The organism is Streptomyces albiaxialis, from assembly GCF_039530985.1.
In the GTDB taxonomy this organism is placed as follows: Bacteria; Actinomycetota; Actinomycetes; order Streptomycetales; family Streptomycetaceae; genus Streptomyces; species Streptomyces albiaxialis.
Genome location: NZ_BAAAPE010000010.1, coordinates 110888 through 167396, shown reverse-complemented (window position 1 = coordinate 167396; position 56509 = coordinate 110888). Strand labels below are relative to the sequence as shown.

The following is a 56509-nucleotide window of genomic DNA, read 5'->3' as shown; positions in this document are numbered from 1 at the left end:
ACGTACGCGAGCGTCAGCCCGGCCCGCCGCCCCCGCGCGGCCATCAGCGAGGCGAACGGCAGCGACAGCACCGCCGTCCCGATCACCGACGAGGTGGACGCCAGCCCCGCCACGGCCTCCGAGCCGCCGATGTCCTTGGCCAGTACGGCCGCGAGCGCCACGGCCGTCGAGACCCCGAGCCCGCCCAGGATCTGACTGACGATCAGCACGGCCTGCGTACGGCGGCGGAGCGCGGCGAGGTCCCCGGCGCCGGGGACCTCCTGGGATATGTCCTCGCTGTCAGGAGCGTCGGCGGAGTCACGGATGTCGGTCACGCCGCGCAGTGTGGCAGCACGCGCCCCCGGCGGACCAGGCCGGGACGCCGGGGCGCACGGGTCGTGCGGATTCCGTACCGGCGCGCGGGACGGAGCGCTATCGTGCCGTCACGACACGCAGTCACGTCCATGGGGCCCGAGGGGCCGCGGGGGAGCGGACGGACGGGACGCCGGGGCCGGAGCCCGGACGGCGTCGCGGCGTCGGACCGGGCCGCGGAAGTCGGTGCCAAGGGGGTGCGGCATGACCGACGGCGGGGGCGCGAACGGCGAGGACTCGAACGGCGAGGACTCGAACGGCGAAGACCCGAATGGCGGGGACGGCGCGAATGGCGGGGACGGCGCGGGCGAGAGCGCCCGGCGGGACCCTCCGGACGGGCCCGTCATATGGCCCGCCTCCTGGCTCGCCGCCGTGCGCGCCATGGCCTGGGGCAAGATCCTGCGCGCCGTCGGAGTGCTGCTCGTACCGGTCTTCCTGATGGTTGCCGCGCTGGTCCTGCTGGCCGAGCAGTTGGACATGGACCCCGTCGTGACGGGCGCCGTGTCGGGAGTGATCCTCCCCGCGCTCGCCGGCCTGATCATGAAGCGGGCCGAATCGTTGCGGGACGGCGAGACATTCCTGCTCGCCCTGGTCACCGTCGCCGCCGTGGTCGCGCTGATGGCCCTGGCCGGGGCCGTGCGCTCGTGCGCCGACGACGCCGCGGTGGACGTCACCCGTCGTGCGCGGCTCTCGGAGGGCGGCCAGTGGCGCGGGGGCGAGCTGTACGAACTGGCGATCGGCTCCCCTCCCGCCCGCGAACGGCTCGCCCTGCGCTGGAAGGTCGACGAGGACTCCCCGGGCGGCTATCTCGGCAACTGCCTGGGCGAGGCCCGGCTGGTCTTCCGCGGGGCCGACGTGGCCCGCGAGACCGAGGCCGGTGTCGAGGACGAGAAGGCGGACATCCCGGTCGAGAACCGCGCGGGCGGCAGGTCCTCGATAGAGGTGAGCGTCTCGGGCGACTCCGCGTGCGAGTTCTCGCTGGAGATCACCGGCGCCGTGATGCGGAACGGATGAACGGACGAGGTCACGTATGTCTGGACGGGCACGAGGGCTGAAGCGGACGGTATGGCGCTGGGCGGCGGGGGTGTCGGTCCTCGCGCTGCTCCTGGGGCTGGCCCTGCTGTCGGGATGGGGCCCCGACCGGGAGCGCGACGACGAGCCGCCGCCCGGCCTCCTCGACGGGGTGGCGCAGATCGGGGTCTTCTACGACCACCCCTCGCTCTTCGTCAAGGAGAGCGGCATCGTCTCGGGGTTCGAGAACGCGTTCCTTCAGTACATGAGCAAGAAGGCCGGCTTCGCGTACCGCCCGATCGACGTGGTCACCAAGGAGCGCGAGAAGGTGCTGACCTCGGGGAGCGCGGACCTCGTCATCGCCGCGTACTCCATCACCTCGGCCCGCAAGAAGCTGGTGACGCAGATCGGGCCCTACGCGAAGACGCGCCAGGGCGTCATGGTGCGCGAGGACGAGCGGCGGATCGAGGGGCCGAAGGACCTCGCGGGCAAGCGGGTCTGCACGGTCAACGGGAGCACCACGGCGCCCGGCGTCCCGGACGCGGAGCAGCGCGAGCGGATCCGCAGGGAGGCCCGGCGGCAGCTCAACGAGGAGGCCATCGTCGTCCTGCGGGACACCAACGGGCAGTGCGTCTCCGAGCTGCGCAAGCGCGGCAGCGGCATCGACGCGGCGTGGACGGACCAGTTGGTCCTCTTCGGCTTCGCGGAGCGCCACCGGGACGTGCGGGTGCTCAAGGGGACCGTGGGGGGCTGGCAGATGTACGCCATAGGGATGCCCAAGGGGCACCCGAAGGAGTGCGCGCGGCTGCGGTCGGCGATGCGGGCGTATGTGGACTCGCCGGAGTGGCGGCGGGACTTCCAGAGCCACTTCCCCCGCCTCACCCGGCAGGACCCGGCCTTCGAGGCCCACTTCAGGCCCGCGCCGGACCGTATCGAGAGCAACTCCTCGCCCTGCTGAGCCTCTTGCGGGCTACCCGGCTGGTCCCACCGACGCCCTGACCGGCCTCTTCCTCCCCGTCGCCGGAGAGGAAGAGACCGATCGGTACCGGACGGGCCGGGACGGGCCGGATCAGGGACGGTCGACGAAGACGCGGTCGAGCCGTACGTCGCGCAGTTCGGCGTACTGGCTGCCGAAGTTGCTCTCGACCTCGGCCTTCTCCGCCTCGTTGGGGATCGCGTTCTTGCAGTCGGGCCCGGCCGAGGCGCCGGACATCAGGCTGGAGCAGGGACCGGGCTTGCGGTCGGGGAGTCCGAGGATGTGCCCGAACTCGTGCGCGGCGATACGGACGACGTCATGGCCCTCGTTCACGGCCTGACGGCCCATCCAGACCGTGCCCTTGCCCAGCTCGGGCACCTGGGCGCGGGGCCAGCCGTCGTCGGCGAGGACGGTGACGTCGGCCCGCTCGCCGCTGCCCGCGGGCTTCAGCTCGACGTTCTGCACCTGCTCGTTCCAGACGCCGACGCCCTTCTCCACGGCGTCGGCGAACTCCTCGGAGCCGCTGGCGTCGTAGGTCACGACGACGGCGGCGGAGGCGCGGGGGCCCTCTGCTGTACCGGCGGACGCGAGCGTCTGGCCGCCGACCAGGGCGCAGAGCCCGGCCAGCAGGGGCACGAGAACGCGTAAGGACAGACGGAAGTGACGTGGGGGGATGCGAAGATTCACGATCAGCCTCTCTCCAGGGGCCTCGATGATTCGTTCGCCCTAGGAGACTAGAGACACCCCACGCGCCCCACAACGCCCTTCGCGGAACGGGTGCGGGGAAGGCTCAGAACAGCGGTTCGGGAAGGACGCCCTCCAGGGCGAGCAGCACCCGCTTGGTCTCCAGGCCGCCGCCGAAGCCGCCTATGCCGCCGCCGCTCTCCACCACACGGTGGCAGGGGACGACGACGGGCAGCGGATTGGAGCCCATTGCGGCGCCGACCGCGCGGGCCCCGCCGGGCTCGCCGACGCGGTCGGCCAGGTCCTGATAGCCCGCCGTGGCCCCGAAGGGGACGGAGGCCGCCAGCTCGCGGAGCACCTTCTCGTTGAACCCGCCGGAGAGCGTCCAATCCAGGTCCACGGTGAACGCGCGCAGCTCACCGGTGAAATAGCGGTCCATCTCGTCCACCGCGACGGCGAGGGCAGGGTGCGGGGACTCCGCCGGGTCCGTCCGCACGGGCGGGGCGCCCAGCGCGGCGGTGAGACGGGAGAGGGCGCGGTCCACGGCCCGGCCCCTGGCGTGGAAGACGACCTCGATCAGTCCCTCGTCCGTCGCGGCGAGGAGAAGGGGCCCGATCGGGGTGTCCCGCACCGCGTACGAGCAGGTGCGCGCGGGGGCGGCCGACGTCTCAGTCATACGGGAACCCTAGAGGTCCCCACTGACAACCGACGGCGGCCGCCCGCCGGCTGCCGGGTCAGTAGTCGAGATCCAGCCCCGAACCGAGGCCCCGGGTCGCGTCACGCACGAGGTCGGGCTTGTTGGAGATGATCCCGTCCACGCCCGCCCGGGCCACCCTGACGGCGGTCGCCGCGTCGTCGACCGTCCAGGTGAAGACCTCCAGCGGACGGCCGTGCGGCCCCTTCACGCCGTGGATGGCCTGCACGTAGTCCTTGGTGACCGCCGCGTGGCGCGGGTTGATCTGGTCGGAGAACTTCGCGTACTTCTTCAGCTCGCTCGCGGCCGGGTTCCCCAGGAAGCCGGTCTTCACGGCGGGCTTCAGCTCGTGGACCTTCTCGACCGAGGTCGCGTTGAAGCTCTGGACGATCAGCTTCTTCTTGAGGTGGTGCTTGTCCAGCCAGCCGTCCTTGCGCAGCTCGGCCAGGGTCTGCTTCTCGATCCCCGGGTACAGCTCCGGAGCCTTCAGCTCCATCAGCAGCCGCTGTCCGTTACGGCTGACCCGCTGCATGTACTCGTGGAGCGTCGGGATGCGCTCGCCCTTGAACCTCTTGTTGAACCAGCTTCCCGCGTCGAGCTTCCTGATCTCCTTCGCGGTGAAGTCGGCGACGTTCCACGGGGCTCTGTCGGGGAACTTCTGCTCGACGTCGGTGGTGCGCGCGAGCGTGGTGTCGTGGAGGATGACCAGCTTGCCGTCCTTGGTGCGCTGGACGTCGTTCTCCACCCACTGGATGCCCAGCTCGTCGGCCTTGTCGACGGCGGCGAGGGTGTTCTCGGGCGCGTACGCGGAGGCCCCGCGGTGCGCGACGGGCAGCGGCGAGTCGCTCTGCGGCGCGGCCGCCGCTCCGGGAGCCGCGGTGAGGAAGAGTGCGGTCATACCCAGCAGCGCGCCGCCTGCGGTGGCGGTGGCCGTCAGAGGGCGTATCGACATGCGGAACTCCTCGCATCTGTTTGTGCACGGACAGCGAAGAGCGTTCCCGAGGCGCAATACAGGAAAGCGGGGACGAAGTGGCGGGAAGTTGAACGTGGGACGTCTGCGTCGCTGCCCGTGCATCGGACAAATGGCATGTTTTCGCCAGCCTCTGTCCGTTTGGGAATCTTCGCCCGTTGTCAGTGGCGGGCCGTACGGTGGTTGCCATGCGGCCCAACACCGAAATCGAACGCAAGGTGGCGCCCTTCGAGGTCGTCAGCCCGTATCAGCCCAGCGGGGACCAGCCCACCGCCATCGCCGAGCTGGCGCAGCGCGTCAGCGCAGGTGAGAAGGATGTCGTGCTGCTCGGCGCGACCGGCACGGGCAAGTCGGCGACCACCGCGTGGATGATCGAGAAGCTCCAGCGTCCGACCCTGGTGATGGCGCCCAACAAGACCCTGGCCGCCCAGTTGGCCAACGAGTTCCGCGAGCTGTTGCCGAACAACGCGGTGGAGTATTTCGTCTCCTATTACGACTACTACCAGCCGGAGGCGTACGTCCCGCAGACGGACACCTACATCGAGAAGGACTCGTCGATCAACGAGGAGGTGGAGCGCCTGCGCCACAGCGCCACCAATTCGCTGCTCACCCGGCGCGACGTGGTCGTGGTCGCCTCCGTCTCCTGCATCTACGGCCTGGGGACCCCGCAGGAGTACGTCGACCGGATGGTCCCCCTCAAGGTCGGCGCGGAGATCGACAGGGACGCCCTGCTCCGCCGCTTCGTCGACATCCAGTACACGCGGAACGACATGTCGTTCACCCGCGGCACCTTCCGCGTCCGCGGCGACACCATCGAGATCTTCCCGGTCTACGAGGAGCTGGCCGTCCGGATCGAGATGTTCGGCGACGAGATCGAGGCCCTCTCCACGCTCCACCCGATCACCGGCGAGGTGATCTCGGACGACGAGGAGCTGTACGTCTTCCCCGCCTCGCACTACGTCGCGGGCCCCGAGCGCATGGAGCGCGCGATCAACGCGATCGAGGCCGAGCTGACCGAGCGCCTCGCCGAGCTGGAGAAGCAGGGCAAGCTCCTGGAGGCCCAGCGCCTCCGCATGCGCACCACGTACGACATCGAGATGATGCGCCAGATCGGTACCGCCTCCGGCATCGAGAACTACTCCCGGCACATCGACGGCCGCGAGGCGGGCACGGCCCCGCACACCCTGCTGGACTATTTCCCGGACGACTTCCTGCTGGTCATCGACGAGTCGCACCAGACGGTCCCGCAGATCGGCGCGATGTACGAGGGGGACGCGGCGCGCAAGCGCACCCTCATCGACCACGGCTTCCGCCTCCCCTCCGCGCTCGACAACCGGCCGCTGAAATGGGAAGAATTTCTCGAACGGATCGGCCAGACGGTGTATCTCTCGGCCACCCCGGGGCCGTACGAGCTGGCGCGGGGCGACGGCTTCGTCGAGCAGGTCATCCGCCCCACCGGGCTCATCGACCCCGAGGTCGTCGTCAAGCCGACCGAGGGCCAGATCGACGACCTGGTGCACGAGATCCGGCTCCGCGAGGAGCGCGACGAGCGTGTGCTGGTCACCACCCTCACCAAGAAGATGGCCGAGGACCTGACCGACTATTTCGTCGAGCTGGGCATCCGCGTCCGCTATCTGCACAGCGACGTGGACACGCTGCGCCGCATCGAGCTGCTGCGCGAGCTGCGCTCCGGCGAGTTCGACGTCCTGGTGGGGATCAACCTGCTCCGTGAGGGCCTGGACCTGCCCGAGGTCTCCCTCGTGGCGATTCTCGACGCCGACAAGGAGGGCTTCCTCCGCTCCGGCACCTCGCTGATCCAGACCATCGGCCGCGCCGCGCGGAACGTGTCGGGCCAGGTGCACATGTACGCCGACAAGGTCACCCCCGGCATGCAGCGCGCCATCGACGAGACGAACCGCCGCCGCGAGAAGCAGATGGCGTACAACGAGGAGCACGGCATCGACCCCGAGCCCCTCCGGAAGAAGATCGGCGACATCGTCGCGGACATCGCCCGCGAGCAGGTGGACACCGAGAAGCTCCTGGAGACGGGATACCGCCAGCGGGACGAGACCGGCAAGGGCGGCAAGGCCGCGGGCAAGCCCGCCAAGGCGCCCACCCCCGCCAAGAAGCGCGGCAAGGAGTCCGGCGAGCTGACCGACCGCCCGGCGGCCGAGCTGGCCGAGACCATCGAGGAGCTGACGGAGCGCATGCGCGCCGCCGCCGCGGAGCTCCAGTTCGAGGTCGCGGCACGGCTGCGCGACGAGGTCGGGGAACTGAAGAAAGAGCTGCGCCAGATGAGGGAGGCCGGGCTCAAGTAGCGTCCGCGGCCTGCGGAGTGTTGCAAGAACGACACAATGGCGGGGGAGGCCGATCAGCTCCTTCCTGCGGGTGCGTAGGGTGCGGTGCGTGACAGCCGCCGGGGCGCGGATCCCGGCGGCGTGCGGCACTGTCGAGAGGGGAACGCACGTGACGGTCAACTTGTCCAAGGGACAGGCCATCAGCCTGGAGAAGAGCGATGGGGGCACCCTGACCGCGGTGCGTATGGGCCTCGGCTGGCAGGCGGCCCCGCGGCGCGGCCTCTTCGGCAAGCGCTCCAAGGAGATCGACCTCGACGCCTCGGCCGTCCTCTTCGCGGACAAGCAGCCGGTCGACGTCGTCTTCTTCCGTCACCTGGTCAGCGACGACGGCTCCGTCAAGCACACCGGTGACAACCTGGTGGGCGGCGCGGGCCAGGGCGGCGACGACGAGGCGATCATGGTCGATCTCCAGCGCGTCCCCGTCCACATCGACCAGATCGTCTTCACGGTCAACTCCTTCACCGGCCAGACCTTCGCCGAGGTGGAGAACGCGTTCTGCCGCATCGTCGACGAGACGAACGGCCAGGAGCTCGCGCGCTACACCCTCACCGGCGGCGGCGACTACACCGCGCAGATCATGGCGAAGGTGCACCGCGCGGGCAGCGGCTGGCAGATGACGGCCATCGGCAACCCGGCCAACGGCCGTACGTTCCAGGACCTGATGCCCGCGATCCTGCCGCAGCTCTGACGAGGACGGATCCGACCGGCGTGGCCCGGGGAGGGGCGTGACGATGACGGCCGAACTGGTCCGTGGGCAGAACCATCCGCTGCCGGACTTCCGGGTGGAGATCCGGGTCTCGGCGGGGAAACCGGTGATCGCCGGGGCGACGCTCAACGACGACTCGGGCCGGATGCGTGACGCGGGCTGGATCGCCCACCCCGCCGCCCCACGGCTGCCCGGCCTGGAGGCGTCCCGGCAGGCCGCCGCCGACCACCGCCTCGCGGTCGACCTCGGCGCGCTCCCCGAGGACGTCCACCGGGTCAACGTGCTGCTGGCGCTGCCCACGGGCGTCGGCGGCCCGACGAGCTTCGGCCCCCTCGCCGCGCCGTACCTCGCGGTCACCGGGCTCGACGGCGCGGAGATCGCCACGTACACGGTCACCGGGCTCGACGCCGAGTCGGCCGTCGTCGCCCTGGAGCTGTACCGGCGCCAGGACGCCTGGAAGGTCCGCGCCGTCGGCCAGGGGTACGCGGGCGGGCTCGCCGCGATGCTGGACGACCAGGGCCTCCCCAAGGCCCACGAGCTGGCCGCGACCATCAACGAGGCGGTGGCCGCGGGGCTCGCCCGTTCCGTCGCGCCCCCGCCCCCGCAGGACGGCGAGGGCACCCGCGAGCGCAGCACCGCGCACGCCGCGCATCGGGGCCGCACCGGCGCGGAGGGCGCCGGAGGCGACTGCCCGGAGCGCACCGGCACCCCGGCCGCGGGGACGCCCGCGGGCGGCACCCCTTCCGGTGCCGCCCCTTCCGGCACCACTCCCTCGGGTGATGCTCCGCCGTCCGCCGGCGGCATCGACTACCGCCACCCGAGTCGCCCGGCCTCCCCTCCGCCGTCGGCGGCCCCCTCGGCGCCGCAGGCATCGCAGGCCCCGCAGGGCGGGGGCCAGGAGCCCGTCGCCGGTGACGCCCCCGGCTGGTCGATGGAGGAGCGGCTCTACAACCAGGTCTGGGGCATGTTCGAGGACCTGGCCCGTACGGTCGCGGCGTACCGGTCGGCGATCGACTTCGCCGAGTCGCGCATGGAGCGCGAGATCGACCGCGTCCTCGACGACCCGAGGACCCGGGTCGGCCCCGCCGCCGACGAGGCGCGCACCGAGGCGCGCGCCAAGCACGCACGCCTGGTGGAGCAGGCCCAGGCCGTGCTCGACCGGGATCTCGCGCAGCTCGTCGCCGAGGCCGAGGTCGTCGAGCCCGCCCTGCCGCCCGCGCTGGCCCGCTGGGACAACCCTGTCTGGCACGGGTACACGCTGCCGGACGACACCCCCATGGCCCTCCGCCTGGGCGACCTCAGCCTGCCCGAGCACGCCGAGCTGCGGATCCCGATGCTGGTGCGGCTGCCGCTGGAGCGCGGCCTGTGGATCGACTGCGGGCGCGAGGCGGCCTCCGTCGAGTCCGTCGTCGGCGCCGACACGGGCGAGCTGCGCCGCCTGGCCGCCGAGACGGCGACCGCCGTCGCCGCCCGGCTGTACGCGGTGTATCCGCCGGGCGAGTTCACCGTGCGGGTGATCGACCCGGCCGGTTCGGCCGCCGCGTCGCTCGCCCCGCTCGTGGAGTCGGGAGCCCTCCCGGAGCCGCCCGCCGCCGGGGCCGCCGGTGTCTCGCAGATGCTGGAGCTGCTGACCCGGCGCGTGGACCTCGTCCAGATGGCCGTGCGCAGCGGCGCCACCGACGCGCTGCCCGTCGACATCGATCCGGCGGACCAGCTCCTGGTGGTCCACGACTTCCCGCACGGCTTCGACGACCGCGCCGTCACCCAGCTCCGCTATCTGGCGGACGAGGGCCCGGCCGTCGGCGTGCATCTGCTGATGGTGGCCGACCGGGAGGACGCGCGGGCGTACGGGCCGGTGCTGGACCCGCTGTGGCGGGGGCTGCTGCGGCTCACGCCCGTCGCCAGCGACCACCTGGCCGACCCCTGGGTGGGCCACGCGTGGACGTACGAGCCGCCGCTCGCGCCGAGCGGCAGCGAGATCGTGCCCCGGGTGCTGCGGCAGGCCGCCGCGGGCCGCTGGTCGCCCGGCGGCGGCCACTGAGACCTGCGTCTCTTTACCTTCCCATGGGATTGCTTTACTCTTCCTTTCATCGGAGGGGAGTATTCCCAGCCCCGCGATGGCCCCGTCAGTACGGACAGGCAGCGAAGCCGGTCCCGGGGCATCGGCCCGGGATCCCCGGGTGGAAGAGACCTCCGGCCCATGCTGGTATGCAAGCCGGAGGAGCTCATGGACGTTTCCATGTCCGTTTGGGTGCTGACCATTGTCGGTCTCTGCGCCCTCATCGCCGTCGACTTCTTCATCGGCGGCCGTAAGCCGCACGAGGTGTCCCTCAAGGAGGCCGGCACCTGGACGATCGTGTGGATCGTGCTGGCCGCGCTGTTCGGGCTCGGCGTCTTCCTCTTCGGGGGTGACGGCGGCAGTCAGGCGTCCGGGGAGTTCTTCGCGGGGTACATCACCGAGAAGTCCCTCAGCGTCGACAATCTGTTCGTCTTCGTCCTGATCATGGCGAAGTTCGCGGTGCCGTCCATCTACCAGCAGCGGGTGCTGATGGTCGGTGTGCTCATCGCGCTCGTGCTCCGCGCGATCTTCATCGCGGCGGGCGCCGCGATCATCTCGACCTTCTCGTGGGTCTTCTTCATCTTCGGCGCCTTCCTCATCTGGACGGCCTGGAAGCTGATCCAGGAGGCCCGGGCCGACGAGGACGAGGAGGACTGGGAGGAGAACCGGCTCCTGAAGGCCGTCGAGCGGCGCTTCCCGTCCACCGACAAGTACCACGGCACCAAGCTGTTCATCAGGGAGAACGGCAAGCGGCTGATGACGCCGATGCTGATCGTGATGCTCGCGATCGGCACGACCGACGTGCTGTTCGCGCTGGACTCGATCCCCGCGATCTTCGGCCTCACCCAGGACCCGTACATCGTCTTCACGGCCAACGCCTTCGCGCTGATGGGCCTGCGCCAGCTCTACTTCCTCATCGGCGGCCTCCTGAAGAAGCTGGTCCACCTGTCGTACGGGCTGTCGATCATCCTCGGCTTCATCGGCGTCAAGCTGGTGCTGCACGCGCTGCACGAGACGGGTGTGCACGTGCCGGAGATCAGCATCCCGGTCTCCCTCGGCGTGATCTGCGCGGTCCTGGTCGTCACGACGATCACCTCGCTGCGGGCCTCCAAGAAGCAGGCCCTCGCCGAGGCCGGGTCCAAGGAGAAGGCGGACGTCGAGTCCTGACCCCCGCCCCCACCCCCGTCCCCGCGTGAAAGGGGGCCGGTCCACCGCGGACCGGCCCCCTTTCCCTGTCCGTGCGGTCAGCGGACCACCCTCACCTCCCGCTCGGCCCGCACGCCGTTCACCAGGACCGTCAGCTTCACCGTGCCCGGCCTGCGGCCCGTGAGGGTGCCCGTGGCCGGGTCGTACGTCGCCACACAGCGGCCCCTGGCGACCGTGTCCTCGACGCAGAGGCCGGGCGAGGCGGGCCAGTCCGCGCTGAGCGGCCAGGACGCGGGGATGTCGCGGGTCCCCTGGCGTACGGTCGCGGTCGCCCGGTCCGAGGTGCCCGCGCGCAGCTCGGCCGGCGCGTTCACGGTGAGGCCGTCCACATGGGCGCGGGTCTGGGCCGAGAGCCAGTCGCCGTGCCGGGGCGGCCTGCCCCGGTCGACGCCGAGCAGCGACCAGCCCGTGAACCCGCCCTCGGCGGGCGGCGCCGCGGGCGCCTTCCCGGAGTTGCCGTTGATCAGGTACGGGACGCCGTTCACCCGCGAGGCGTCGAAGACCCCCACGTGCGAACCGATCAGCGCCGCCCCCTTGCCCGTACGGGCGCGGAAGTCGCCGAGCCAGTCCTCCAGCAGGTCCGCCTCCATCCGGTCGGTGAGCTGGCTGGCGTGCTGCGGCGTCGGGTCGCGCGGCGGCACGTGCTGGAGCACGGTCACCGAGCCGATACGGGGGTCACGGGCCGCCGCGTCCAGTTGGGAGCGCAGCTCCTGGAACTGGGCGTAACCGCCGCCCCGTACGGTCAGCGACGAGGTGTTCAGGGTCAGGAACCGTGTCCCCTTGTGATCGAACGTACGCCGCGCCGGGCCGAATTCGCGTACGAAGTTGTCGATCGAGCCGCCCATCACCTCGTGGTTGCCCGGCACGTAGTACCAGGGCACCGCGTCGCCCAGCTCCTCCTCCAGTATCTTCCGCGCGAACGTCAGGTCCTCCGGCGAGCCCTCGTCGACCAGGTCGCCGTTGACGACGACGAAGTCGGGCCGGGCCGCGCGGATCTCGCGCAGCGTGCGACGGGCCTGGCGCACGATGGCGCTGTCCGGGTCGCGCGCCACGAACTGCGCGTCCGACATCACCGCGAACCGCCAGTCGCGCCCCGCCGTGTCGGCCGCCGTCGAGATCAGCCGGTCGTGCGGGCGCCCCGCGGGCGGCAGATCGACGTCCGGCGGCGTACGGGCCACGAGCTGGTCCATCACCACCTCGCCCTGGTACTGCGACATGGCGCGCGTCTCCGCGAGATAGAAGCGGTGCACCCTGACGGGGTACGTGACGCCCTCCGGCACCTCGAACGTGACCTGCTTCCAGCCCGTCCAGTCCACGACCGGTCCGCGCAGCACCTGGTCCGTGCCGAGCGCGTCCTTGAGATGGAGCGAGGGCCAGGCGCCCTTGCCGTCGCCCTTGAGCCACATCGTGAAGCTCTGGGGCTGGCCGCCCACCGGGATCTGGGCCGGAGGATTGGCGTACGCGGCGCGGGTGGCCGTCGACTGGCTGAAGTCGTAGGTCATCTTGAGGCCCTGGCCGCTCTGGCCCTCCGGCTCCAGGGCGACCGAACCGCTCGCCCGTGCCGAGGAGAAGCGCCAGGCCGAGGCGTCCTCGAAGTCCGCCGCCGTCTGCTCGCGCAGCCCGACCGTCACGGCCATGCGCACCGACCGGTCGCCGACGCGGATGTTGACCGTGCCGGAGGCCGAGTCCTGGCCTCCGCGCGCCTTGACGGTGAAGCCACCGGTCGAGGCGTCCGGGTCCGGCGCGATGTCGAAGAGCGAACGGTCGTAGTCCAGCCGTACGTCCGCCGGATCGATGGGCGCGCTGTTGCCGTCCGCGTCGTGGCCGACCAGCCCGAACGTGCCCGTCGCCGAGGCGTCGGCGAGCCCCACGCGCTCCTTGGTCGGGGTGAGGCGCGCGAGTTCGCCGAGCACCCGGAGCTTCGTCGAGCCCCTGGCCGTGCCCTGACGCGCGGTGACCTCGGTGCTGCCCGCGCGGCGCGCGTGGAAGACCCCGGAGCCGTCGACCCGCCCGACACCGGGCCGCCCCGCCTGCCAGTGCGGGGTGCCGCGCGCCGGGCCGTACGTCTCGTCGTACCCGGCGGCGGTGAGCTTGCGGGTCAGACCGGCGAAGACCCGCTCCGGATGGCCGCCCGGCACATTGTCGGCGGTCGGGGCCTTGTCGCGGTCGGCGGCGGTCTCGACCCAGAAGCCGGAGAGCCGTCCGCTGCCCTCGGGCGCGGTCAGGGCGAGGCCGTTGGGGACCTCGCGCTGCTCGCCGTCGGAGGGGGAGTTCTCCAGTTGCGGTTCCTTCGCGCCGGGTTCGCGGGCGAGGAGGGTGGAGGAGCCGCCGCCGTCGAGGTTGAGCGCGTTGTACGCGCCCAGCTTCTTCATCATCAGGGCCAGTTCGGTGAGCGTGACCCCGCCCGAGGCGGTCTGGCGGCCGTCGACCGTCAGGACGTGCATGGTGCCGCCGTCCTTGGAGAAACCGACGGCCGTACGCGGCGCGGTCGCGTTGTTCGGCCGCCCCTCCCAGTCCTGCGGTTCGCCGTCCACGACCAGCAGTCCGCGCCCGCCGACCGCCGTGCGGGGCAGCGGCGAGCCGTCGTCCGTCCGTACGTGGAACTCGGTGGAGACCGGGTCGCCCGTCTTCAGCTTCGCCAGCGCGTCCGCGCCGAGGTCCCGGCCGAGCAGCACGGTCACGCCCTCGGGGATCGCGCCCTTGCCGGGCTTCTCGGAGACGGAGGCGACCTTCCCGTCCTCGACGGTGACCTCGGCCGTACGTTCGGAGCCGTCCACGGCCATCGCCCTGTCGGCTTCGCCCCACCGGGAGTTGTACGCGCTGACGCCGTTCAGCGGCACATTGGCCGAGTTGTACCCCTCCAGCTTCCGCTTGCCGCCCGGGAGGGTGAGCGTGCCCTCGAAGTAGAGGTCGAGTATCCGGCCCGCGGCCTCGGGGCCGATGCCGGCCGCCTCGGTGGTGCCGGGCTCGGAGGAGTGCGTCGGCCTGCCGTCCCGCAGGCCGGGGCCGAGCGGCGCCCCCGTCTCGTTGATGTCGAAGAAGTCCGCGTTGAACGCGGCGACCGTACGGCGTCCCTTGCCCGGGTCGTGCGCCTTTGCCAGCTCTCCGACCTTCTTGCGTTCGGACACCTTTCCGGACGAGAGATAGTCCGCCCGGGTGCCCTGGGCGCCGCCGCCGAGGGTGAGGCTGAGCGCGTCGGCACGGAGCCACTTGTCGGACTCCAGGCGGTCGAACGAGGTCAGCTTCGCGCCGGGCGCGACGGGCCGGGTGGTGCTCTCCAGCTCCATCCCGTCGCCGTCGGCCATCCCGAGCGGGTGCGGCTCCTGAACGGCGGTCCCGGCGGCGGCCCGTACGGGTTCGCCGCGGGTGTCGGCGGAGACCGCCCCGGCCGGGAGCAGCCCCGCCGTCAGCGCGGCGAGGGCGGCGCCCGGAAGGACGGCTCTGGAGAGGAATCTTCTTCTTCGGTGTACGTGGACCTGTCTCAACGCGTACCCCACAGACACGTGTGAATTGAGCACTTCCGCACTTCTGTGCACAGCGCGGCACAGCGTCCCAAGAGGCACCGGTCTACACCAGATGACCGAGGGAAATCAGCATGAACACTCGGACAGTTCTCGGTCAGAGCAGTAGGACATCTGAGCAGTACGACGGGGCCCGGACCGCCGGCGCGGTCCGGGCCCCGGGAGGGGACAGCCGGTCAGCCGTGCGACGACGGACGGAGGCGGCGCCGTACCAGCCAGGTGCCGCCCGCTGCCGCGAGGACGGCGCCCGCGCTCGCGCCGACGGCGGCCAGCGGCGCCGAAGGACCGCCGTCCGCGGCACTCGCCTCGGACGCCTCGGACGGCTCGGACGCCGTGGTCACCGTGCTGGAGTCGTTGTTCCCCTTCTGCGGGCCGAAGCCTCCCGCGAGCCCCTTCTTGTCGTAACCGGAGCCGGGCAGCTTGTCGGCGTACGCCTTGTGGACCCGCGCGTGGTACGCGCCCAGGCTGGTGCCCTTCGCGCCGACGGCCTTGCGCGCGTCGGGGTCGAGCGGCAGGACACGGCCGCCGTCCAGCACGTACCAGGCGTCGATCTGCGGCTCCTGGAAGACGGTTCCGCCGGGGGCCTTCGCCGCGCCCTTGGCGGCGTAACGCGTCTCGTCCGCGCCCGTCGCGATGTTCACGACCCGCCAGCCGCCGGGCGTGCGCGCGGACATGACCGAGGCGCGCTGTCCGTCGGAGGAGACGGCCTCGCTGGCGAACAGCTCCAGTTCGGCCACGGGCCTCGCGGCGGCCCGCGAGGCGCTCTCGGCGGCCACGAAGTCCCTCGCGAGCGTGTAGACGGGCACGGCCCCGCCCTTCACGCGCGGGTCGGCCTTGTTGGCGGTGACGGCACCGTCGCGGGCGAAGAAGCGCGCGAGGGTGCCGAGCGTGCCGTCGGCCGAGGCGGCCTTGTGCGCGGCGGCGGCGGCGCCCTCGGGCGGCGCCGGGGGCTCGGGGGCCGCGCCGTCGTCGGCGTGCGCGTAGGGGGCGAGACCGAGCAGCGCGACGGTCAGCAGTCCGGCGGCCGCCGCGGTGCGCGCGGAGCCGTAGGGCAGGGGAGAGATACCGGTCATGACCTCACGCTCCGATCCCGAAGAGCGAATGGGTCCACGAGAACTGGTTGTTGCTGATGTACCAGTTGTGCGTCGCCCAGTTGTAGCGGCTGTTGGACGGCCAGGGGTCGCCCCAGTAGACCCAGCTCCTGCTGGTGTCGTAGCCGTACAGGACGTGCATGTGACCGCCGCCCGAGCTCCACTGGATGCGGGTCTCGACGGGCCGGTCCGCGTTGACCTCGCGCTGCACGGTGTCGTAGCGCAGCCAGCCCGAGACGTACGAGCCGGGGTTGATGCCCATCCAGTCCAGGGCGTTCTGCACATTGCCCAGGGTGGCCTGGTTGTTGGGGCAGGAGCTGCCCTGGCCGCGGTTGAAGGCGGCGTTGCAGAAGGCGTTCTGGTTGTAGTTCTTGCCCATCCAGGTGGCGATGGTGTTGCCCGCCGCCGCCCAGCACCAGTTGCTCATCTGCTGGGCCTGCATGCTGATGTCGAGCCGTTTGGCGGCCAGCGCCTGCGGCGCGCGCGGCGTGCCGTCCGTGGCCGCGGGGGTGCCGGGTGCCGCCGTGGCGACCGCGGCGGGTACCGCGATCAGCGCGGCCGCCGCGGTCGCGGCCAGCGCGAGGCGTCTGCGACGCCTGTGGGTCAGTGGGGACATGGCGTTCCTCCCAGGGATGAAGGGGGTGGAGGAGCGCATCCGGATGCTGCTGACGTCGAGCATCGTGAGTTGTCGGTACCTGGTCAACACGCTTCAATACGGGGCGGGAACGAGGTGTGAACGCGGGGGACCGAAAGTGAACGGGCCCGGCTCACGGGCTGGTGAGCGGCGGAAGGACGGTGCGGAGGCTGTGAACGTTCACTCCACGGAGACCGGAACCCCCGGGGGCCTCGACAGGATCCTGCGCACCGGCCCGTTCCATCTCGCGCTGCGCGCCGCGATCGAGGCGCGCGGCCTCGCGCTCCACCGCGTACGCCACCGGCTCGCTCAGCGCGGCATCCACGTCGGGGTCACCAGCCTCAGCTACTGGCAGCAGGGCGCCCGCCGCCCCCGCCGCGCGGAGTCGCTGCGCGCCGTACGGGCGCTGGAGGACGTCCTCGGGCTGCCCGACGGGTCGCTGCTGCGGCTGCTCGCCCCGGCGGACGACGGCGGCCGGGAGCGGCCCGCCTCCCGCTCGTACCAGTCGCTCTTCGAGCGCCCCGACGTGCTGCGCGAGCTGCTCGCCGAGCTGGACTCGCCACTCGACGGGGGGCTGCACACGCTCGACCACTGGGAGCGCGTACGGATCGGTGCGCGCCGCGAACTCCTCACCCGCTCCTCCCAGCAGGCCGTCCGCGCCCACCGGGACGGCATCGACCGCTGCCTCGCGATCCACTACGGCGACACCGGCTGCGCGCCGGAACGGGTGCGGGTGCGGGCGGGGGAGAACTGCCGCGTGGGGCGGGTGCGCTGGAGCGAGGGCGCGCCGGTGGTGGTGACGGAGCTGCTCTTCGACACCCGGCTGCGCTCGGGGGAGACCTATGTCTTCGGCTACGCGTTCGAGGACGGCACCGGAGGTGTCAGCCACGAGTACGTGCGCGGCTTCCGGTTCGGCGGCGGCCCGTACGTCCTCCAGGTCGGCTTCGACGCGGAGGAACTGCCCGTCAGATGCCACAGCTTCGCGCGGACCTCGGCGGGCGCACGGCCGAGCGGGGCGCAGGAACTCACGCTGAGCGGCGCGAGCCGGACGGTCCACCTCGTCCGGCACTCCGCCGGGCCGGGCATTCTCGGCATCGGCTGGGAGTGGGCCTGATGTCAGTGGGGCCGTGCATGATCGGTACGTCAGCTCGTCGCAGGAGACCAGAGATGGGGATGCCCTCGTGCCGATCACGAACCAGCAGGTGAAGGACCACGCGTTTCTCGGGGGGCTCTACGCGACCGAGCACTCGCCCGCGCATGTGCTCGACAAGGGGAAGGCCGTCCTGCTGGCCCTGTGCGAGCGGATCGAGGCGGAGGACCCCGCCGATCTCGACGCGCTGTACGTGCTGACGCACGCGGCCACGGAGGAGTTCAACGAGCTGGAGGAGGAGTTCCACGCGGCGGGGAGCGAGATCGAGACCATCGCGCGCGAGGAGATAGCCGAGGACTTCCATTTCGTCGCCATGGCCTACGGGTTCGCGGACGCCGACGACGAGGAGCTGATCGCCCCGCGGGAGTGGTGAGCCCCGGCCGGTGGGGGCTGTTCCCCGGCCGGTGAGGGCTACTCCTCGGCCGGGCCAGCCAGCAGCTTGCCGTTCTTCACCTTCACCGGCACCTTCGGCAGGGGCGCCGTCGCGGGCCCCTTGGCGACCTTGCCGGTGTCGGTGTGGAAGCGGCTGCCGTGCAGCGGGCAGACGAACTCGCCCTTCTCGGCCCGGTCGATGGCCGCGCCCTGGTGCGTGCAGACCCCGGAGAACGCCTTGAACTGGCCCTTCTCCGGCTGCGAGACGAGCACCTTCTGCTCGGTGTACGCCTTCGCGCCGCCCACCGGCACGGCGTCCGCGGCGCCGAGATCGACCTGCTTGTCGGGCCCCGAGGAGGAGTCCCCCGAGCCGGAGCCCGAGCCGCCCCCGTCGGAGTCGCCTCCGCAGGCGGCGGTGGTCAGTCCCAGCGCGGCGAGGGCGGCGCCGCAGAGGACGGTACGGCGCGTGGCGGCGGACCGCTGATCATGATTCGTCACGCGCCGTACCTTACGTCCTCACGCCCTCACTTCTTCCGAACGGCACTCTTCTTGGCCGCCGGTGCCTTCTTGGCCGCCGTCGTCTTGGCCGGAGCGGCTTTCTTGGCCGCGGCGGCCTTCTTCGCGGGTGCCTTCGCCGCCGCCTTGCGCGGCTTCGCCTTCACGGGCGTCGCGTCGCTCACCCGGTCGCTGCTGAGCACGTCGCGCAGGAACTTGCCGGTGTGGCTCGCCGGGACCCCGGCGACCTGCTCCGGCGTGCCCTCGGCCACGACCACGCCGCCGCCGCTGCCGCCCTCCGGGCCCATGTCCACGACCCAGTCGGCGGTCTTGATCACGTCGAGGTTGTGCTCGATGACGATGACCGTGTTGCCCTTGTCGACCAGGCCCTCCAGGACGCCGATGAGCTTGCGGATGTCCTCGAAGTGCAGGCCGGTGGTCGGCTCGTCCAGCACGTAGACCGTACGGCCCGTCGAGCGCTTCTGGAGCTCGCTGGCGAGCTTCACGCGCTGGGCCTCGCCGCCCGAGAGGGTGGGCGCCGGCTGGCCCAGCCGGACGTACCCGAGCCCGACGTCGTTGAGCGTGCGCAGGTGGCGGGAGATGCTGGGCACCGCCTCGAAGAAGTCCAGGGCCTGCTCGATCGGCATGTCCAGGACCTCGGCGATGCTCTTGCCCTTGTAGTGGACCTCCAGCGTCTCCCGGTTGTAGCGGGCGCCGTGGCAGACCTCGCAGGGGACATAGACGTCCGGCAGGAAGTTCATCTCGATCTTGATGGTGCCGTCGCCGGAGCAGTTCTCGCACCGGCCGCCCTTCACGTTGAACGAGAAGCGGCCCTGCTGGTACCCCCGCACCTTCGCCTCGGTGGTCTCCGCGAAGAGCTTCCGCACGTGGTCGAAGACCCCGGTGTACGTCGCCGGGTTCGAGCGCGGCGTACGGCCGATGGGCGACTGGTCGACGTGCACGACCTTGTCGACCAGGTCGTCGCCGTCGACGCGGGTGTGGCGGCCCGGGACCGATCTGGCGCCGTTCAGCTCGCGGGCCAGGTGGGTGTAGAGGATGTCGTTGACCAGCGTGGACTTGCCGGATCCGGAGACTCCGGTGACGGCGGTGAGCACGCCCAGCGGGAAGGAGACGTCGATGTCCCGCAGGTTGTTCTCCCGCGCGCCCCGGACGGTCAGCTCGCGGCCCGGCTCCAGGGGGCGGCGGATGTCGGGCGTCGGGATCTCGCGCTTGCCGGAGAGATAGTCGCCGGTGACCGAGTCCGCGTTGGCCAGCAGCTCCTTCAACGGGCCGCTGTGCACGACCTTGCCGCCGTGCTCGCCCGCGCCCGGGCCGATGTCCACGACCCAGTCGGAGGCCTTGATGGTGTCCTCGTCGTGCTCGACGACGATCAGCGTGTTGCCCAGGTCGCGCAGCCGGACCAGGGTCTCGATCAGCCGGTGGTTGTCGCGCTGGTGCAGGCCGATGGAGGGCTCGTCCAGCACGTAGAGCACGCCGACCAGGCCGGAGCCGATCTGGGTGGCCAGCCGGATGCGCTGGGCCTCGCCGCCGGAGAGGGTCCCCGCGGCGCGGTTGAGCGTCAGATAGTCGAGGCCGACGTCGACCAGGAAGCGCAGCCGCTCGTTGACTTCCTTCAGCACGCGCTCGGCGATCTTCTTGTCGCGGGCGTCGAGCTTCATGTCGCGCAGGAAGTCGGCGCACTCGGTGATCGACATCGCGGAGACCTCCGCGATCGACCGGCCCTGCATGGTGACCGCCAGGATCAGCGGCTTCAGCCGCGTCCCCTCGCAGGCCGGGCAGGGCACCTCGCGCATGTATCCCTCGAAGCGCTCGCGGCTCGTGTCCGTCTCGGCCTCCGAGTGGCGCCGCTTGACGAAGGGCACGACGCCCTCGAACGCCGTCGTGTACGCCCGCTCGCGCCCGTACCTGTTCCGGTAGCGCACCTCGACCTGGGTCTTGTGGCCGTACAGCAGCGCCTTCTTCGCGCGCTGCGGGAGGCCCGCCCAGGGGATGTCCGTACGGAAACCGAGCGCGTCGGCGAGGGCGCCGATGAGGCGGCCGAAATAGTCCTTGGTGTGCCCGTGCGACCAGGGGTGGATCGCGCCCTCGTCCAGCGACTTGTCCTCGTCGGGGACGATCAGCTCCGGATCGACCTCCATCCGCGTGCCGATGCCGGTGCACTCGGGGCAGGCGCCGAAGGGCGAGTTGAACGAGAAGGAGCGCGGCTCCAGCTCCTCGAACGACAGGTCGTCGTACGGGCAGTACAGATGCTCGGAGTACATCCGCTCGCGCTGCGGGTCGTCCGCGTCCAGGTCGACGAAGTCGAGGATCACCATGCCGCCCGAGAGCCCGAGCGCGGTCTCGACCGAGTCGGTCAGCCGCCGCTTGGCGGTGCTCTTGACGGTGAGGCGGTCCACGACCACCTCGATGGTGTGCTTCTCCTGCTTCTTCAGCTTGGGCGGCTCGGAGAGCTGGACGGTCTGCCCGTCGACCCGCGCGCGGCTGTAGCCCTTGGTCTGCAGCTCGTTGAAGAGGTCCACGAACTCGCCCTTGCGCTCGCGCACCAGCGGCGAGAGCACCTGGAAGCGGCTGCCCTCCTCCAGGCCGAGGACCTTGTCCACGATCGCCTGGGGCGACTGGCGGGCGATGGGGCGGCCGCAGACCGGGCAGTGCGGCTTGCCGATACGGGCGTAGAGCAGGCGGAGGTAGTCGTAGACCTCCGTGATCGTGCCGACCGTCGAGCGCGGGTTGCGGGAGGTGGACTTCTGGTCGATCGAGACCGCGGGGGAGAGACCCTCGATGAAGTCGACGTCGGGCTTGTCCATCTGCCCGAGGAACTGCCGGGCGTAGGCGGACAGCGACTCGACGTAGCGGCGCTGCCCCTCGGCGAAGATCGTGTCGAAGGCCAGGGAGGACTTCCCCGAGCCGGACAGACCCGTGAAGACGATGAGGGAGTCGCGGGGGAGGTCGATCGAGACGTTCTGGAGGTTGTGCTCCCTCGCGCCACGGACGAGAAGACGGTCGGCCACGCTGGCTGGCACCTTTCAGTGAGAAGCGGGGCACCCGGGACGAACGGAACGGGACGGGAGCCCCCGACCAAGAGTAGGACGGCGCCGGCGGGAGCGGGATCCGCTTCCGGCCGAAGCACCGCCCCCGACCCTATAGCACGTGCTTTCGATTTACGGCGGAGTCTTGCCATCTTCCACTCGAAGGAGTGGCCGGACTAGGTTTGGATCATGACTTCGCCTGCGCACGACGCCGAACTGCTCAAGTCCGCGACGGAGCGACTGCTGGACGCCGCCGCGAAGCTCGACCCCGCGACGCTCTCCGGACCCTCCCAGCTCCCCGGCTGGACCCGCGGCCATGTGCTGGCCCACCTCGCGCGCAACGCGGACGCGCTGGTCAACGTGCTCGCCGGGCGCCCCATGTACGCCGGCGCCGAGGCCCGCGACGGAGACATCGAGCGCGACGCGGACCGCTCCCCCGAGGCCCACCTCGACGACCTGCGGACGACGGCCGAGCGGCTCGACGCCGCCTTCGCCGAGGAGACCGACGCGAGCTGGCAGCGCACCGTCGAGCTGCGCAACGGTGTGACCGACCTCGCTGCCTCGCTGCCCTTCCGCCGCTGGATCGAGATCGAGCTGCACCACGTCGACCTGGGCGTCGGATACGGGCTGCAGGACCTCCCCGGCTCCTTCGTCGACCGCGAGCTGGAGAACATGGCCAAGCGCTTCTCCGGCCACCCCGGCGTCCCCGAGGCCATCGAGCTGCGGGTCGAGGACGGCCGCGTGCTGCACACCGGCGCCGCCCCCGGCAGCACCCCGGACGGCCCCGTGATCATCTCCGGCAACCCCACGGCGCTGGTCGGCTGGCTGACGGGCCGCACCACCGGCAGCGGCCTCTCGGCGAGGGGGTCCCTCCCCGCGCTGCCCGCGCTCTAGGGTTGAGCCATGGCTTACAGCGGAGTGGTCAGGGTCGGCGGACCCGCGGACGTGCACGAGCTGGCGGGGCTGATGATCTCCAAGGTCGCGGTCGGCCCCACGAACAACAACGCGTACCTGCTGCGCTGCCGCGCGACCGGCGAGCAGTTGCTGATCGACGCCGCGAACGAGCCGGAGACCCTGCTCCGGCTCGTCGGCGAGGACGGCATCGCCTCCGTCGTCACCACGCACCAGCACGGCGACCACTGGCAGGCGCTCGGCCCCGTCGTCACCGCCACCGGCGCCCGTACGTACGCGGGGAGGTACGACGCGCCGGAGATCCCCGTCCCCACCGACGTCCTCGTGGACGACGGGGACACGGTCCGCGTCGGCCGGGTCGAGCTGACGGCCCGCCACCTCGCCGGGCACACCCCCGGATCCATCGCGCTGGTCTACGACGACCCGCACGGCCACCCCCATCTGTTCACCGGCGACTGCCTCTTCCCGGGCGGCGTGGGCAACACCTGGGGCGACCCGGAGCGGTTCGCGAGCCTGCTGCGCGACGTCGAGACCAAGCTCTTCGCCCAACTCCCCGACGAGACCTGGGTGTACCCCGGCCACGGCGACGACACCACGCTCGGCGCGGAGCGCCCGCACCTGGAGGAGTGGCGCGAGCGCGGCTGGTAGCGCCCGCGGGGCGGCGTGGGGCGGTACGTCCGCGTACCGTCACCCCGCCCCAGTAGGGTGACAACCATGGCAGACCCCTCCAGCTATCGACCCAAACCGGGAGAGATCCCCGACTCGCCCGGGGTCTACCGCTTTCGTGACGAGCACCGCCGGGTGATCTACGTCGGCAAGGCCAAGAGCCTGCGCCAGCGCCTGGCCAACTACTTCCAGGACCTCGCCGGGCTGCACCCGCGCACCCGCACCATGGTCACCACGGCCGCCTCCGTCGAGTGGACCGTGGTGAACACGGAGGTCGAGGCGCTCCAGCTCGAATACTCGTGGATCAAGGAGTACGACCCCCGGTTCAACGTCAAGTACCGCGACGACAAGAGCTATCCGTACCTCGCGGTGACGATGAACGAGGACTTCCCCAGGGTCCAGGTCATGCGCGGCCAGAAGAAGAAGGGCGTGCGCTACTTCGGGCCGTACGGGCAGGCGTGGGCCATCCGCGAGACGGTCGACCTGATGCTCCGCGCGTTCCCCGTGCGCACCTGCTCGGCCGGGGTGTTCAAGCGCTCCGCGCAGATCGGCCGCCCCTGCCTGCTGGGGTACATCGGCAAGTGCTCGGCGCCCTGCGTCGGCCGCATCAGCCCCGAGGACCACCGCGCTCTCGCCGAGGACTTCTGCGACTTCGTGGCGGGCCACACCGGCGCGTATCTGCGCCGCCTGGAGCGCGAGATGGCCGAGGCCGCCGAGGAGATGGAGTACGAGCGGGCGGCCCGGCTGCGCGACGACATCGACGCGCTGCGCCGCGCCATGGAGAAGAGCGCCGTCGTCCTCACCGACGCCACGGACGCGGACCTCATCGCCGTCGCCGAGGACGAGCTGGAGGCCGCCGTCCAGATCTTCCACGTCCGCGGCGGCCGGGTGCGCGGCCAGCGCGGCTGGGTCACCGACAAGGTCGAGGACGTCTCCACCCCCGACCTCGTCGAGCACGCCCTCCAGCAGCTCTACGGGGAGGAGCGCGGCGACGCGGTCCCCAAGGAGGTGCTGGTCCCGGCCCTGCCCGAGCCGGTCGAGCCGATAGGGCAGTGGCTCTCCGAGCGCCGGGGCGCGCAGGTCAGCCTGCGCATCCCGCAGCGCGGCGACAAGCGCGCCCTGATGGAGACCGTGCACCGCAACGCCGAGCAGTCCCTCGTGCTGCACAAGACCAAGCGCGCCTCCGACCTCACCACGCGCTCCCGCGCCCTGGAGGAGATCGCCGAGGCGCTCGACCTGGACACGGCGCCGCTGCGCATCGAGTGCTTCGACATCTCGCACCTCCAGGGTGACGACGTGGTGGCCTCGATGGTCGTCTTCGAGGACGGCCTCGCACGCAAGAGCGAGTACCGCCGCTTCCAGATCAAGTCCTTCGCCGGGCAGGACGACGTCCGCGCCATGCACGAGGTCGTCAGCCGCCGCTTCCGCCGCTATCTGCTGGAGAAGCAGAAGACGGGGGAGTGGCCGGAGGAACAGGTGTCCGGGGAGGTGCCGCCCGGCGAGGACGCGCCCGCGGAGGGCCCGCGCGAGGAGGACGGCCGCCCGAAGAAGTTCGCGTACCCGCCGCAGCTCGTCGTGGTCGACGGCGGCCAGCCGCAGGTCGCCGCGGCCCAGGCGGCGCTGGACGAGCTGGGCGTGGACGACGTCGCGGTCTGCGGCCTCGCCAAGCGCCTGGAGGAGGTCTGGCTGCCCGGCGAGAGCGACCCCGTGGTCCTGCCGCGTTCGAGCGAGGGCCTGTATCTCCTTCAGCGGGTGCGCGACGAGGCCCACCGGTTCGCGATCCGCTACCAGCGCGGGAAGCGCGGCAAGAGGATCAGGACCAGCCCCCTCGACGCCGTGCCCGGCCTGGGCGAGACCCGTAAGAAGGCCCTGCTCAAGCACTTCGGCTCGGTGAAGAAGCTGCGCGCCGCCAGCGTCACCGAGATCGCCGAGGTGCCGGGCGTGGGCCGCAAGACGGCCGAGACCGTGGCCGCGGCGCTCGCCGGCGCCGTTCCGGCGGGACCCGCCGTGAACACCGCGACCGGTGAGATCGTTGAAGATGAGTGACGCCGGAAGGACGGCGTCCCCAGGTGAGACGTCGGGGGATGAGCGGGATGAGCAGCAGCATGAGTGCGGAGCGTGACCAGCGTGATCAGCACGAGCAGTACGAGCAGCGCGGAGACGGAGCACAGGTGAGCACGCCCACACACGGTGAGACCGAGGAGACGGGCAGCGCCACCATCCCGGAGCTGGTGATCATCTCCGGGATGTCCGGCGCGGGACGCAGCACGGCGGCGAAGTGTCTGGAGGACCTCGGCTGGTTCGTGGTCGACAATCTGCCGCCCGAGCTGATCCCCACCATGGTCGAGCTGGGCGCGCGCTCGCAGGGGAACGTGGCCCGGATCGCGGTCGTCGTGGACGTCCGCGGGCGCAACTTCTTCGACAACCTCAAGGGCGCCCTGGCGGACCTCGCGGCCTTCCACGTCTCGCGGCGGATCGTTTTCCTGGAGGCCTCGGACGACGCGCTCGTCCGGCGCTTCGAGTCCGTCCGCCGCCCGCACCCGCTCCAGGGCGACGGGCGCATCGTGGACGGCATCGCCGCCGAGCGCGACCTGCTGCGCGAGCTGCGCGGCGACGCCGACCTGGTCATCGACACCTCCAGCCTGAACGTGCACGAGCTGCGCGCGAAGCTCGACGCCCAGTTCGCGGGCGACGAGGAGCCGGAGCTGCGGGCCACGGTCATGTCGTTCGGATACAAGTACGGGCTGCCCGTCGACGCCGACCTCGTCGTCGACTGCCGCTTCCTGCCGAACCCGCACTGGGTCCCGGAGCTGCGTCCGTACACGGGCACCAGCGAGGAGGTGTCCAACTACGTCTTCAACCAGCCGGGGGCCAAGGAGTTCCTCGACCGGTACGCGGAGCTGCTCCAGCTCATCGCCGCGGGCTACCGCCGCGAGGGCAAGCGGTACGTGACCATCGCCGTCGGCTGTACGGGCGGCAAGCACCGCAGCGTGGCCATGTCCGAGAAGCTGGCCCGCAGGCTGTCCGACGAAGGAGTGGAGACGGTCGTCGTCCACCGGGACATGGGGCGTGAGTGACACCGAATCCGACGCCGACGCCGCCGCGCAGAACGGTCAGGCTCCGGCACCTCGTCAGGCCGCGCGGCTCCTCGGCGAAGCAGCCCAAGGTGGTGGCGCTGGGCGGCGGCATGGGCCTGTCCGCCTCCCTGACGGCGCTGCGCCGCATCACCGGTGACCTGACAGCCGTCGTCACCGTCGCCGACGACGGCGGCTCCAGCGGCCGCCTCCGCGACGAGCTGGGCGTGCTGCCCCCCGGCGACCTGCGCAAGGCCCTCGCCGCGCTCTGCGGCGACGACGACTGGGGCCGCACCTGGGCCGAGGTCATCCAGCACCGCTTCGAGAGCCGGGGCGAGCTGCACGAGCACGCGGTCGGCAATCTGCTGATCGTCGCCCTCTGGGAGCAGCTCGGCGACCACGTCCAGGCCCTCGACCTGGTCGGGAAGCTGCTCGGCGCGCACGGCAGGGTGCTCCCGATGTCCGCCGTGCCGCTGGAGCTGCGCGCCAGCGTGCGCGGGCACGACCCCGACCGCCCCGACGATCTGACGACCGTCCGCGGCCAGGCCACCGTCGCGCTCACGCCCGGCGAGGTGCAGGAGGTGCACCTCGTCCCGCACGACCCGCCGGCCGTCCCCGAGGCGGTCCGCGCGGTGCTCGACGCGGACTGGGTGGTGCTCGGCCCCGGCTCCTGGTTCTCGTCCGTGATCCCCCACTTGCTGGTGCCCGAACTGCTCGAAGCTCTGACCGAGACGAAGGCCCGCAAGGTGCTCTCGCTCAACCTCGCGCCGCAACCCGGAGAAACGGATGGTTTTTCCCCGCAGCGTCATTTGGAGGTTTTGGCCCGACACGCCCCTAAACTCGCCTTCGACGTGGTGCTGGCCGACCAGGATGCCGTGCCCGACCAGGATTCCCTGAGCGAGGCCGCCAAGCGGCTGGGCGGGGCGGTCGAGCTGGCGCCCGTAGCGGCACTCGACGGCAGCCCCAAGCACGATCCGGAGCTCCTCGCCGCCGCGTACGACCGTATTTTTCGGATGCATGGAAGGATCGGCCCATGGCGATGACGGCTGCGGTGAAGGACGAGATCTCGCGACTCCCCGTCACCCGGACCTGCTGCCGGAAATCGGAGGTCTCGTCGATCCTGCGGTTCGCGGGCGGCCTGCACCTGGTGAGCGGGCGCATCGTGATCGAGGCGGAGCTGGACACGGGCATCGCGGCCCGGCGGCTCCGCAAGGACATCCTGGAGATCTTCGGGCACGCCTCCGACCTGGTGGTGATGGCCCCCGGCGGACTTCGCAGGGGCAGCCGCTACGTCGTACGGGTCGTGGCGGGCGGTGATCAGCTCGCACGCCAGACGGGGCTGGTCGACGGCCGCGGCCGCCCGATCAGGGGGCTGCCGCCGCAGGTGGTCTCGGGGGCGACCTGTGACGCGGAGGCCGCCTGGCGTGGGGCCTTCCTCGCGCACGGCTCGCTGACCGAGCCGGGCCGCAGCTCCTCCCTGGAGGTCACCTGCCCCGGGCCCGAGGCGGCCCTGGCGCTGGTGGGCGCGGCCCGCAGGCTCCAGATCCCGGCGAAGGCGCGCGAGGTGCGAGGCGTGGACCGCGTCGTCGTCCGGGACGGTGACGCGATCGGCGCGCTGCTGACCCGCCTCGGCGCGCACGACTCGGTGCTGGCGTGGGAGGAGCGGCGGATGCGCCGCGAGGTCCGCGCCACGGCCAACCGGCTCGCCAACTTCGACGACGCGAACCTGCGCCGTTCGGCCCGGGCCGCCGTCGCCGCGGGCGCCCGGGTGCAGCGGGCCCTGGAGATCCTCGCGGACGAGGTGCCCGAGCACCTGGCCGCGGCGGGCAGGCTGCGGATGGAGCACAAGCAGGCTTCACTGGAGGAGCTGGGCGCGCTCGCCGATCCGCCCCTCACGAAGGACGCGGTCGCGGGCCGTATCCGGCGCCTGCTGGCCATGGCCGACAAGCGCGCCCAGGACCTCGGGATCCCGGGCACGGAGTCCAATCTGACCGAGGAAATGGTCGGCTGACGCCTGTCCGGAGGGCCCGTTTCGCCCCCCACGGGCGCGTGCCCGGCCGATGTGATCCTCGCCCCGATGGAGAGGTAGGGTCGGAGACGGTCGGGGACATCCCAAACAGCACACGCCGGTGTCCTCACCGGCGTACCTAGCGAGGAGATCGGTTTCGTGACGATCCGCGTAGGCATCAACGGCTTCGGCCGCATCGGCCGCAACTACTTCCGCGCGCTGCTGGACCAGGGTGCGGACATCGAGATCGTCGGTGTCAACGACCTGACCGACAACGCCACACTCGTCCACCTGCTCAAGTACGACACGATCCTCGGTCGGCTGAAGCAGGAGGTCAGCCACACCGAGGACACGATCACGGTGGGCAAGCAGACGTTCAAGACGATGGCGGAGAAGGACCCGGCCAACCTCCCGTGGGGGGAGCTGGGCGCCGACATCGTCATCGAGTCCACCGGCATCTTCACCAAGCGCGAGGACGCGGCCAAGCACCTCGCCGCCGGCGCGAAGAAGGTCCTCATCTCGGCCCCGGCCAAGAACGAGGACATCACCGTCGTCATGGGTGTCAACGAGGACCAGTACGACCCCGCGCAGCACGACGTGATCTCCAACGCCTCCTGCACCACCAACTGTGTGGCCCCGATGGCGAAGGTCATGGACGAGAGCTTCGGCATCGAGCGCGGCCTGATGACGACGGTCCACGCGTACACCAACGACCAGCGCATCCTGGACTTCCCGCACAAGGACCTGCGCCGCGCGCGTGCCGCCGCGGAGAACATCATCCCGACCACCACGGGCGCCGCCAAGGCCACCGCGCTGGTCCTCCCGCAGCTCAAGGGCCGCCTCGACGGCATCGCCATGCGCGTCCCGGTCCCGACCGGCTCGGTCACCGACCTGGTCCTCGAACTCAAGCGAGAGACCACCAAGGACGAGGTCAACGCGGCCTTCAAGAAGGCCGCCGAGGGCCAGCTCCAGGGCATCGTGGAGTACACCGAGGACCCGATCGTCTCCTCGGACATCGTCAACCAGCCGGTCTCCTGCACCTTCGACGCCTCGATCACCATGGTCGACGGCAACCAGGTCAAGATCCTCGGCTGGTACGACAACGAGTGGGGCTACTCCAACCGCCTCGTCGACCTCACCACCTACGTCGGCGCCCGTCTCTGATCCGGCGCCGCACGGCATGGCGGTCAGGGCCCGTGCGTCCCGCACGGGCCCTGACCCATGCAGCACTGGCATGAACTGGCAGGAATGGCAGGAGCCATCGATGAAGACGATCGACGATCTCGTCGACGAGGGTGTGTCGGGCAAGCGGGTCTTCGTCCGCGCCGACCTCAACGTCCCGCTGGACGGCGGGACGATCACCGACGACGGACGCATCCGCGCCGCCGTCCCCACGATCACCCAGCTCGCCGAGAACGGCGCGCGGGTGGTCGTCGCCTCGCACCTGGGCCGCCCCAAGGGCGCCCCGGACCCGCAGTTCTCGCTCGCGCCCGTCGCGAAGCGGCTCGGTGAACTCCTCGGGAAGGATGTCGCGTTCGCGACGGACACCGTGGGGGACAGCGCGAAGGCCACCGTCGGCTCGCTGGCCGACGGCGGGGTCACGCTGCTGGAGAACCTCCGCTTCAACCCGGGCGAGACGAGCAAGGACGACGCCGAACGGGGCGCGTTCGCCGACGAGTTGGCGGCCCTGGCCGACAGCTACGTCGGCGACGGCTTCGGCGCCGTGCACCGCAAGCACGCCTCGGTCTACGACCTCCCGGCGCGCCTCCCGCACGCCGCGGGTCATCTCATCGCCACCGAGGTCGGCGTCCTCAAGAAGCTCACCGAGGACGTCCGGCGGCCGTACGCGGTCGTGCTCGGCGGCGCCAAGGTCTCCGACAAGCTCGGCGTCATCGACCACCTGCTGACCAAGGCGGACCGCATCCTCATCGGCGGCGGCATGGCCTACACCTTCCTGAAGGCGAAGGGGTACGACGTCGGCACCTCGCTCCTTCAGGAGGACCAGGTCACGGCCGTCCAGGGCTATCTGGCGCGCGCCGAGGAGCTGGGCGTGGAGTTCGTGCTGCCGGTCGACGTGGTCGCGGCGGCGGAGTTCCCGGACCTGAAGGCCAAGACGCCCTCGCACCCGGAGACCGTCGCCGCCGACGCGATCCCGGCGGGCCTCATGGGCCTGGACATCGGCCCCGAGAGCCGTAAGCTCTACGCCGCGAAGCTCGCCGACACGGCCACCGTCTTCTGGAACGGCCCGATGGGCGTCTTCGAGCACCCCGATTACGCGGAGGGCACCAGGGCCGTGGCGCAGGGACTGCTCGACAGCCCGGCCTTCACGGTCGTCGGCGGCGGCGACAGCGCGGCTGCCGTCCGCCTGCTGGGCTTCGACGAGAACGCGTTCGGACATATTTCGACCGGCGGCGGCGCCAGCCTCGAGTACCTCGAAGGCAAGACGCTTCCTGGCCTGGCCGCACTGGAGGACTGACCCCCCGATGACTACCCGTACCCCGCTGATGGCGGGCAACTGGAAGATGAACCTCAACCACCTCGAGGCCATCGCCCACGTCCAGAAGCTCGCCTTCGCGCTGACGGAGAAGGACTACGAGGCCGTCGAGGTCGCCGTCCTTCCCCCCTTCACCGATCTGCGCTCGGTGCAGACGCTGATCGACGGCGACAAGCTGAAGATCAAGTACGGCGCCCAGGACGTCTCCTCGCACGAGTCCGGCGCGTACACCGGCGAGATCTCCGGCGCGATGCTGGCGAAGCTGAACTGCACGTACGTCGCCATCGGCCACTCCGAGCGCCGTCAGTACCACGGCGAGGACGAGCCGCTGGTCAACGCGAAGGTGAAGGCCGCCTTCCAGCACGGGCTGACCCCGATCCTCTGCGTCGGCGAGGAGCTGGAGGTGCGCGAGGCGGGCAACCACGTCGCGCACACCCTCGCGCAGGTCGACGGCGCCCTCAAGGACGTCCCGCAGAAGGACGTCGCCACGATCGTCGTCGCGTACGAGCCGGTGTGGGCCATCGGCACCGGCAAGACCTGCGGCGAGGAGGACGCGCAGGAGGTCTGCGGCGCGATCCGCGGCCGTATCCGGGAGCTGTACGACGAGGAGACCGCCGAGGCGGTCCGTATCCAGTACGGCGGCTCGGTGAAGGCCGGCAACGTCGCGAAGATCATGGCGCAGCCCGACATCGACGGCGCGCTCGTCGGCGGGGCCTCGCTGGACGCGGAGGAGTTCGTCAAGATCGTCCGCTTCCGCGATCAGTGAGCCCTGTGATCCGCAGGGTGTGACGCCGGGTCGTCGCCCGTCGTAGTCTTACGGGGCCGGGCCGTGGTGCCCGGCCCCGTAAGAGCCTCCAAAAGTCATGAGTCCCGACAAGAGTCCGAGAGAGTTGATCCAGCCGTGATTACTGGCTTCTCAGTCGCCCTGATCGTCATCAGCGCGCTGCTGTTGCTGCTGGTGCTGATGCACAAGGGGAAGGGCGGCGGCCTCTCCGACATGTTCGGTGGCGGTATGCAGTCCTCGGTCGGCGGTTCCTCTGTCGCCGAGCGCAACCTCGACCGGATCACCGTCGTGGTCGGTCTGGCGTGGTTCGCGGTGATTGTGGTGCTCGGCCTGCTGATGAAGTTCGAGAACTGACGCTCCCGAGGCTTGCAGGAGAGCTGACAGCGCGTCGTATTCCCTGCCTATCATGAGGCGCGCGTCCCGGAACCGACGCAGTAACTCCGGTCACTGGACGCGCGTTGGGCCCTACGTACACTAGGGCGCCCTCAGCGGAGCTGCCCTTCGATGCTCCGCAGCACCGTGAGGCAGGGAGTTACGACCGTGGCAAGTGGCAACGCGATCCGGGGAAGCCGGGTCGGAGCGGGGCCGATGGGGGAGGCTGAGCGGGGCGAGTCCGCGCCGCGCCTCCGCATCTCCTTCTGGTGCTCCAACGGGCACGAGACCGTGCCGAGCTTCGCCAGCGACGCGCAGATCCCGGAGACCTGGGACTGTCCGCGCTGCGGCTTCCCGGCGGGCAAGGACAGGGACAACCCCCCGGACCCCCCGCGGACGGAGCCGTACAAGACGCATCTCGCCTACGTCCGGGAGCGGCGCAGCGACGCGGACGGCGAGGCCATTCTCGCCGAGGCGCTCGCCAAGCTCCGGGGAGAGATCTGACCGGCAGAGCGGACCGGTCCCCCCGCACCCTTCGCATCGACGACGGCCCGGCCGCGCACGCCCGAGTGGCTGTGCGGCCGGGCCGCTGATCTTCCGGGGCGGGAGTCTTCTAGGGTGGGAGCGGCGGGGTTCGGTACGAGAAGAATGGGTGAATTCGCTGATGAACGCTGCTGGCCATGAGGAACGGGCCCGGCTGGACCAGACGCCCGAGTGGCACGCGCTGGCCAAGCACCGGGAGGAGTTCGGGGACACGCATCTGCGCACCCTCTTCGCCGAGGACCCGGGCCGCGCCGAGCGCTACGCCCTGCGGGTCGGCGATCTCCACCTCGACTACTCCAAGCACCTGATCACCGACGAGACGCTGCGCCTCCTGCGCGAGCTGGCCCGGGCGACGGGCGTCGCGGAGCTGCGGGACGCGATGTTCGCCGGTGAGAAGATCAACATCACGGAGGACCGCGCGGTGCTGCACACCGCGCTGCGCACCCCCGAGTCCGCGACGATCGAGGTCGACGGGGAGAACGTCGTCCCGAAGGTGCACGCGGTGCTGCGCAAGATGGGTGTCTTCGCGGAGAAGGTCAGGGGCGGCCACTGGACCGGTCACACCGGCAGGCGCATCCGTACGGTCGTCAACATCGGCATCGGCGGCTCGGACCTCGGCCCCGCGATGGCGTACGAGGCGCTCCGCCCGTACACCACCCGCGAGATGGACTTCCGCTTCGTCTCGAACGTCGACGGCGCCGACCTGCACGAGGCCGTGCGCGACCTCGACCCGGCCGAGACGCTCTTCATCGTCGCGTCCAAGACCTTCACCACCATCGAGACCATCACCAACGCCAAGGCGGCCAGGAAGTGGCTGCTGGACGGCATGGGCGGCGACACGGCGGCGGTGGCCAAGCACTTCGTCGCGGTCTCCACCAACGCCGCGAAGGTCGCGGAGTTCGGCATCGACACGGACAACATGTTCGAGTTCTGGGACTGGGTCGGCGGCCGTTACTCGTACGACTCGGCCATCGGCCTCTCCCTCATGGTCGCCATCGGCGCCGAGCACTTCGGCGAGATGCTGGCGGGCTTCCACCTCGTGGACGAGCACTTCCGCACCGCCCCGCCGGAGGCCAACGCGCCACTGCTGATGGGCCTGCTGGGCATCTGGTACGGCAATTTCCACGACGCCCAGTCGCACGCGGTGCTGCCCTACAGCCACTACTTCTCCAAGTTCACCGCGTACCTCCAGCAGTTGGACATGGAGTCCAACGGCAAGTCGGTCGACCGCGAGGGCGATCCCGTCAACTGGCAGACGGGCCCCGTCGTCTGGGGCACGCCCGGCACCAACGGGCAGCACGCCTACTACCAGCTCCTCCACCAGGGCACCAAGACGATCCCCGCCGACCTGCTCGGCTTCGCGCGGCCCGTCGGCGAACTGGGCGAGCTGCGCGACCAGCACGACCTGCTCATGGCCAACCTCTTCGCGCAGGGCCAGGCGCTCGCCTTCGGCAAGACGGCCGACGAGGTCCGTGCCGAGGGCGTGCCCGAGGAGCAGGTCCCGCACCGCACCTTCCGCGGCAACCACCCGACGACCACGATCCTCGCGAAGGAGCTGACCCCCTCCGTCCTGGGCCAGCTCGTCGCCCTCTACGAGCACAAGGTCTTCGTCCAGGGCGCCGTCTGGAACATCGACTCCTTCGACCAGTGGGGCGTCGAGCTGGGCAAGGTCCTCGCCAAGCGGATCGAGCCCGCGCTCGTCGAGGGGGCCGAGGTGGAGGGGCTGGACGCCTCGACGAAGGGCCTGGTCGACCACTACCGCTCGCTGCGGGGCCGCTGAGCGGCGCGTGGCGGACACGGCACGCGAAAGGGGCCCACGGTCGGTGGGCCCCTTTTCGTGTCCTCGTATCCCCGTGTCCTGGTGTCCCCTCCGTCAGCTCAGGGCCGGGGGATAGAGGTCCCTCGGGAGCTGGGAGGCCGCCGGCTCGTCGAGGAGCCAGAGGGTGCGCTGACGGCCGTACGCGCCCGCCGCCGGGGCCTGGAGTTCGCCCGCGCCGGAGAGGGCCATCGCCACGGCGTTCGCCTTGTCCTCGCCCGCGGCCAGGAGCCAGACCTCCTTGGCCGCGCGGATGGCGGGGAGGGTGAGCGAGATACGGGTCGGCGGCGGCTTCGGAGCGCCGTGGACGCCCACGACCGTACGGTCCGTCTCGCGGACGCCCGGGTGCTCGGGGAAGAGCGAGGCCACATGGGTGTCCGGGCCGACGCCCAGGAGGAGGACGTCGAAGGACGGGACGGGGCCGCCCCCGGCGCCAGCCGGTGGTGATGCGGTCTCGGGGCGCGCGGCGGCGGCGAGCGCCGTCGCGTACGCCTCGGCCGCCGCCTCCACGTCGCCCCCGTACGCGCCGTCCGAAGGCGCCATCGCGTGGACCCGGGCGGGGTCCAGCGGGACGGCGTCGAGGAGGGCCTCGTGCGCCTGGGTGGCGTTGCGCTCCGGGTCGCCCTCCGGGAGGAACCGCTCGTCGCCCCACCACACGTCGAGCCGCGACCAGTCGATCGCGTCGCGGGCGCGGGAGCCCGCGAGGGCGGCCAGCAGGCCGTTGCCGTTGCGCCCGCCCGTCAGGACGACCGAGGCCGAGCCGCGGGAGGACTGCGCGTCGACCACCTTGGTGATCAGGCGTGCCGCCGCGGCCTCGGCCATCTCCTCCTTGTCGTGGTGGACCACGATCTGGGGGGCGCCGGTCACTTGTCCGCCGCCTTCTTCGCCGCGCTCGACGCGGCTGCCTTCTTCGCGGGCGCCGTCGACTTCGCGGCCGTCTTCTTCGGGGGCGTGCCCGCCGCCGGTTCGGCCGGCTTGGGGTGCTCCGGGTCGGCCGTGCCGAGCTTGTTCACGCCGAAGCGGACCGCCTCCGCGTAGGCCTCGTCCGGGTCGAGACGGCGCAGCTCCTCGGCGATCAGCTCGGCCGTGCTGCGGCGCTGGAGCGCCACGTGGCGGTCGGGCTGGCCGGGGACGGACAGCTCGGCGAGCGAGCCGTCGGCGCGGTCCAGGCAGATCTCGCCGTCCGCCGTGTGCATGCGTACGGCCGTGATGCCCGGGCCCTCGGAGATCTTCCGGTCGACCGGGACGCGGAGGCGCTCGGCGAGCCAGAGGGCGAGCAGCTCGCTCGACGGGTTGTACTCCTCGCCCTCGACGACCGCTCCGTGGATCTTCGAGTGCTTCTGGTCCAGCGAGGAGGCGAGGACGCTGCGCCAGGGCGTGATGCGGGTCCAGGACAGGTCCGTGTCGCCCGGGGCGTAGGTGCTGGCCCGCAGGCCGAGGGCGCCCACGGGGTCCTCCGTCGCGGCCGCGTCGGTGATGCGGCGCTGCGCGAGGCGGCCCAGCTTGTCCTCGGAGGGGTGCTCCGGTGCGTCCTCGGGCCACCAGACGACCACGGGGGCGTCGGGCAGCAGGAGCGGCAGGACGACGCTGTGGGCGTGGGAGGCCAGCTCGCCGTGGAGGCGCAGGATGACCGTTTCTCCCGAGCCCGCGTCGCTGCCCATGCGCACCTCGGCGTCGAGCCGGTGCTGCGCGCGGTCGCGCGGGGAGCGCCCCGGGCGGCGTACGACGACGAGGATGCGCGAGGGGTGCTCCTTGGAGGCGCCGCTCGCGGCCTTGAGCGCGTCGTAGTGGTTGCCCTCGTCGGTGACGATGACGAGGGTCAGGACCATCCCGGTGGCGGGCGAGCCGAGGGCCCGCCGCGCCTTGACCAGTTCGGCGTTGATGCGGCTGGACGTGGTGTCCGTGAGGTCGATGTTCATGGCCGACGCCAGCTCCGTCCGTCGCGTGCGAGCATTTCGTCGGCGGCCTGGGGACCCCAGGTCCCGGCGGGGTACTGCTCGGGCTTCCCGTGCTTGTCCCAGTACTCCTCGACGGGGTCGAGGATCTCCCAGGAGCGCTCGACCTCCTGGTGCCGGGGGAAGAGGTTCGCGTCGCCCAGCAGGACGTCGAGGATGAGGCGCTCGTACGCCTCCGGGCTCGATTCGGTGAACGACTCGCCGTACGCGAAGTCCATCGTCACGTCCCGGATCTCCATCTGCGTGCCGGGCACCTTGGAGCCGAAGCGGATCGTCACGCCCTCGTCCGGCTGGACACGGATGACGAACGCGTTCTGACCCAGCTCCTGGGTGTCGGTCGCGTCGAACGGGGAGTGCGGGGCGCGCTGGAAGACGACCGCGATCTCGGTGACGCGGCGGCCGAGCCGCTTGCCGGTGCGCAGGTAGAAGGGGACGCCCGCCCAGCGGCGGTTGTCGATCTCCAGCTTGATCGCGGCGTAGGTGTCGGTCTTCGACTTGGGGTCGATGCCGTCCTCGTCGAGATAGCCGGCGACCTTCTCGCCGCCCTGCCAGCCCGCCGCGTACTGTCCGCGGACCGTGTGCCTGCCCAGGTCCTTCGGCAGCCGGACGGAGTTGAGCACCTTGAGCTTCTCGGTGAGCAGCGCCTTGGCGTCGAAGGAGGTGGGCTCCTCCATGGCGGTCAGCGCGAGGAGCTGGAGCAGGTGGTTCTGGATGACGTCACGGGCCGAGCCGATGCCGTCGTAATAGCCCGCGCGGCCGCCGATGCCGATGTCCTCGGCCATGGTGATCTGCACATGGTCGACGTACGACCGGTTCCACAGCGGCTCGAACATGGTGTTCGCGAAGCGGACCGCCAGAATGTTCTGGACGGTCTCCTTGCCGAGGTAGTGGTCGATGCGGAAGACCTCGTGCGGCTTGAAGACCTCGTGGACGACCGCGTTCAGCTCCTGCGCGCTCTTCAGGTCGTGGCCGAAGGGCTTCTCGATGACCGCGCGGCGCCAGGAGTCCGTGCCGCCGTCGGACAGCCCGTGCTTCTTGAGCTGCGAGACGACGGTGGGGAAGAACTTCGGCGGTACGGAGAGGTAGAAGGCGAAGTTGCCGCCCGTGCCGCGGGACTTGTCCAGCTCCTCGATGGTGGAGCGGAGGGTCTCGAACGCCTCGTCGTCGTCGAAGACGCCCGGCACGAAGCGCATGCCCTCGGCGAGCTGCTGCCAGACCTCCTCGCGGAACGGCGTACGGGCGTGCTCCTTCACGGCGTCGTGGACGACCTGCGCGAAGTCCTCGTTCTCCCAGTCGCGGCGGGCGAAGCCGACGAGCGAGAAGCCCGGCGGGAGGAGGCCGCGGTTGGCGAGATCGTAGACGGCAGGCATCAGCTTTTTGCGTGACAAATCACCCGTGACGCCGAAGATGACCAGGCCCGACGGCCCCGCGATGCGCGGGAGCCGTCGGTCCTGGGCGTCACGCAGCGGGTTGGCTGCGCTGCTCAACTCGGTTACGCCTCCTTCGGGGCGAGGCGCTGGAGCTCGGCCTCGGTGGACTTCAGCAGCTCGTTCCAGGACGCCTCGAACTTCTCCACGCCCTCGTCCTCCAGCACCTGCACCACCTCGTCGTAGGAGATGCCGAGCTTGCCGACGGCGTCCAGCACCTCCTGCGACTCCTGGTAGGTGCCGCGGACGGTGTCGCCGGTGATCTCGCCGTGGTCGCCGGTGGCCTCCAGGGTGGCCTCGGGCATGGTGTTGACCGTGTTGGGCGCGACGAGGCCCGCGACGTAGAGCGTGTCGGGCAGCTCGGGGTCCTTGACGCCGGTGGAGGCCCACAGCGGACGCTGCGCGTTCGCCCCCGCCTTCTCCAGGGTCTGCCAGCGGTCGGAGGCGAGGACCGCCTCGTACGCCTGGTAGGCCAGGCGGGCGTTGGCCAGGCCCGACTTGCTCTTCAGCTCCTTGGACTGGTCCGTGCCGACGGCGGCGAGCCGCTTGTCGATCTCGGTGTCCACGCGGGAGACGAAGAACGAGGCCACCGAGTGGATCTTGGAGAGGTCCAGGCCCAGGGCCTTGGCCTTCTCCAGGCCCGCCATGTAGGCGTCCATGACCTCGCGGTAGCGCTCCAGGGAGAAGATCAGCGTGACGTTGACGCTGATGCCCTTGCCGATCGTCTCGGTGATCGCGGGGAGCCCGGCACGGGTGGCCGGGATCTTGATGAGCGTGTTCGGGCGGTCCACCAGCCACGCGAGCTGGCGGGCCTCCGCGACGGTCGCCGTCGTGTTGTGCGCCAGGCGCGGGTCGACCTCGATGGAGACCCGGCCGTCCTTGCCGCCGGTCGCGTCGAAGACGGGGCGCAGGATGTCGGCCGCGTCCCGGACGTCGGCCGTGGTGATCATGCGGATGGCCTCTTCGACCGTCACGCCGCGGCTGGCGAGGTCCGCGAGCTGCTGCTCGTAACCGTCGCCCGAGGAAATCGCCTTCTGGAAGATCGACGGGTTGGTCGTGACGCCCACGACGTGCTGCTCGTCGATGAGTTCGGCGAGGTTGCCCGACGTGATGCGCTTGCGCGACAGGTCGTCCAGCCAGATCGCGACGCCTTCGTCGGAGAGGCGCTTGAGTGCGTCTGTCATGGGATTCGCATCTCCTGTGCTTGTTGAGAGCGGTCTGCAGATAGGGGGTGCGGCCTCAGCGGGCCGCGGCGTCGAGCGATTCCTTGGCCGCCAGGTGCACGGCCTCCGGCGTGAGGCCGAACTCCTTGAAGAGGACCTTGCCGTCGGCCGAGGCGCCGAAGTGCTCCAGCGAGACGATCCGGCCGGCCTCGCCCACGAAGCGGTGCCAGGTCAGGCCGATGCCCGCCTCGACGGCCACGCGCGCCTTCACGTCCGGCAGCAGGACACTGTCGCGGTACGCCTGGTCCTGCTCCTCGAACCACTCGACGGACGGCATCGAGACCACGCGGGTCGGGACGCCCTCGGCCTGGAGCCGCTCGCGCGCCTCGACGGCGAGCTGCACCTCGGAGCCGGTGCCGATGAGGATCACCTTCGGGTGACCGCCCTCGGCCTCCAGCAGGACGTAACCGCCCTTGGCCGCCGCCGGGTTCGCCTCGTACGTCGGCACGCCCTGGCGGGTGAGCGCGAGGCCGTGCGGCGCGGGCTTGACGCTGTGCCGGCGGGTGATCTCGGCCCAGGCGACCGCCGTCTCGTTGGCGTCGGCCGGGCGCACGATGTTCAGCCCCGGGATGGCGCGGAGCGCCGAGAGGTGCTCGACCGGCTGGTGCGTCGGGCCGTCCTCGCCGAGGCCGATGGAGTCGTGCGTCCATACGTACGTCACGGGGGCCTGCATCAGGGCCGCGAGGCGGACCGCCGGACGCATGTAGTCGGAGAACACCAGGAAGGTGCCGCCGTAGACCCGGGTGTTGCCGTGCAGCGCGATGCCGTTCATGGTCGAGCCCATGGCGTGCTCGCGGATGCCGAAGTGCACGGTGCGGCCGTACGGATCGGCGTTCGGCAGCGGGTTGCCCTCCGGGAGGAAGGAGGTCTTGGCGAACGTCGTGTTGTTCGACCCCGCCAGGTCGGCCGAGCCGCCCCACAGCTCGGGGATGACCGAGCCGAGCGCCTTCAGCACATTGCCGGAGGCCTTGCGGGTGGCCACGGACTCGCCCGCCGGGAAGACCGGCAGGGACTTCTCCCAGCCGTCGGGCAGCTCGCCCGCGCTGATGCGGTCGAACTCGGCGGCCCGCTCCGGGTTGGCCTCGCGCCACTCGGCGAGCCGCTTGTCCCAGGCCGCGTGGGCCTCACGGCCCCGGTCGATGGCCTTGCGGACGTGGGCCAGCACCTCGTCGGAGATGAAGAAGTGCTTCTCCGGGTCGAAGCCCAGCACCTTCTTGGTGGCCGCGACCTCTTCGTCGCCGAGCGCGGCGCCGTGGGCCGCCTCGGTGTCCTGCGCGTTCGGCGCGGGCCAGGCGATGATCGAGCGGGCCGCGATGAACGAGGGGCGCTCGGTCTCGGCCTGCGCGGCGCGCAGCGCCTCGTAGAGCCCCTGCGGGTCCAGGTCGCCGTTGGGGAGCTGGTCGACGCGCTGGACGTGCCAGCCGTACGCCTCGTACCGCGCGACCGTGTCCTCGGAGATGGCGGTCTCCGTGTCGCCCTCGATGGAGATGTGGTTGTCGTCCCACAGCACCACCAGGTTGCCCAGCTTCTGGTGACCCGCGAGGGAGGACGCCTCGGACGAGATGCCCTCCTCCAGGTCGCCGTCACCGGCGATGACCCAGACGGTGTGGTCGAACGGCGACTCGCCCTTCGGGGCCTCCGGGTCGAACAGCCCGCGCTCGTACCGCGCGGCCATGGCCATGCCCACGGCATTGGCGACGCCCTGGCCGAGCGGGCCCGTCGTCGTCTCGACGCCGACCGTGTGCCCGTACTCCGGGTGCCCCGGGGTGCGGCTGCCCCAGGTGCGGAACGACTTCAGGTCGTCCATCTCCAGCCCGTATCCCGCGAGGAAGAGCTGGATGTACTGGGTCAGGCTGGAGTGACCGGCGGAGAGGACGAACCGGTCCCGGCCCGTCCACTTCGGGTCGGTCGGGTCGTGCCGCATCAGCTTCTGGTAGAGCAGGTACGCGACGGGGGCCAGGCTCATGGCCGTACCGGGATGGCCGTTGCCGACCTTCTGCACGGAGTCCATGGCCAGCACCCGGACGGTGTCCACGGCCCGCTGGTCCAGTTCGGTCCACTCAAGATCTGTGGTGGTCGGCTTGGTGCTCACCCTGCGTCAGGGCTCCTCTCCACATGTTCGATGGCCGGTGCCTCTATGCACTCACCGGGCGGTGTCGAGCGTACCTCCGCCAGGACATGCCACTTTTCGCGTGTTCACCGGCTGGTCACTGGACACCCAGGGCAACCATTTCCGGCCCTCCGCTATTCCGTCCCACGGGCGCGGGAGCGGCGTGCCGGAGCGCCGCGCGGCACCCCTCCAGGCTGCCGTCTGTGCCCGCGATCCGCCTCCCGGACACGGCGGTACGCGCCGGTGGCGCCTCGGACGGCGGCCGGGGAGGGGCGAGCGCGGCGCGGAGCCAACACGACCGACCCCCCATGGCTGGCCAGGTCGGCCCAACGTCTAAAGTGGCGTGGTACGCGCGAGCTTGGACGGGTGCTCACATCCGTGCGCTCGCTGGTTCTTGAGGCGATCAGGGGTGTCCGTGACGGCCGTTGAATCCCGTCCCCCGGGGGTGCTTGACAGCAGTACCCGCAACCGGCCGTTCGGGGCCCGGGTCAAGGCGTTCATCGCGCTCACCAAGCCCCGGATCATCGAACTGCTGCTCATGACGACCATCCCCGTCATGTTCCTGGCCGCCCAGGGCGTGCCGGACCTGACGCTGGTGCTGGTCACGTGCGTGGGCGGCTATCTGTCCGCGGGCGGCGCGAACGCGCTGAACATGTACATCGACCGCGACATCGACGCGCTCATGCACCGCACCGAGCAGCGTCCCGTGGTCACCGGGATGGTCAGTCCCCGCGAGTGCCTGGCCTTCGGCATCACGCTGGCCGTGGTCTCCACGCTGATGCTGGGCCTCCTGGTCAACTGGCTCTCCGGCTTCCTCGCCCTGGGCGCCCTCCTCTTCTACGTGCTCGTCTACACGATGCTTCTCAAGCGGCGCACGTCGCAGAACATCGTGTGGGGCGGCATCGCGGGCTGCATGCCCGTCCTGATCGGCTGGTCCTCCGTCACGAACGAGGTGAGCTGGGCCGCCGTCATCCTCTTCATGGTGATGTTCTTCTGGACGCCGCCGCACTACTGGCCGCTGTCCATGAAGGTGAAGGACGACTACGCGCGTGTCGGCGTCCCGATGCTCCCCGTCGTGGCGGGCAACAAGGTCGTCGCCAACCAGATCGTGATCTATAGCTGGGTGATGGTCGGGACCTCGCTCCTGCTGTGGCCGCTGGGGTACGTCGGCTGGTTCTACCCCGTCGTCGCGCTGCTCGCGGGCGGCCTCTGGCTCTGGGAGGCGCACGCCCTGCGCGCCCGCGCCCGCGCCGGCCTGACGGGGGCCAAGCTCAAGGAGATGCGGCTCTTCCACTGGTCGATCACCTATGTGTCGCTGGTGTTCATCGCCGTGGCGATCGACCCGTTCCTGCGCTGAGGTCCTGCGCTGAGATCCTGCGCTGAGATCCGGCCTCACGGCATACGGAAGGGGCGGGAGAACGACCGTACGGTCGTTCTCCCGCCCCTTCCGTATGCCCTTCCGTATGCCCGCCCGGGCTACGGGTTCGCCGGGCCGCCGATCTGGACCCCGGCCATCCGGGTCCACTCGTACGGGCCCGTGCGCACGCGGTCGGCCATCTCGCCGTCGAAGCTCTCCTTGACGGTGACCCCGGCCTGCTCCAGTGCCTGCTCGGCGATCTCCCGGGACGGGGCCATCAGGTCGCCCCAGCCGCCGTCCTCGCCGACCAGGGAGACGCGGAAGCCCTTCTCGCCGACGTAGGCGATCTGCCCCTCGGCGCTGCCGCCGTGCGCGCGGACGAACGCGCCGATCTCCTTGGCGAGCCGCGCCGCCTTCTTGCTGGTGTCTGCTGCCATGCGGCAGATGCTACCGGCGGGTAGTGCCGTTGGCGACGGGTGCCCGGATCCCGCGGCCGCCGGGGGGCGCCACCCAACGTCCGCCCGGACGTTAGACCCGGTGGGGGAGAGGAGGGCGGATGGCTGGGTTCCCTTCGGTTCCGCTCGTCGACCAGCACGGCTACGGGGTGCTCCACACCGATCTGGGGCTCGCGACCTTCGAGACGCATCTGGCCGCCGCCGAGGGCGGAGTTCCGCCGGGCCACGGCAGTTTCTACGACAGCGGCCCGGGGCTGGCCGTACGCCGCTGGTGCCCGCCCCTGCTCGGCCTGGAGCCGCACTGCCCGCCGGCCCTCTACCTGGCGCGGCGGCGCGAGCTGGGGGCGTTCGCCGTCGCCCGCGCGCTCCTGCGGGGCAGCGGCATCCGCTGCTTCCTGGTCTCCGGCGCGACGGAGGGGACGTACGGCCCCGAGGCGCACGGGCTGACCTCGCCCGGCGAGCTGGCCGCCGCGTCCGGCGGCAGGGCGCGCGAGGCGGTCTGCCTGGAGTCGCTGGCCGCGCAGGTCGCCGACACCTCGGGCTCCGTCCGCGCCTTCGTCACCAACACCGCCGAGGCCCTTCACACGGCCGCGCGCGGCGCCGCCGCCTTCACCTGCGCCGCCGCCTTCCACGAGGGCGAGCCGCCCGGGCCCGGCGAGGTGCTGCGCGCCGCGGGGCGCCGGCTGCGGCGCCGCGCCGCCGCGGCGGCAGCGCTGCCGCCGCGCCGCATACCGGGGCGCGTCCCGCCCGAGGAGCCCGTGCTCGTCCGGCACCTGGTGTGGGGCGCACTGGCGACGGGGCGTCCCGTGCAGCTCCGCTGCGGGGACCCGGCGCCGCTGGAGGGCTTCCTGCGGGCGAGCGAGGGGCGGGGCGCCGAGGTGGTGCTGCTGGCCCGGCGCCCGTACCACCGCGCGGCCGCCCGACTGGCGGCCGTCTTCCCCCACGTCCACGCGGACGTGGGGCCGCGCCCGGCCGAGACGCTGGCGGAGGCGCCGTTCGCGAAGCTGCTGTTCTCGACGGGGGCGCGGGCGCTGCCCGAGCTGTACGTCGTACGGGCGCGGGCCTTCACCGGCGCGCTCGGCAGGCTGCTGGCCGAGTGGGTCGCGGAGGGTGTCTGCGCGCCCGGGGACGCGTCCCGTATCGCCGCCCGCGTGGGGAGCGGGAACGCGTCCCGGCTCTACCGGCTGGGGGTGGGGGAGGGGGAGGGGGCGGCCGCCTGCTGAGGCGCGCTCTCCCGCTCGCCGTCCCGCGCGGGCGCGGGAACGGCGGCCTCGGTCTCCGCGGACGCCTCGGTCTCCCCGGCGGTCTCAGTGTCCCCGCCGGCCTTGGTGCCCGTGTCGGCCTCGGTGTCCCCGGTGGTCCCGGTGTCCCCGGACGCCGATTCCCCGGACTGCGGCAGGCCGCGCTCGCGCAGCGACAGCAGGACGCGCAGCACGCCGATCCATACGGCCGTGGAGCCGAGCAGGTGCGCGGCGACCAGCACCTCGGGGACGTCGGTGAAGTACTGCACGTAGCCGATGGCGCCCTGGGCCATCAGGATCAGGAACAGGTCGCGGATGCGGTGCTTGGGCCCGACGGGCGCGTCCACCGCGCGCAGCACGAACCACAGCGCGAGCGTCAGCGCGACCACGACCCACGCGAGGTCGGCGTGGATCTGCGCGACGGTCTTCCAGTCGAACGGCATGCGCGGCACGTCGCTGCTGTCGCCCGCGTGCTTCCCGGAGCCGGTGACGGCCGTGCCCACGATGATCAGCAGCGCGGTCACGGCGGTCAGCACGTACACGAGCTGCTTGATGGCCTTGCCGACCAGCGGGCGCGGCGGGCTGTCGCCCTCGCGGGCGCGCAGCCAGGTCAGCGTGGTGACGGTCAGCAACCCGGTGGCCAGCAGGAAGTGGCCCGCGACCGTGTACGGGTTCAGCTTCATCAGCACGGTGATGCCGCCGATGACGCCGTTCGCCATCACCAGCCAGAACTGGGACCAGGCCAGCCGGCTCAGCTCCCGGCGCGCGGGCTTCGCGGAGCGGACCGTGATGATCGCCCAGCCGACGGCGGCGGACAGCACCCACGTCATCATCCGGTTGCCGAACTCCACGGCACCGTGGAAGCCCATCTCGGAGGTGGCGGTGAGGCTGTCCTCGCTGCACTTGGGCCAGGTGTCGCAGCCCAGCCCGGACCCCGTGAGCCGCACGGCCCCACCGGACACGACGATGATCACGCTCAGGACCAGCGCGGTCAGAGCGGCCCGCTGGACGGTGCGCTGGGTGGGCGTCCAGCGCGCGGCGATGTACGCGATGGGGTTACGTACGACTTCGAGCAGATTCGGCACGGGCCCATCGTAGAGCGGTGCTTGTGCGCGCGTTCACGAGGGGGCTGTTCCGGGTTCCGGGGGGGCGGGGTACCGGGGGCGCGGGGGTGCGGGGGTCTCACTCCCACTTGAAGAAACGCGCCGCCGCGCCCAGCCCGAGCACCGCCCAGACCGCGAGGATCCCCAGGTCGCCCCAGGGCATCCCGGCGCCGTGCTGGAGGACGTCCCGCAGCCCGTCGGAGAGCGCGGAGATCGGCAGCAGGCCCAGCACGTCCTGCGCGCCGTCCGGGAACTTGTCCAGCGGGACGATCACGCCGCCGCCGATCAGCAGCAGGATGAAGACCAGGTTCGCGGCGGCCAGCGTCGCCTCCGCCCGGAGCGTCCCGGCCATCAGCAGCCCGAGCCCGGAGAAGGCCGCGGTACCGAGGACGAGCAGCAGGAGTACGGCCGCGGGATTGCCGTGCGGCGACCAGCCCAGCGCGAGGGCGACCACGGTCAGCAGCACGACCTGGAGCAGCTCGATGACGAGGACGGAGCACGTCTTCGCCGTCATCAGGCCCCACCGGGGCAGCGGGGAGGCGCCGAGCCGCTTGAGCACGCCGTACCGGCGCTCGAACCCCGTCGAGATGGCCTGGCCCGTGAAGGCCGTGGAGAGCACCGCGAGCGCGAGGATGCCGGGCGCGAGGAAGTCGACGCGGTCGCCCGCGCCCGTGTCCACGATGTCCACCGCGCTGAAGAGGACGAGCAGCAGGGTCGGGATGACCACGGTGAGCAGGAGCTGCTCCCCGTTGCGCAGGAGGGTCCGCGTCTCCAGCGTCGCCTGGGCCCGGATCATCCGGGGGAGGGGCGCGGCTCCGGGCTTCGGGGCGAAGGTGCCTCCTGTCGCGCCGTCCGTGGGGCCCTTCGTCGTTCCGTGGGCGCTCATGACCGCAGATCCCTCCCCGTCAGCTCCAGGAAGACGTCCTCCAGGGTGCGGCGCTCGACCGAGATGCGGTCGGGCAGGACGCCGTTCTGCGCGCACCAGGACGTCACGGTGGCCAGGAGCTGGGGATCGACCGTACCGGTCAGGCGGTAGCTGCCCGGGCTCAGCTCCACGGCGACGGTTTCGGAGGGCAGCGCCTTCAGCAATGAGTTGAGATCCAAACCCGGGCGTCCGCCGAATCTCAGGGTGTTCTCCGCGCCGCCCTTGCACAGCACCTCGGGCGGCCCCTGGGTGACGACCTTGCCGCCGTCCACGATGGCGACCTCGTCGGACAGCTCCTCGGCCTCCTCCATGTAGTGCGTGGTGAGGACGACCGTGACGCCGTCGGACCGCAGCTCCCGTACGAGGTCCCAGGTGGCGTGGCGGGCCTGCGGGTCGAGCCCGGCGGTGGGCTCGTCCAGGAAGACCAGCTCGGGCCGGCCGACCAGGGCGAGCGCGAGGGAGAGGCGCTGCTGCTGTCCGCCCGAGAGCCGCCGGTAGGGCGTACGGCCGCAGGAGTCCAGGCCCAGGCGCTCGATGAGGGGGCCCACCTCCAGCGGATGCGCGTGCAGCGTGGCCATGTGGCGCAGGGTCTCCTCGGCGCGCGCGGTGGGGTAGATCCCGCCGCTCTGGAGCATCACGCCGATCCTGGGGCGCAGCTCGGCGCCCTGGGCGACGGGGTCGAGGCCGAGCACGCGGACGGTGCCCGCGTCCGGGCGGCGGTAGCCCTCGCAGGTCTCGATGGTGGTGGTCTTGCCCGCGCCGTTGGGGCCGAGGAAGGCGGTGACCGAACCGCGCGCGACCGACAGGTCGAGCCCGTCGACGGCGGTCTTGTCTCCGTACCTCTTCACCAGCCCCGCGACTTCCACAGCCGCAGAAGAGTGCATGGAAGGAAGTCTAGGGAGCCCCTCCCGGCCGCCGGGCCCGGGCCCGAGGTAAGGCCCGCCTTACGTGACGCACCCCATTGCGCCAGGTCACAGACGCGGGTTGCCGGGCTCCGCGGAATTAAGCAACAATGGCGTTGTGAAAAAGAGGGGCGAGGCTCGGGAGAAGCGCGCGATGGCCGCACAGGCCACCGCCGGACCGACCGCGTCCGGCGCCCCGGATGAACAGCACGGCACGCGCAACAAGGTCGCGCGTTCCATCCTCGACCACGGCCCGTCGACCGCGGCCGAGCTGGCGCTCCGCCTGGAGCTGACCCAGGCCGCGGTCCGCCGCCACCTCGACGCGCTCGCGGCAGAGGGCGTCGTGGAGCCCCGCGAGAAGCGGGTCTACGGATCGAGGGGCCGTGGCCGCCCCGCCAAGGTCTTCGCCCTGACGGACTGCGGCCGGGACGCCTTCGACCAGGCCTATGACCAGCTCGCCGCCGACGCCCTCCGCTGGATCGCCCAGACCGCGGGAGGCGGCGAGGTCGGTGAGGCCGCCGTCGCGGCCTTCGCCCGCGCCCGTATCGCGGCGCAGGCGGAGAAATACCGGGCGGCCCTGGAGAGCGTGCCGCCCGAGGAGCGCGCCAGGGCGCTGGCCGAGGCCCTGACGGAGGACGGGTACGCTGCCACGGCGCGCAGTGCGCCCTCCTCGGCCGGGGAGCAGCTCTGCCAGCACCACTGTCCGGTGGCCCACACCGCCGAGCAGTTCCCGCAGCTCTGCGAGGCGGAGACCGAGGTCTTCTCCCGGCTGCTCGGCACCCATGTGCAGCGCCTGGCGACCATCGCGCACGGCGACGGGGTGTGCACCACGTTCATCCCCCAGGCACATCAGAAGACCACCAGTAAGACCAGCGAAGCCACCAAAGCCACCGCATCTGTGAACGAGGCCGGGAGGAACCCCGCATGACTGCTCCTACGGAGACTGCTCACCCCGAGCTGGAGGGGCTGGGCAAGTATGAGTACGGCTGGGCCGACTCCGACGCCGCCGGTGCCGCCGCCAAGCGCGGCCTCTCCGACGAGGTCGTCCGTGACATCTCGTCGAAGAAGGACGAGCCCGACTGGATGCTCAAGCTCCGCCTGAAGGGGCACAAGCTCTTCCAGAAGAAGCCCATGCCGAACTGGGGCTCGGACCTCTCCGGCATCGACTTCGAGAACATCAAGTACTTCGTGCGGTCCACCGAGAAGCAGGCCCAGTCCTGGGAGGACCTGCCGGAGGACATCAAGAACACGTACGACAAGCTCGGCATCCCCGAGGCGGAGAAGCAGCGCCTCGTCGCGGGCGTCGCCGCGCAGTACGAGTCGGAGGTCGTCTACCACCAGATCCGCGAGGACCTGGAGGAGAAGGGCGTCCTCTTCCTGGACACCGACACGGCGCTCAAGGAGCACCCGGAGCTGTTCCAGGAGCACTTCGGCACCGTCATCCCCGCGGGTGACAACAAGTTCGCGGCGCTCAACACCGCGGTCTGGTCCGGCGGCTCCTTCATCTACGTCCCGCCGGGCGTCCACGTCGACATCCCGCTCCAGGCCTACTTCCGGATCAACACGGAGAACATGGGCCAGTTCGAGCGCACCCTCATCATCGTCGACGAGGACGCGTACGTGCACTACGTCGAGGGCTGCACCGCTCCGATCTACAACTCGGACTCGCTGCACTCCGCCGTCGTCGAGATCATCGTCAAGAAGGGCGGCCGCTGCCGCTACACGACGATCCAGAACTGGTCGAACAACGTCTACAACCTGGTCACCAAGCGCGCCGTGGCCTACGAGGGCGCGACCATGGAGTGGGTCGACGGAAACCTCGGCTCCAAGGTGACGATGAAGTACCCCGCGGTCTACCTGATGGGTGAGCACGCCAAGGGCGAGACCCTGTCCGTCGCCTTCGCGGGCGAGGGCCAGCACCAGGACGCCGGCGCCAAGATGGTGCACATGGCGCCCCGCACGTCCTCCAACATCGTCTCGAAGTCGGTGGCCCGCGGCGGTGGGCGTACGTCGTACCGCGGCCTGATCGAGATCGGCGAGGGCGCGGAGGGCTCGAAGTCCAACGTGCTGTGCGACGCGCTCCTGGTCGACACCATCTCCCGCTCGGACACGTACCCGTACGTGGACGTCCGCGAGGACGACGTCACCATGGGCCACGAGGCGACGGTCTCCAAGGTCAGCGACGACCAGCTCTTCTACCTGATGAGCCGCGGCCTGTCCGAGGACGAGGCCATGGCCATGATCGTCCGCGGTTTCGTGGAGCCGATCGCCAAGGAGCTGCCCATGGAGTACGCGCTGGAGCTGAACCGGCTGATCGAGCTGCAGATGGAGGGCGCGGTCGGCTGACGCCGCCCGTTCCTCTCGTCCAGCCCCCTCTCATGAATCCAGAAAGCGAGCAACACGACAGCCATGGCTGAGGCTCAGAACTCCCCCAAGCCCTCGACTGCGCTCGGGCAGGGGGCACCCCCACCGGCGGGTGCCACCACCTCCGGCGCCGTCGCGGTGGCGGCGGAGTCCACCATCGCCACCCGGATGAGCGCGCCGCCGTCCTTCGACGTGGCGGACTTCCCGGTGCCGCACGGCCGCGAGGAGGAGTGGCGCTTCACCCCTCTCGACAGGCTGAAGGGCCTGCACGACGGCACGGCGGAGGCGTCCGGCGCCATCAAGGTCGACGTGTCGGCGCCCGAGGGCGTCACCGTCGAGTCGGTGGAGCGCGACGACGCGCGCGTGGGCCGCGCGGGCAAGCCCGTCGACCGGGTCGCCGCGCAGGCGTTCTCCTCCTTCGAGAAAGCCTCGGTCATCTCGGTGCCCAAGGAGGCCGTGCTCACCGAGCCGGTGCGGGTCACCCTGCACGGTGAGGGCGGTGTCAGCTATGGGCACACCGTCTTCGACGTCGGCGCCTTCGCCGAGGTCCTCATCGTCATCGACCACACCGGTGACGCGGTCCGCTCGGCCAACGTCGAGTTCGTCCTCGGCGACGGCGCGAAGGTCACCGTCGTCTCCGTCCAGGACTGGGACGACACCGCCGTCCACTGCTCCCAGCACAACGCGCTGGTGGGCCGCGACGCGACGTTCAAGTCCTTCGTCGTCACCTTCGGCGGCGACCTCGTCCGCCTCAACCCCCGTGTCTCGTACGCGGGCCCCGGCGGCGAGGCCGAGCTGTACGGGCTGTACTTCACCGACGCGGGCCAGCACCAGGAGCACCGCCTCCTGGTCGACCACGACGCCCCGAACTGCCGCTCCAATGTGGCGTACAAGGGCGCGCTCCAGGGCGAGGACGCGCACGCGGTGTGGATCGGTGACGTGCTCATCGAGGCGAGCGCCACCGGCACCGACACCTACGAGCTGAACCGGAACCTGGTGCTCACCGACGGTTCGCGCGTCGACTCGGTGCCGAACCTGGAGATCGAGACCGGCGAGATCGTCGGCGCCGGACACGCCTCCGCGACCGGCCGCTTCGACGACGAGCAGCTCTTCTACCTGATGGCCCGCGGTATCCCCGAGCGGGAGGCCCGCCGCCTCGTCGTGCGTGGCTTCTTCGCGGAGCTGGTCCAGCAGATCGGGCTGCCCGACGTCCAGGAGCGCCTGATCAACAGGATCGAGGCCGAGCTGGAGGCGTCCGTCGCATGAGTGAGACCGCCGAGTTCGTCCGCGCCGCGTCGCTGAGTGACCTGGAAGAGGACACCCCGCTGCGCGTGGAGCTGGGTGGCGTGCCGGTCTCCGTCGTCCGCACCGAGGGCGAGGTGTTCGCGATCTACGACATCTGCTCGCACGCGAATGTCTCCCTTTCCGAGGGCGAGGTCGAGGACTGCCAGATCGAGTGCTGGCTGCACGGCTCGACCTTCGACCTGCGCACCGGCAAGCCCTCCGGGCTCCCCGCCACCCGCCCCGTACCCGTCTACCCCGTCAAGATCGAAGGGGACGATGTGCTCGTCTCCGTCACCCAGGAGTCCTGAAGTCCCCATGGCAACGCTTGAGATCAACGACCTGCACGTCTCCGTCGAAACCGAGGGCGGCCCGAACGAGATCCTGCGCGGGGTCGACCTGACCGTGAAGCAGGGCGAGACCCACGCGATCATGGGCCCGAACGGCTCCGGCAAGTCCACGCTGGCCTACTCGCTCGCGGGTCACCCCAAGTACACGATCACCAGCGGCTCGGTGAAGCTCGACGGCGAGGACGTCCTGGAGATGTCCGTCGACGAGCGCGCCCGCGCCGGCGTCTTCCTCGCCATGCAGTACCCGGTCGAGGTCCCCGGCGTCTCGGTGTCCAACTTCCTGCGGACCTCCGCCACCGCCATCCGCGGCGAGGCCCCCAAGCTGCGCACCTGGGTGAAGGAGGTCAAGGAGGCCATGGAGCGGCTCTCCATCGACCCGAAGTTCGCCGAGCGCAATGTGAACGAGGGCTTCTCCGGCGGTGAGAAGAAGCGCCACGAGATCCTCCAGCTCGAACTGCTGAAGCCGAAGATCGCGATCCTCGACGAGACCGACTCCGGCCTCGACGTCGACGCCCTGCGCGTGGTCTCCGAGGGCGTCAACCGGGTCCGCGAGAGCGGCGAGGTCGGCACCCTGCTGATCACCCACTACACGCGCATCCTGCGCTACATCAAGCCCGACTTCGTCCACGTCTTCGCCAAGGGCCGTATCGCCGAGTCCGGCGGCCCGGAGCTCGCGGACAAGCTGGAGGAGGAGGGCTACGAGGAGTACGTGAAGGGTGGTGCCGCTGCGTGACCTCTTCGCTGCCGGGCCTTCTCGACACCGAGGCGATCCGGAAGGACTTCCCGATCCTGGACCGCGCGGTCCACGACGGCAAGAAGGTCGTCTATCTGGACAACGCCGCGACGTCGCAGAAGCCCACCCAGGTGCTCGACGCCCTGGCTGACTACTACGAGCGGCACAACGCCAATGTGCACCGTGGCGTGCACGTCCTCGCCGAGGAGGCCACGGCGCTGTACGAGGGCGCGCGCGACAAGGTCGCCGCGTTCATCAACGCGCCCAGCCGCGACGAGGTGGTCTTCACCAAGAACGCCTCGGAGTCGCTCAACCTCGTGGCGAACATGCTCGGCTGGGCCGACGAGCCCTACCGGGTCGAGCGCGACACCGAGATCGTCATCACGGAGATGGAGCACCACTCCAACATCGTCCCGTGGCAGCTTCTCGCGCAGCGCACGGGCGCGGAGCTGAAGTGGTTCGGGCTGACGGACGAGGGGCGCCTCGACCTCTCGAACACCGAGCAGCTCATCACCGAGAAGACCAAGGTCGTCTCGCTGACCCTGGTGTCCAACATCATGGGCACGGTCAACCCGATCGAGTCGATCGTGCGCCGCGCCCAGGAGGTCGGCGCGCTCGTCGTCATCGACGCCTCGCAGGCCGCGCCGCACATGGTGCTGGACGTCCAGGCGCTCCAGGCCGACTTCGTCGCCTTCACCGGGCACAAGATGTGCGGCCCGACCGGCATCGGCGTCCTGTGGGGCCGCCAGGAGCTGCTCGACGACCTGCCGCCGTTCCTCGGCGGCGGCGAGATGATCGAGACGGTCACGATGCACGCGTCGACGTACGCCCCGGCGCCGCACAAGTTCGAGGCGGGCACCCCGCCGATCGCGCAGGCGGTCGGGCTGGGCGCGGCCGTGGACTATCTGTCGGCGATCGGCATGGACCGCATCCAGCAGCACGAGCACGCCCTCACCGAGTACGCGGTGCGGCGGCTCCAGGAGATCCCCGACCTGCGGATCATCGGCCCCTCCACGGCCGAGGACCGGGGCGCCACGATCTCCTTCACGCTGGGTGACATCCACCCCCATGACGTGGGGCAGGTCCTGGACGAGGAGGGCATCGCGGTCCGCGTCGGACACCACTGCGCGCGTCCCGTCTGCCTGCGGTACGGAATTCCCGCGACGACGCGAGCGTCGTTCTATCTGTACTCCACGCCCGCCGAGGTGGACGCCCTGGCGGACGGCCTGGAACACGTACGGAATTTCTTCGCTTAGGGGCTGTCGGTGAAGCTGGACTCGATGTACCAGGACGTGATCCTGGACCACTACAAGCATCCGCACGGGCGCGGGCTGCGCGACGGCGATGCCGAGGTGCACCACGTCAACCCGACGTGCGGGGACGAGATCACCCTGCGCGTGCGGTACGACGGAGAGACGATCCAGGACGTCTCGTACGAGGGCCAGGGCTGCTCCATCAGCCAGGCCAGCGCCTCCGTGCTGAACGAGCTGCTGGTCGGCAAGGAGCTGGAGGAGGCGCGGAAGATCCAGGACACGTTCCTGGAGCTGATGCAGTCCAAGGGCCAGATCGAGCCCGACGACGCCATGGAGGAGGTGCTGGAGGACGCGGTCGCGTTCGCCGGCGTCTCGAAGTACCCGGCGCGTGTGAAGTGTGCTCTGCTGAGCTGGATGGCGTGGAAGGACGCGACAGCGAAGGCGTTCAGCGACAAGGAAAGGGGCGCGGCATGACGGAGATGACCACCAAGCCCGCGGAAGAGGACGAGGTCCGCGAGGCGATGATGGACGTCGTCGACCCCGAGCTGGGCATCGACGTCGTCAACCTCGGCCTGGTCTACGGGGTCCATGTGGACGACTCCAACGTGGCCACGATCGACATGACGCTCACCTCGGCGGCCTGCCCGCTGACCGACGTCATCGAGGACCAGGCCCGCTCCGCGACGGAGGGAATCGTCAACGAGCTGAAGATCAACTGGGTCTGGATGCCCCCGTGGGGCCCGGACAAGATCACCGACGACGGCCGCGAGCAGCTCAGGGCCCTGGGCTTCAACGTCTGATCCTCGGAATCGCACGACCAGCACTCATGCCCGCCGGAATCATCGGCGGGCATGAGTGTTTTTCGTTCCCGGAAAAAGTTGTGTACGGGCGTACGCATCGTTGTGTACGCTCGTACGCATGATGTACGTGACGCTCTCCGGGGCCATCCTTGCCGAGATCCTGGCGACCACGTCGATGAAGTACAGCGACGGGTTCACCAAGCTCTGGCCCTCGCTCATCACCGCCGTCGGGTATCTCGTGGCCTTCGTGCTGCTCGCGCAGACGCTGAAGACGATGTCCGTCGGCACCGCCTATGCCATCTGGTCCGGCGCGGGCACCGCCGTGATCGCGTTGATCGGCATGGTCTTCGTCGGGGAGTCCGTCACCGCCGCCAAGGTGCTGGGGGTGCTGCTGGTGATCAGCGGCGTCGTCGTGCTGAACATGGGGGGTGCCCACTGATGGGCCGCAGGTACGACCCCGAGCGCCGCCAGCGGATCATCGACGCCGCGATCCGGATCGTGGAGCTGAAGGGCATCTCCGGGCTCAGCCACCGCGCCGTGGCGGCCGAGGCCGATGTGCCGCTCGGCTCGACCACGTACCACTTCGCGAGCCTCGACGAGCTGCTCGTCGCCGCGCTGGAACAGGTCAACTGCGAGCCGACGACGGCGATCGAGAGCTGGGAGACGGGGCTCGTGGGTCGCGAGGACTCGCTCGCGGAGGCGCTGACGCAGGTGATGGAGGAGTACGCCTCGGGCGGGCGCGGCCGGATCCGGCTGGAGTACGAGCTGTATCTGGCGGCCCTGCGCCGCCCCCTCCTCCAGCCGCTCGCCGCCGTCTGGCTGGACGACATGACGCGGCTGCTCGCCCGGCACACGGCCGATCTCGCGACCGCGCGGGCGCTCGTCGCGCTGATCGACGGGCTGCTGCTGCAGTTCCTCCTCACCGATCGCCCGTTCGACCGTGAGGAGGTCCGCTCGGTCCTCGCCCGCGTCATCGGCTGAGGAGCCGGAAGTTCCGGCCGGGACGGCCGGTTCGTGATCGGGGCGCGGCTCCGGTTAGCGTTTGGGCATGACCGATGCATCCACCACCCCCATGACCGGCGCCGTCGCCGCCGGGCTCGCCACCGTCGCCGCCGACGGGACCGTTCTCGACACCTGGTTCCCCGCCCCCGAGCTCGCCGAGGCCCCCGGCCCCTCCGGGACGGAGCGGCTGAGCGACGAGCGCGCCGCCGAGCTGCTCGGCGAGGCCGCGCCGCAGGCGGCCGGCCGGGACGCCGTGCGGGACGTGGAGATCATCGCCGTCCGTACGGTGATCGCGTCGCTGGACGACAAGCCGCTGGACGCGCACGACGCGTACCTCCGGCTCCACCTGCTCTCGCACCGCCTGGTCCAGCCGAACCAGCAGAGCCTGGACGGCCTCTTCGGCACCCTCGCCAACGTCGCCTGGACCTCCCTCGGCCCCGTCGCCGTGGACACGGTGGAGTCCGTGCGGCTGCGCGCCCGCGCCGCCGGGCGGCACGTCGCGGTGTTCGGCGTCGACAAGTTCCCGCGGATGACCGACTACGTGGTGCCGTCCGGCGTCCGGATCGGCGACGCCGACCGCGTCCGCCTCGGCGCGCATCTCGCCGAGGGCACCACCGTCATGCACGAGGGCTTCGTCAACTTCAACGCGGGCACCCTGGGCACCTCCATGATCGAGGGCCGCGTCTCGCAGGGCGTCGTGATCGGGAACGGCTCCGACGTCGGCGGCGGCGCCTCCACCATGGGCACCCTCTCCGGCGGCGGCACCGAGCGCGTGCGCGTCGGCGAGCGCTGCCTGCTCGGCGCCGAGTCGGGCCTGGGCATCGCGCTGGGCGACGACTGCATCATCGAGGCCGGGCTCTATGTGACCGCCGGGACGCGCGTCACGCTGCCCGACGGCGAGATCGTCAAGGCCCGCGAGCTGTCCGGCGCGAACAACCTGCTGTTCCGCCGCAACTCGACCACCGGCGCCGTCGAGGTCCTCCAGCGCACCGGCTCCTGGGGCGGCCTGAACGAGGCGCTGCACAGCCACAACTGACTGTCCACAGCCCCGCCCCGGGAGCCCAGGACCCTCTAGGCTGGGCGCATGCATGATCTTGCGGCCGGTGCGCGGTACTTGGGGCGGGGACAGCGGTGGGTGCTGGAGCACGGGCGGTGGTTCGGTTTCGGACTGCTGCCCGCGCTCGTCACCCTCGTGCTGTACGTGGCGGCACTGACCACGCTCGGATTCTGGTCGGACGACCTCGCCGAGTGGGCGACCCCGTTCGCCGACGACTGGGGATCGCCATGGCAGGGCGTGCTCCGTACGGTCTTCGCGGTGCTGCTCTGGCTCGCCGTGGCGGCCCTCGCGGTGATCACCTTTGCCGCCGTCACCCTGCTGGTCGGCGAGCCGTTCTACGAGAAGCTGTCGGAGCAGGTCGAGGCCGACGCGGGCGGGCTGCCCACGGGCGGGCCCGACCATCCCCTCTGGCGCGAGCTGTGGATTTCGCTCTGCGACAGCCTCTACGTCCTCGGGCGCACCCTCCTGTGGACCGTGCCCCTCTTCTTCCTGGGCTTCGTGCCCTTCATCGGCCAGTCCGTCATCCCCGTGATCGCCATATGCGTGACCGGCTTCTTCCTGACGCTGGAGCTGGCCTCGGTCGCGATGCAGCGCCGGGGGATCGACGTACGGCAGCGGCTGCGGATGCTGCGGCAGCGCAAGGCGCTCGCGCTGGGGTTCGGGGCGCCGCTGGCGCTGCTCTTCCTCGTCCCCTTCGTCGCGGTCCTGCTGATGCCGGGCGCCGTCGCGGGCGCCGCGCTGCTCGTACGGGACCTCACGGGGGAGGGGCGCCGCGAGGACGGGCAGCAGCCGGGCCAGCCCGGTCAGCCAGTCCAGCCGGGCCAGCCAGGCCGACCCGGTCAGCCGGGCCAGCCCGGTCCGCTCGGTGCGCCCCAGGGGATGCGGGGAACCACGTACCCGGCCGCGCCCCACGGACAGGCTCCGCAGCCGCCGCAGCAGTTCCCCGCGGGCCCCCCGGGGCCGTCACCGCAGTCGCAT

52 protein-coding genes and 1 pseudogene (3 of these 53 running past the window's edge) are annotated in these 56509 nt (G+C 71.0%); 34 read left to right on the top strand and 19 right to left on the bottom strand.

The window, feature by feature from the left end:
- A protein-coding gene (locus ABD343_RS20580) for an MFS transporter (protein ID WP_344530324.1) crosses the window boundary here: on the bottom strand, positions 1-305 show its 5' portion. Its footprint begins 1051 nt before the window's first position; the window shows 305 of its 1356 coding nt (coding positions 1-305); the start codon lies at positions 303-305; its stop codon lies beyond the left edge, outside the window.
- 250 nt (positions 306-555) lie between these two features.
- On the opposite strand from ABD343_RS20580, the gene ABD343_RS20575 reads away from it, so the two are divergent.
- Positions 556-1365, top strand: coding sequence for a hypothetical protein (locus ABD343_RS20575; RefSeq protein ID WP_344530292.1), 810 nt, complete (start codon positions 556-558; stop codon positions 1363-1365).
- 16 nt (positions 1366-1381) lie between these two features.
- A complete protein-coding gene (locus ABD343_RS20570; RefSeq protein WP_344530290.1) occupies positions 1382-2320 on the top strand; it encodes a transporter substrate-binding domain-containing protein in 939 nt (312 codons plus the stop codon).
- A gap of 111 nt (positions 2321-2431) precedes the next feature.
- Here the strand turns inward: ABD343_RS20570 and ABD343_RS20565 are convergent, their stop codons facing one another.
- The 3 genes from ABD343_RS20565 to ABD343_RS20555 all read right to left on the bottom strand — a co-directional run bounded on the left by ABD343_RS20565 (position 2432) and on the right by ABD343_RS20555 (position 4668).
- Complete coding sequence (locus ABD343_RS20565) at positions 2432-2992, bottom strand: snapalysin family zinc-dependent metalloprotease (protein ID WP_425578233.1); 561 nt, start codon at positions 2990-2992, stop codon at positions 2432-2434.
- A gap of 136 nt (positions 2993-3128) precedes the next feature.
- Positions 3129-3698: a methylated-DNA--[protein]-cysteine S-methyltransferase gene (locus ABD343_RS20560; RefSeq protein ID WP_344530288.1), complete on the bottom strand. Its 570-nt coding sequence runs from the start codon at positions 3696-3698 to the stop codon at positions 3129-3131.
- Positions 3699-3756: 58 nt separating this feature from the next.
- A complete protein-coding gene (locus ABD343_RS20555; protein ID WP_344530286.1) occupies positions 3757-4668 on the bottom strand; it encodes a glycerophosphodiester phosphodiesterase in 912 nt (303 codons plus the stop codon).
- A gap of 206 nt (positions 4669-4874) precedes the next feature.
- Here ABD343_RS20555 and uvrB point away from each other — a divergent pair, with 206 nt between their 5' ends.
- From uvrB to ABD343_RS20535, 4 genes are all read left to right on the top strand, one after another.
- A complete protein-coding gene (uvrB, locus tag ABD343_RS20550) occupies positions 4875-7004 on the top strand; it encodes an excinuclease ABC subunit UvrB (protein ID WP_344530284.1) in 2130 nt (709 codons plus the stop codon).
- A 148-nt stretch (positions 7005-7152) separates the two neighbouring features.
- Positions 7153-7731 carry a TerD family protein gene (locus ABD343_RS20545; protein WP_344530282.1) on the top strand — a complete coding sequence of 193 codons (579 nt, stop codon included), beginning with the start codon at positions 7153-7155 and terminating at the stop codon, positions 7729-7731.
- Positions 7732-7774: 43 nt separating this feature from the next.
- On the top strand, positions 7775-9790 hold the full coding sequence (locus ABD343_RS20540; protein ID WP_344530320.1) for a TerD family protein: 2016 nt from the start codon (positions 7775-7777) through the stop codon (positions 9788-9790).
- 186 nt (positions 9791-9976) lie between these two features.
- Entirely contained in the window at positions 9977-10975 is a 999-nt protein-coding gene (locus ABD343_RS20535; protein WP_344530280.1) for a TerC family protein, read from the top strand.
- A gap of 77 nt (positions 10976-11052) precedes the next feature.
- Here the strand turns inward: ABD343_RS20535 and ABD343_RS20530 are convergent, their stop codons facing one another.
- From ABD343_RS20530 to ABD343_RS20520, 3 genes are all read right to left on the bottom strand, one after another.
- Complete coding sequence (locus ABD343_RS20530) at positions 11053-14301, bottom strand: phosphodiester glycosidase family protein (protein ID WP_344530318.1); 3249 nt, start codon at positions 14299-14301, stop codon at positions 11053-11055.
- Between the two features lie 410 nt (positions 14302-14711).
- Entirely contained in the window at positions 14712-15608 is an 897-nt protein-coding gene (locus tag ABD343_RS20525; protein WP_344530278.1) for a hypothetical protein, read from the bottom strand.
- Positions 15609-15612: 4 nt separating this feature from the next.
- Positions 15613-16242 (bottom strand): papain-like cysteine protease family protein, encoded by a 630-nt coding sequence (locus ABD343_RS20520; RefSeq protein ID WP_344530276.1) that lies wholly within the window; start codon positions 16240-16242, stop codon positions 15613-15615.
- A gap of 190 nt (positions 16243-16432) precedes the next feature.
- On the opposite strand from ABD343_RS20520, the gene ABD343_RS20515 reads away from it, so the two are divergent.
- Both ABD343_RS20515 and ABD343_RS20510 read left to right on the top strand, forming a co-directional pair.
- Positions 16433-17374 (top strand): hypothetical protein, encoded by a 942-nt coding sequence (locus ABD343_RS20515; RefSeq protein ID WP_344530274.1) that lies wholly within the window; start codon positions 16433-16435, stop codon positions 17372-17374.
- Positions 17375-17441: 67 nt separating this feature from the next.
- Positions 17442-17783, top strand: a complete 342-nt coding sequence (locus ABD343_RS20510) for a DUF5713 family protein (RefSeq protein ID WP_344530272.1) — start codon at positions 17442-17444, stop codon at positions 17781-17783.
- A gap of 38 nt (positions 17784-17821) precedes the next feature.
- Here the strand turns inward: ABD343_RS20510 and ABD343_RS20505 are convergent, their stop codons facing one another.
- A complete protein-coding gene (locus tag ABD343_RS20505; RefSeq protein ID WP_344530270.1) occupies positions 17822-18280 on the bottom strand; it encodes a Rieske (2Fe-2S) protein in 459 nt (152 codons plus the stop codon).
- A 26-nt stretch (positions 18281-18306) separates the two neighbouring features.
- Positions 18307-21306 (bottom strand): excinuclease ABC subunit UvrA, encoded by a 3000-nt coding sequence (gene uvrA / locus ABD343_RS20500; protein ID WP_344530268.1) that lies wholly within the window; start codon positions 21304-21306, stop codon positions 18307-18309.
- Positions 21307-21513: 207 nt separating this feature from the next.
- Here uvrA and ABD343_RS20495 point away from each other — a divergent pair, with 207 nt between their 5' ends.
- The 12 genes and pseudogenes from ABD343_RS20495 to pgi all read left to right on the top strand — a co-directional run bounded on the left by ABD343_RS20495 (position 21514) and on the right by pgi (position 33957).
- A complete protein-coding gene (locus ABD343_RS20495) occupies positions 21514-22218 on the top strand; it encodes a maleylpyruvate isomerase family mycothiol-dependent enzyme (RefSeq protein WP_344530266.1) in 705 nt (234 codons plus the stop codon).
- 9 nt (positions 22219-22227) lie between these two features.
- A complete protein-coding gene (locus tag ABD343_RS20490) occupies positions 22228-22884 on the top strand; it encodes an MBL fold metallo-hydrolase (protein WP_344530264.1) in 657 nt (218 codons plus the stop codon).
- Between the two features lie 66 nt (positions 22885-22950).
- A pseudogene (uvrC, locus tag ABD343_RS20485) lies at positions 22951-24945 on the top strand (excinuclease ABC subunit UvrC); the annotation flags it as partial.
- A 62-nt stretch (positions 24946-25007) separates the two neighbouring features.
- On the top strand, positions 25008-25979 hold the full coding sequence (gene rapZ / locus ABD343_RS20480; RefSeq protein WP_344530260.1) for an RNase adapter RapZ: 972 nt from the start codon (positions 25008-25010) through the stop codon (positions 25977-25979).
- A complete protein-coding gene (locus ABD343_RS20475; RefSeq protein ID WP_344530258.1) occupies positions 25976-27019 on the top strand; it encodes a gluconeogenesis factor YvcK family protein in 1044 nt (347 codons plus the stop codon). The genes rapZ and ABD343_RS20475 overlap by 4 nt, the downstream gene beginning before the upstream one ends.
- Positions 27010-27987, top strand: a complete 978-nt coding sequence (gene whiA, locus ABD343_RS20470; RefSeq protein ID WP_344530256.1) for a DNA-binding protein WhiA — start codon at positions 27010-27012, stop codon at positions 27985-27987. The genes ABD343_RS20475 and whiA overlap by 10 nt, the downstream gene beginning before the upstream one ends.
- Positions 27988-28143: 156 nt before the next feature.
- A complete protein-coding gene (gene gap, locus ABD343_RS20465; protein WP_344530254.1) occupies positions 28144-29148 on the top strand; it encodes a type I glyceraldehyde-3-phosphate dehydrogenase in 1005 nt (334 codons plus the stop codon).
- A 100-nt stretch (positions 29149-29248) separates the two neighbouring features.
- Entirely contained in the window at positions 29249-30460 is a 1212-nt protein-coding gene (locus tag ABD343_RS20460) for a phosphoglycerate kinase (protein ID WP_344530252.1), read from the top strand.
- 7 nt (positions 30461-30467) lie between these two features.
- The gene (gene tpiA, locus ABD343_RS20455; protein ID WP_344530250.1) at positions 30468-31244 is read left to right on the top strand and encodes a triose-phosphate isomerase; all 777 of its coding nucleotides are present in this window, start codon (positions 30468-30470) and stop codon (positions 31242-31244) included.
- 135 nt (positions 31245-31379) lie between these two features.
- Complete coding sequence (gene secG, locus ABD343_RS20450; protein ID WP_344530248.1) at positions 31380-31616, top strand: preprotein translocase subunit SecG; 237 nt, start codon at positions 31380-31382, stop codon at positions 31614-31616.
- Between the two features lie 186 nt (positions 31617-31802).
- Positions 31803-32138, top strand: coding sequence for an RNA polymerase-binding protein RbpA (locus ABD343_RS20445; RefSeq protein WP_079101126.1), 336 nt, complete (start codon positions 31803-31805; stop codon positions 32136-32138).
- 160 nt (positions 32139-32298) lie between these two features.
- On the top strand, positions 32299-33957 hold the full coding sequence (gene pgi / locus ABD343_RS20440; protein WP_344530244.1) for a glucose-6-phosphate isomerase: 1659 nt from the start codon (positions 32299-32301) through the stop codon (positions 33955-33957).
- 93 nt (positions 33958-34050) lie between these two features.
- Here pgi and pgl read toward each other — a convergent pair whose 3' ends face one another.
- Genes pgl through tkt form a run of 5 tightly spaced genes read right to left on the bottom strand, consistent with a single transcriptional unit; the run spans position 34051 to position 40690 of the window.
- Positions 34051-34815 (bottom strand): 6-phosphogluconolactonase, encoded by a 765-nt coding sequence (gene pgl, locus ABD343_RS20435; protein WP_425578232.1) that lies wholly within the window; start codon positions 34813-34815, stop codon positions 34051-34053.
- 41 nt (positions 34816-34856) lie between these two features.
- The gene (opcA, locus tag ABD343_RS20430; RefSeq protein ID WP_344530240.1) at positions 34857-35912 is read right to left on the bottom strand and encodes a glucose-6-phosphate dehydrogenase assembly protein OpcA; all 1056 of its coding nucleotides are present in this window, start codon (positions 35910-35912) and stop codon (positions 34857-34859) included.
- Positions 35909-37435, bottom strand: coding sequence for a glucose-6-phosphate dehydrogenase (zwf, locus tag ABD343_RS20425; protein WP_344530238.1), 1527 nt, complete (start codon positions 37433-37435; stop codon positions 35909-35911). Before zwf ends, opcA begins: the two co-directional genes overlap by 4 nt.
- Before the next feature lie 5 nt (positions 37436-37440).
- A complete protein-coding gene (gene tal / locus ABD343_RS20420) occupies positions 37441-38559 on the bottom strand; it encodes a transaldolase (protein WP_344530236.1) in 1119 nt (372 codons plus the stop codon).
- A 55-nt stretch (positions 38560-38614) separates the two neighbouring features.
- Positions 38615-40690 carry a transketolase gene (gene tkt, locus ABD343_RS20415; protein WP_344530234.1) on the bottom strand — a complete coding sequence of 692 codons (2076 nt, stop codon included), beginning with the start codon at positions 40688-40690 and terminating at the stop codon, positions 38615-38617.
- Between the two features lie 427 nt (positions 40691-41117).
- On the opposite strand from tkt, the gene ABD343_RS20410 reads away from it, so the two are divergent.
- Entirely contained in the window at positions 41118-42065 is a 948-nt protein-coding gene (locus ABD343_RS20410; RefSeq protein WP_344530232.1) for a heme o synthase, read from the top strand.
- A gap of 119 nt (positions 42066-42184) precedes the next feature.
- Here ABD343_RS20410 and ABD343_RS20405 read toward each other — a convergent pair whose 3' ends face one another.
- Positions 42185-42502 (bottom strand): hypothetical protein, encoded by a 318-nt coding sequence (locus tag ABD343_RS20405; RefSeq protein ID WP_344530230.1) that lies wholly within the window; start codon positions 42500-42502, stop codon positions 42185-42187.
- A 119-nt stretch (positions 42503-42621) separates the two neighbouring features.
- Between ABD343_RS20405 and ABD343_RS20400 the strand changes: the two genes are divergently transcribed.
- A complete protein-coding gene (locus ABD343_RS20400; RefSeq protein ID WP_344530228.1) occupies positions 42622-43743 on the top strand; it encodes an amidohydrolase in 1122 nt (373 codons plus the stop codon).
- On the opposite strand, the gene ABD343_RS20395 is transcribed toward ABD343_RS20400, so the two are convergent.
- From ABD343_RS20395 to ABD343_RS20385, 3 genes are all read right to left on the bottom strand, one after another.
- Entirely contained in the window at positions 43698-44846 is a 1149-nt protein-coding gene (locus ABD343_RS20395) for a COX15/CtaA family protein (RefSeq protein WP_344530226.1), read from the bottom strand. The two genes, ABD343_RS20400 and ABD343_RS20395, sit on opposite strands and share 46 nt — an antisense overlap.
- Positions 44847-44943: 97 nt before the next feature.
- Positions 44944-45750: an ABC transporter permease gene (locus tag ABD343_RS20390; protein WP_344530224.1), complete on the bottom strand. Its 807-nt coding sequence runs from the start codon at positions 45748-45750 to the stop codon at positions 44944-44946.
- Positions 45747-46673, bottom strand: a complete 927-nt coding sequence (locus ABD343_RS20385) for an ABC transporter ATP-binding protein (protein WP_344530222.1) — start codon at positions 46671-46673, stop codon at positions 45747-45749. The genes ABD343_RS20390 and ABD343_RS20385 overlap by 4 nt, the downstream gene beginning before the upstream one ends.
- Positions 46674-46845: 172 nt before the next feature.
- Here ABD343_RS20385 and ABD343_RS20380 point away from each other — a divergent pair, with 172 nt between their 5' ends.
- The 12 genes from ABD343_RS20380 to ABD343_RS20325 all read left to right on the top strand — a co-directional run.
- Positions 46846-47619 carry a helix-turn-helix transcriptional regulator gene (locus ABD343_RS20380; RefSeq protein ID WP_344530220.1) on the top strand — a complete coding sequence of 258 codons (774 nt, stop codon included), beginning with the start codon at positions 46846-46848 and terminating at the stop codon, positions 47617-47619.
- Positions 47616-49037 carry a Fe-S cluster assembly protein SufB gene (sufB, locus tag ABD343_RS20375; protein ID WP_344530218.1) on the top strand — a complete coding sequence of 474 codons (1422 nt, stop codon included), beginning with the start codon at positions 47616-47618 and terminating at the stop codon, positions 49035-49037. The genes ABD343_RS20380 and sufB overlap by 4 nt, the downstream gene beginning before the upstream one ends.
- Positions 49038-49100: 63 nt before the next feature.
- Complete coding sequence (gene sufD / locus ABD343_RS20370) at positions 49101-50321, top strand: Fe-S cluster assembly protein SufD (protein WP_344530216.1); 1221 nt, start codon at positions 49101-49103, stop codon at positions 50319-50321.
- Entirely contained in the window at positions 50318-50647 is a 330-nt protein-coding gene (locus tag ABD343_RS20365; protein WP_344530214.1) for a non-heme iron oxygenase ferredoxin subunit, read from the top strand. Before sufD ends, ABD343_RS20365 begins: the two co-directional genes overlap by 4 nt.
- 7 nt (positions 50648-50654) lie before the next feature.
- Positions 50655-51419, top strand: coding sequence for a Fe-S cluster assembly ATPase SufC (gene sufC, locus ABD343_RS20360; protein WP_344530212.1), 765 nt, complete (start codon positions 50655-50657; stop codon positions 51417-51419).
- Positions 51416-52675, top strand: a complete 1260-nt coding sequence (locus ABD343_RS20355) for a cysteine desulfurase (protein WP_344530210.1) — start codon at positions 51416-51418, stop codon at positions 52673-52675. Before sufC ends, ABD343_RS20355 begins: the two co-directional genes overlap by 4 nt.
- Before the next feature lie 9 nt (positions 52676-52684).
- Complete coding sequence (gene sufU / locus ABD343_RS20350) at positions 52685-53146, top strand: Fe-S cluster assembly sulfur transfer protein SufU (protein WP_344530208.1); 462 nt, start codon at positions 52685-52687, stop codon at positions 53144-53146.
- Positions 53143-53472, top strand: coding sequence for a metal-sulfur cluster assembly factor (locus ABD343_RS20345; RefSeq protein ID WP_165298161.1), 330 nt, complete (start codon positions 53143-53145; stop codon positions 53470-53472). Before sufU ends, ABD343_RS20345 begins: the two co-directional genes overlap by 4 nt.
- A 118-nt stretch (positions 53473-53590) precedes the next feature.
- Entirely contained in the window at positions 53591-53911 is a 321-nt protein-coding gene (locus tag ABD343_RS20340; protein ID WP_344530205.1) for a DMT family transporter, read from the top strand.
- On the top strand, positions 53911-54453 hold the full coding sequence (locus ABD343_RS20335; RefSeq protein WP_344530204.1) for a TetR/AcrR family transcriptional regulator: 543 nt from the start codon (positions 53911-53913) through the stop codon (positions 54451-54453). The genes ABD343_RS20340 and ABD343_RS20335 overlap by 1 nt, the downstream gene beginning before the upstream one ends.
- 67 nt (positions 54454-54520) lie before the next feature.
- Entirely contained in the window at positions 54521-55510 is a 990-nt protein-coding gene (gene dapD / locus ABD343_RS20330; RefSeq protein ID WP_344530202.1) for a 2,3,4,5-tetrahydropyridine-2,6-dicarboxylate N-succinyltransferase, read from the top strand.
- Between the two features lie 48 nt (positions 55511-55558).
- A protein-coding gene (locus ABD343_RS20325) for an EI24 domain-containing protein (RefSeq protein ID WP_344530201.1) crosses the window boundary here: on the top strand, positions 55559-56509 show its 5' portion. 12 nt of this gene lie beyond the right edge of the window; 951 of the gene's 963 nt are visible here — the first part of the coding sequence; its start codon is at positions 55559-55561; its stop codon lies beyond the right edge, outside the window.
- Positions 56495-56509: the final stretch of an endonuclease/exonuclease/phosphatase family protein gene (locus ABD343_RS20320; RefSeq protein ID WP_344530199.1), read on the bottom strand. It continues 1881 nt past the right edge of the window; 15 of the gene's 1896 nt are visible here — the last part of the coding sequence; the start codon falls outside the window, past its right edge; its stop codon occupies positions 56495-56497. The genes ABD343_RS20325 and ABD343_RS20320 overlap by 27 nt on opposite strands.

Bases quoted from the DNA above. Each gene is read 5' to 3' on its own strand.
- ABD343_RS20540 (WP_344530320.1), top strand. From the start codon at position 7,775: ATGACGGCCGAACTGGTCCGTGGGCAGAACCATCCGCTGCCGGACTTC.
- ABD343_RS20335 (WP_344530204.1), top strand. From the start codon at position 53,911: ATGGGCCGCAGGTACGACCCCGAGCGCCGCCAGCGGATCATCGACGCC.
- ABD343_RS20520 (WP_344530276.1), bottom strand. From the start codon at position 16,242: ATGTCCCCACTGACCCACAGGCGTCGCAGACGCCTCGCGCTGGCCGCG.
- tal (WP_344530236.1), bottom strand. From the start codon at position 38,559: ATGACAGACGCACTCAAGCGCCTCTCCGACGAAGGCGTCGCGATCTGG.
- ABD343_RS20390 (WP_344530224.1), bottom strand. From the start codon at position 45,750: ATGAGCGCCCACGGAACGACGAAGGGCCCCACGGACGGCGCGACAGGA.
- pgl (WP_425578232.1), bottom strand. From the start codon at position 34,815: ATGGCCGAGGCCGCGGCGGCACGCCTGATCACCAAGGTGGTCGACGCG.
- ABD343_RS20525 (WP_344530278.1), bottom strand. From the start codon at position 15,608: ATGACCGGTATCTCTCCCCTGCCCTACGGCTCCGCGCGCACCGCGGCG.
- uvrB (WP_344530284.1), top strand. From the start codon at position 4,875: ATGCGGCCCAACACCGAAATCGAACGCAAGGTGGCGCCCTTCGAGGTC.
- ABD343_RS20530 (WP_344530318.1), bottom strand. From the start codon at position 14,301: ATGGAGCTGGAGAGCACCACCCGGCCCGTCGCGCCCGGCGCGAAGCTG.
- ABD343_RS20560 (WP_344530288.1), bottom strand. From the start codon at position 3,698: ATGACTGAGACGTCGGCCGCCCCCGCGCGCACCTGCTCGTACGCGGTG.
- ABD343_RS20385 (WP_344530222.1), bottom strand. From the start codon at position 46,673: ATGCACTCTTCTGCGGCTGTGGAAGTCGCGGGGCTGGTGAAGAGGTAC.
- sufD (WP_344530216.1), top strand. From the start codon at position 49,101: ATGGCTGAGGCTCAGAACTCCCCCAAGCCCTCGACTGCGCTCGGGCAG.
- ABD343_RS20555 (WP_344530286.1), bottom strand. From the start codon at position 4,668: ATGTCGATACGCCCTCTGACGGCCACCGCCACCGCAGGCGGCGCGCTG.
- ABD343_RS20345 (WP_165298161.1), top strand. From the start codon at position 53,143: ATGACGGAGATGACCACCAAGCCCGCGGAAGAGGACGAGGTCCGCGAG.
- ABD343_RS20495 (WP_344530266.1), top strand. From the start codon at position 21,514: ATGACTTCGCCTGCGCACGACGCCGAACTGCTCAAGTCCGCGACGGAG.
- sufC (WP_344530212.1), top strand. From the start codon at position 50,655: ATGGCAACGCTTGAGATCAACGACCTGCACGTCTCCGTCGAAACCGAG.
- ABD343_RS20380 (WP_344530220.1), top strand. From the start codon at position 46,846: ATGGCCGCACAGGCCACCGCCGGACCGACCGCGTCCGGCGCCCCGGAT.
- dapD (WP_344530202.1), top strand. From the start codon at position 54,521: ATGACCGATGCATCCACCACCCCCATGACCGGCGCCGTCGCCGCCGGG.
- ABD343_RS20340 (WP_344530205.1), top strand. From the start codon at position 53,591: ATGATGTACGTGACGCTCTCCGGGGCCATCCTTGCCGAGATCCTGGCG.
- rapZ (WP_344530260.1), top strand. From the start codon at position 25,008: ATGAGTGCGGAGCGTGACCAGCGTGATCAGCACGAGCAGTACGAGCAG.
- ABD343_RS20490 (WP_344530264.1), top strand. From the start codon at position 22,228: ATGGCTTACAGCGGAGTGGTCAGGGTCGGCGGACCCGCGGACGTGCAC.
- ABD343_RS20400 (WP_344530228.1), top strand. From the start codon at position 42,622: ATGGCTGGGTTCCCTTCGGTTCCGCTCGTCGACCAGCACGGCTACGGG.
- ABD343_RS20460 (WP_344530252.1), top strand. From the start codon at position 29,249: ATGAAGACGATCGACGATCTCGTCGACGAGGGTGTGTCGGGCAAGCGG.
- opcA (WP_344530240.1), bottom strand. From the start codon at position 35,912: ATGAACATCGACCTCACGGACACCACGTCCAGCCGCATCAACGCCGAA.
- ABD343_RS20405 (WP_344530230.1), bottom strand. From the start codon at position 42,502: ATGGCAGCAGACACCAGCAAGAAGGCGGCGCGGCTCGCCAAGGAGATC.
- tpiA (WP_344530250.1), top strand. From the start codon at position 30,468: ATGACTACCCGTACCCCGCTGATGGCGGGCAACTGGAAGATGAACCTC.
- sufB (WP_344530218.1), top strand. From the start codon at position 47,616: ATGACTGCTCCTACGGAGACTGCTCACCCCGAGCTGGAGGGGCTGGGC.
- pgi (WP_344530244.1), top strand. From the start codon at position 32,299: ATGAACGCTGCTGGCCATGAGGAACGGGCCCGGCTGGACCAGACGCCC.
- whiA (WP_344530256.1), top strand. From the start codon at position 27,010: ATGGCGATGACGGCTGCGGTGAAGGACGAGATCTCGCGACTCCCCGTC.
- ABD343_RS20575 (WP_344530292.1), top strand. From the start codon at position 556: ATGACCGACGGCGGGGGCGCGAACGGCGAGGACTCGAACGGCGAGGAC.
- ABD343_RS20535 (WP_344530280.1), top strand. From the start codon at position 9,977: ATGGACGTTTCCATGTCCGTTTGGGTGCTGACCATTGTCGGTCTCTGC.
- ABD343_RS20570 (WP_344530290.1), top strand. From the start codon at position 1,382: ATGTCTGGACGGGCACGAGGGCTGAAGCGGACGGTATGGCGCTGGGCG.
- ABD343_RS20365 (WP_344530214.1), top strand. From the start codon at position 50,318: ATGAGTGAGACCGCCGAGTTCGTCCGCGCCGCGTCGCTGAGTGACCTG.